51 protein-coding genes, 2 tRNA genes and 1 other RNA gene (1 of these 54 running past the window's edge) are annotated in these 56,840 nt (G+C 72.6%); 21 read left to right on the top strand and 33 right to left on the bottom strand.

Going from position 1 to position 56,840, the window contains the following annotated elements:
• Together ilvD and ABME01_RS12935 are read right to left on the bottom strand one after the other, a co-directional pair.
• Positions 1–8: the start of a dihydroxy-acid dehydratase gene (gene ilvD, locus ABME01_RS12940; RefSeq protein ID WP_353828836.1), read on the bottom strand. Its footprint begins 1,687 nt before the window's first position; the window shows 8 of its 1,695 coding nt (coding positions 1–8); the start codon lies at positions 6–8; its stop codon lies beyond the left edge, outside the window.
• Positions 9–108: 100 nt separating this feature from the next.
• Positions 109–2,280, bottom strand: coding sequence for a bifunctional alpha,alpha-trehalose-phosphate synthase (UDP-forming)/trehalose-phosphatase (locus ABME01_RS12935; protein WP_436407434.1), 2,172 nt, complete (start codon positions 2,278–2,280; stop codon positions 109–111).
• 142 nt (positions 2,281–2,422) lie between these two features.
• Between ABME01_RS12935 and ABME01_RS12930 the strand changes: the two genes are divergently transcribed.
• The gene (locus tag ABME01_RS12930) at positions 2,423–3,289 is read left to right on the top strand and encodes a sugar phosphate isomerase/epimerase family protein (protein WP_353828834.1); all 867 of its coding nucleotides are present in this window, start codon (positions 2,423–2,425) and stop codon (positions 3,287–3,289) included.
• A 98-nt stretch (positions 3,290–3,387) separates the two neighbouring features.
• On the opposite strand, the gene ABME01_RS12925 is transcribed toward ABME01_RS12930, so the two are convergent.
• The 4 genes from ABME01_RS12925 to ABME01_RS12910 all read right to left on the bottom strand — a co-directional run bounded on the left by ABME01_RS12925 (position 3,388) and on the right by ABME01_RS12910 (position 10,716).
• Positions 3,388–5,589 (bottom strand): YhgE/Pip family protein, encoded by a 2,202-nt coding sequence (locus ABME01_RS12925; protein WP_353828833.1) that lies wholly within the window; start codon positions 5,587–5,589, stop codon positions 3,388–3,390.
• Positions 5,586–8,483: an MMPL family transporter gene (locus ABME01_RS12920; protein ID WP_353828832.1), complete on the bottom strand. Its 2,898-nt coding sequence runs from the start codon at positions 8,481–8,483 to the stop codon at positions 5,586–5,588. Before ABME01_RS12920 ends, ABME01_RS12925 begins: the two co-directional genes overlap by 4 nt.
• A gap of 9 nt (positions 8,484–8,492) precedes the next feature.
• Entirely contained in the window at positions 8,493–9,086 is a 594-nt protein-coding gene (locus tag ABME01_RS12915; protein WP_353828831.1) for a TetR/AcrR family transcriptional regulator, read from the bottom strand.
• Between the two features lie 82 nt (positions 9,087–9,168).
• Complete coding sequence (locus tag ABME01_RS12910) at positions 9,169–10,716, bottom strand: S10 family peptidase (protein ID WP_353828830.1); 1,548 nt, start codon at positions 10,714–10,716, stop codon at positions 9,169–9,171.
• Positions 10,717–10,907: 191 nt separating this feature from the next.
• Here ABME01_RS12910 and ABME01_RS12905 point away from each other — a divergent pair, with 191 nt between their 5' ends.
• The 8 genes from ABME01_RS12905 (at position 10,908) to ABME01_RS12870 (ending at position 17,195) form a co-directional block, all read left to right on the top strand.
• Positions 10,908–11,096: a hypothetical protein gene (locus tag ABME01_RS12905; protein WP_353828829.1), complete on the top strand. Its 189-nt coding sequence runs from the start codon at positions 10,908–10,910 to the stop codon at positions 11,094–11,096.
• Positions 11,097–11,239: 143 nt separating this feature from the next.
• Complete coding sequence (locus tag ABME01_RS12900; RefSeq protein WP_353828828.1) at positions 11,240–11,740, top strand: hypothetical protein; 501 nt, start codon at positions 11,240–11,242, stop codon at positions 11,738–11,740.
• A 142-nt stretch (positions 11,741–11,882) separates the two neighbouring features.
• Positions 11,883–12,572 (top strand): biotin transporter BioY, encoded by a 690-nt coding sequence (locus tag ABME01_RS12895; protein ID WP_353828827.1) that lies wholly within the window; start codon positions 11,883–11,885, stop codon positions 12,570–12,572.
• Entirely contained in the window at positions 12,569–13,804 is a 1,236-nt protein-coding gene (locus tag ABME01_RS12890) for a class I adenylate-forming enzyme family protein (protein ID WP_353828826.1), read from the top strand. The genes ABME01_RS12895 and ABME01_RS12890 overlap by 4 nt, the downstream gene beginning before the upstream one ends.
• The gene (locus tag ABME01_RS12885) at positions 13,801–15,015 is read left to right on the top strand and encodes a thiolase family protein (RefSeq protein ID WP_353828825.1); all 1,215 of its coding nucleotides are present in this window, start codon (positions 13,801–13,803) and stop codon (positions 15,013–15,015) included. Before ABME01_RS12890 ends, ABME01_RS12885 begins: the two co-directional genes overlap by 4 nt.
• Positions 15,012–15,692 carry an energy-coupling factor ABC transporter ATP-binding protein gene (locus tag ABME01_RS12880; RefSeq protein WP_353828824.1) on the top strand — a complete coding sequence of 227 codons (681 nt, stop codon included), beginning with the start codon at positions 15,012–15,014 and terminating at the stop codon, positions 15,690–15,692. The genes ABME01_RS12885 and ABME01_RS12880 overlap by 4 nt, the downstream gene beginning before the upstream one ends.
• A gap of 7 nt (positions 15,693–15,699) precedes the next feature.
• Positions 15,700–16,293: an energy-coupling factor transporter transmembrane component T family protein gene (locus ABME01_RS12875; RefSeq protein WP_353828823.1), complete on the top strand. Its 594-nt coding sequence runs from the start codon at positions 15,700–15,702 to the stop codon at positions 16,291–16,293.
• 113 nt (positions 16,294–16,406) lie between these two features.
• Positions 16,407–17,195: a metal-dependent hydrolase gene (locus tag ABME01_RS12870; protein ID WP_353828822.1), complete on the top strand. Its 789-nt coding sequence runs from the start codon at positions 16,407–16,409 to the stop codon at positions 17,193–17,195.
• Positions 17,196–17,237: 42 nt separating this feature from the next.
• On the opposite strand, the gene ABME01_RS12865 is transcribed toward ABME01_RS12870, so the two are convergent.
• Together ABME01_RS12865 and ABME01_RS12860 are read right to left on the bottom strand one after the other, a co-directional pair.
• The gene (locus ABME01_RS12865; protein ID WP_353828821.1) at positions 17,238–18,578 is read right to left on the bottom strand and encodes a hypothetical protein; all 1,341 of its coding nucleotides are present in this window, start codon (positions 18,576–18,578) and stop codon (positions 17,238–17,240) included.
• Positions 18,579–18,709: 131 nt separating this feature from the next.
• A tRNA-Lys gene (locus ABME01_RS12860) sits at positions 18,710–18,785 on the bottom strand.
• A 143-nt stretch (positions 18,786–18,928) separates the two neighbouring features.
• On the opposite strand from ABME01_RS12860, the gene hisN reads away from it, so the two are divergent.
• The 3 genes from hisN to ABME01_RS12845 all read left to right on the top strand — a co-directional run bounded on the left by hisN (position 18,929) and on the right by ABME01_RS12845 (position 20,990).
• Positions 18,929–19,717, top strand: a complete 789-nt coding sequence (gene hisN / locus ABME01_RS12855) for a histidinol-phosphatase (protein ID WP_353828820.1) — start codon at positions 18,929–18,931, stop codon at positions 19,715–19,717.
• 29 nt (positions 19,718–19,746) lie between these two features.
• Positions 19,747–20,670 (top strand): LLM class F420-dependent oxidoreductase, encoded by a 924-nt coding sequence (locus ABME01_RS12850; RefSeq protein ID WP_353828819.1) that lies wholly within the window; start codon positions 19,747–19,749, stop codon positions 20,668–20,670.
• A gap of 95 nt (positions 20,671–20,765) precedes the next feature.
• Positions 20,766–20,990, top strand: coding sequence for a hypothetical protein (locus ABME01_RS12845; RefSeq protein ID WP_353828818.1), 225 nt, complete (start codon positions 20,766–20,768; stop codon positions 20,988–20,990).
• An 82-nt stretch (positions 20,991–21,072) separates the two neighbouring features.
• Here the strand turns inward: ABME01_RS12845 and ssrA are convergent.
• Positions 21,073–21,441, bottom strand: a transfer-messenger RNA (tmRNA) gene (gene ssrA / locus ABME01_RS12840).
• A gap of 334 nt (positions 21,442–21,775) precedes the next feature.
• Between ssrA and ABME01_RS12835 the strand changes: the two genes are divergently transcribed.
• The 3 genes from ABME01_RS12835 to ABME01_RS12825 all read left to right on the top strand — a co-directional run bounded on the left by ABME01_RS12835 (position 21,776) and on the right by ABME01_RS12825 (position 26,112).
• Complete coding sequence (locus tag ABME01_RS12835; protein ID WP_353828817.1) at positions 21,776–23,974, top strand: glycoside hydrolase domain-containing protein; 2,199 nt, start codon at positions 21,776–21,778, stop codon at positions 23,972–23,974.
• Positions 23,975–24,047: 73 nt separating this feature from the next.
• Positions 24,048–25,334, top strand: a complete 1,287-nt coding sequence (locus ABME01_RS12830) for a glycosyltransferase (protein ID WP_353828816.1) — start codon at positions 24,048–24,050, stop codon at positions 25,332–25,334.
• Between the two features lie 115 nt (positions 25,335–25,449).
• The gene (locus tag ABME01_RS12825; protein WP_353828815.1) at positions 25,450–26,112 is read left to right on the top strand and encodes an SIMPL domain-containing protein; all 663 of its coding nucleotides are present in this window, start codon (positions 25,450–25,452) and stop codon (positions 26,110–26,112) included.
• 46 nt (positions 26,113–26,158) lie between these two features.
• Here ABME01_RS12825 and ABME01_RS12820 read toward each other — a convergent pair whose 3' ends face one another.
• Positions 26,159–26,896 carry a tyrosine-protein phosphatase gene (locus ABME01_RS12820; RefSeq protein WP_353828814.1) on the bottom strand — a complete coding sequence of 246 codons (738 nt, stop codon included), beginning with the start codon at positions 26,894–26,896 and terminating at the stop codon, positions 26,159–26,161.
• 137 nt (positions 26,897–27,033) lie between these two features.
• Between ABME01_RS12820 and ABME01_RS12815 the strand changes: the two genes are divergently transcribed.
• Positions 27,034–27,498 carry a hypothetical protein gene (locus ABME01_RS12815; protein ID WP_353828813.1) on the top strand — a complete coding sequence of 155 codons (465 nt, stop codon included), beginning with the start codon at positions 27,034–27,036 and terminating at the stop codon, positions 27,496–27,498.
• Positions 27,499–27,535: 37 nt separating this feature from the next.
• Positions 27,536–27,796 (top strand): transcriptional regulator, encoded by a 261-nt coding sequence (locus tag ABME01_RS12810; protein ID WP_353828812.1) that lies wholly within the window; start codon positions 27,536–27,538, stop codon positions 27,794–27,796.
• 6 nt (positions 27,797–27,802) lie between these two features.
• Here ABME01_RS12810 and smpB read toward each other — a convergent pair whose 3' ends face one another.
• The 5 genes from smpB to prfB form a co-directional block, all read right to left on the bottom strand.
• Entirely contained in the window at positions 27,803–28,279 is a 477-nt protein-coding gene (smpB, locus tag ABME01_RS12805; RefSeq protein ID WP_353828811.1) for an SsrA-binding protein SmpB, read from the bottom strand.
• Between the two features lie 122 nt (positions 28,280–28,401).
• Positions 28,402–29,313, bottom strand: a complete 912-nt coding sequence (gene ftsX, locus ABME01_RS12800) for a permease-like cell division protein FtsX (protein ID WP_353828810.1) — start codon at positions 29,311–29,313, stop codon at positions 28,402–28,404.
• Positions 29,310–30,683: a cell division ATP-binding protein FtsE gene (ftsE, locus tag ABME01_RS12795; protein ID WP_353828809.1), complete on the bottom strand. Its 1,374-nt coding sequence runs from the start codon at positions 30,681–30,683 to the stop codon at positions 29,310–29,312. Before ftsE ends, ftsX begins: the two co-directional genes overlap by 4 nt.
• Before the next feature lie 109 nt (positions 30,684–30,792).
• The gene (locus tag ABME01_RS12790) at positions 30,793–31,323 is read right to left on the bottom strand and encodes a flavodoxin domain-containing protein (protein WP_353828854.1); all 531 of its coding nucleotides are present in this window, start codon (positions 31,321–31,323) and stop codon (positions 30,793–30,795) included.
• 121 nt (positions 31,324–31,444) lie between these two features.
• A complete protein-coding gene (prfB, locus tag ABME01_RS12785; protein ID WP_353828808.1) occupies positions 31,445–32,554 on the bottom strand; it encodes a peptide chain release factor 2 in 1,110 nt (369 codons plus the stop codon).
• Between the two features lie 162 nt (positions 32,555–32,716).
• Here prfB and ABME01_RS12780 point away from each other — a divergent pair, with 162 nt between their 5' ends.
• Both ABME01_RS12780 and ABME01_RS12775 read left to right on the top strand, forming a co-directional pair.
• Complete coding sequence (locus tag ABME01_RS12780; RefSeq protein WP_353828807.1) at positions 32,717–33,913, top strand: FAD-dependent oxidoreductase; 1,197 nt, start codon at positions 32,717–32,719, stop codon at positions 33,911–33,913.
• 257 nt (positions 33,914–34,170) lie between these two features.
• Entirely contained in the window at positions 34,171–37,284 is a 3,114-nt protein-coding gene (locus ABME01_RS12775; RefSeq protein ID WP_353828806.1) for a M14 family metallopeptidase, read from the top strand.
• 103 nt (positions 37,285–37,387) lie between these two features.
• Here ABME01_RS12775 and ABME01_RS12770 read toward each other — a convergent pair whose 3' ends face one another.
• The 16 genes from ABME01_RS12770 to ABME01_RS12695 form a co-directional block, all read right to left on the bottom strand.
• Complete coding sequence (locus ABME01_RS12770; protein WP_353828805.1) at positions 37,388–38,176, bottom strand: hypothetical protein; 789 nt, start codon at positions 38,174–38,176, stop codon at positions 37,388–37,390.
• Positions 38,169–39,071, bottom strand: a complete 903-nt coding sequence (locus ABME01_RS12765) for a vWA domain-containing protein (RefSeq protein WP_353828804.1) — start codon at positions 39,069–39,071, stop codon at positions 38,169–38,171. Before ABME01_RS12765 ends, ABME01_RS12770 begins: the two co-directional genes overlap by 8 nt.
• 93 nt (positions 39,072–39,164) lie before the next feature.
• Positions 39,165–39,608, bottom strand: a complete 444-nt coding sequence (locus ABME01_RS12760; RefSeq protein WP_353828803.1) for a pilus assembly protein TadG-related protein — start codon at positions 39,606–39,608, stop codon at positions 39,165–39,167.
• On the bottom strand, positions 39,605–40,030 hold the full coding sequence (locus ABME01_RS12755) for a hypothetical protein (protein WP_353828802.1): 426 nt from the start codon (positions 40,028–40,030) through the stop codon (positions 39,605–39,607). Before ABME01_RS12755 ends, ABME01_RS12760 begins: the two co-directional genes overlap by 4 nt.
• A 37-nt stretch (positions 40,031–40,067) precedes the next feature.
• Positions 40,068–40,418 (bottom strand): TadE/TadG family type IV pilus assembly protein, encoded by a 351-nt coding sequence (locus ABME01_RS12750; RefSeq protein ID WP_353828801.1) that lies wholly within the window; start codon positions 40,416–40,418, stop codon positions 40,068–40,070.
• 32 nt (positions 40,419–40,450) lie between these two features.
• Complete coding sequence (locus ABME01_RS12745) at positions 40,451–40,618, bottom strand: hypothetical protein (RefSeq protein ID WP_353828800.1); 168 nt, start codon at positions 40,616–40,618, stop codon at positions 40,451–40,453.
• A gap of 51 nt (positions 40,619–40,669) precedes the next feature.
• The gene (locus ABME01_RS12740; RefSeq protein WP_353828799.1) at positions 40,670–41,518 is read right to left on the bottom strand and encodes a type II secretion system F family protein; all 849 of its coding nucleotides are present in this window, start codon (positions 41,516–41,518) and stop codon (positions 40,670–40,672) included.
• An 87-nt stretch (positions 41,519–41,605) separates the two neighbouring features.
• Positions 41,606–42,481, bottom strand: a complete 876-nt coding sequence (locus tag ABME01_RS12735) for a type II secretion system F family protein (RefSeq protein ID WP_353828798.1) — start codon at positions 42,479–42,481, stop codon at positions 41,606–41,608.
• Positions 42,478–43,713 (bottom strand): TadA family conjugal transfer-associated ATPase, encoded by a 1,236-nt coding sequence (locus ABME01_RS12730; protein ID WP_353828797.1) that lies wholly within the window; start codon positions 43,711–43,713, stop codon positions 42,478–42,480. The genes ABME01_RS12735 and ABME01_RS12730 overlap by 4 nt, the downstream gene beginning before the upstream one ends.
• A gap of 175 nt (positions 43,714–43,888) precedes the next feature.
• The gene (locus ABME01_RS12725; protein ID WP_353828796.1) at positions 43,889–44,062 is read right to left on the bottom strand and encodes a hypothetical protein; all 174 of its coding nucleotides are present in this window, start codon (positions 44,060–44,062) and stop codon (positions 43,889–43,891) included.
• A gap of 120 nt (positions 44,063–44,182) precedes the next feature.
• Positions 44,183–44,887 (bottom strand): potassium channel family protein, encoded by a 705-nt coding sequence (locus tag ABME01_RS12720; protein WP_353828795.1) that lies wholly within the window; start codon positions 44,885–44,887, stop codon positions 44,183–44,185.
• Positions 44,888–44,976: 89 nt separating this feature from the next.
• A complete protein-coding gene (locus tag ABME01_RS12715; protein ID WP_353828794.1) occupies positions 44,977–47,799 on the bottom strand; it encodes a M14 family metallopeptidase in 2,823 nt (940 codons plus the stop codon).
• Between the two features lie 139 nt (positions 47,800–47,938).
• Positions 47,939–48,889, bottom strand: a complete 951-nt coding sequence (locus ABME01_RS12710) for a hypothetical protein (protein ID WP_353828793.1) — start codon at positions 48,887–48,889, stop codon at positions 47,939–47,941.
• Positions 48,890–48,948: 59 nt separating this feature from the next.
• On the bottom strand, positions 48,949–50,616 hold the full coding sequence (locus ABME01_RS12705; protein ID WP_353828792.1) for an FAD-dependent oxidoreductase: 1,668 nt from the start codon (positions 50,614–50,616) through the stop codon (positions 48,949–48,951).
• A complete protein-coding gene (locus tag ABME01_RS12700) occupies positions 50,613–52,853 on the bottom strand; it encodes a PAS domain S-box protein (protein ID WP_353828791.1) in 2,241 nt (746 codons plus the stop codon). Before ABME01_RS12700 ends, ABME01_RS12705 begins: the two co-directional genes overlap by 4 nt.
• Before the next feature lie 135 nt (positions 52,854–52,988).
• Positions 52,989–53,297, bottom strand: a complete 309-nt coding sequence (locus tag ABME01_RS12695) for a hypothetical protein (protein ID WP_353828790.1) — start codon at positions 53,295–53,297, stop codon at positions 52,989–52,991.
• A gap of 196 nt (positions 53,298–53,493) precedes the next feature.
• On the opposite strand from ABME01_RS12695, the gene ABME01_RS12690 reads away from it, so the two are divergent.
• Positions 53,494–54,171 (top strand): hypothetical protein, encoded by a 678-nt coding sequence (locus ABME01_RS12690; protein WP_353828789.1) that lies wholly within the window; start codon positions 53,494–53,496, stop codon positions 54,169–54,171.
• A gap of 66 nt (positions 54,172–54,237) precedes the next feature.
• Here the strand turns inward: ABME01_RS12690 and zwf are convergent, their stop codons facing one another.
• Entirely contained in the window at positions 54,238–55,641 is a 1,404-nt protein-coding gene (gene zwf / locus ABME01_RS12685) for a glucose-6-phosphate dehydrogenase (RefSeq protein WP_353828788.1), read from the bottom strand.
• 97 nt (positions 55,642–55,738) lie between these two features.
• On the opposite strand from zwf, the gene ABME01_RS12680 reads away from it, so the two are divergent.
• A tRNA-Leu gene (locus ABME01_RS12680) sits at positions 55,739–55,820 on the top strand.
• Positions 55,821–56,392: 572 nt separating this feature from the next.
• On the opposite strand, the gene ABME01_RS12675 is transcribed toward ABME01_RS12680, so the two are convergent.
• Positions 56,393–56,650, bottom strand: coding sequence for a hypothetical protein (locus ABME01_RS12675; protein WP_353828787.1), 258 nt, complete (start codon positions 56,648–56,650; stop codon positions 56,393–56,395).
• Positions 56,651–56,840: the final 190 nt, after the last annotated feature.

Here is a 56,840-nt window from a genome sequence, read left to right as displayed (position 1 = left end):
TCCGACATGGGTCGAGTCTACGGGCCCCCGGGGAACCGTTTCCGCCGCGGTCGCGGCGCCTCGGCCGCCCTCCGTTCGCCGCCGCGTCCAGTCGGCGCGGCCGGCGACTCAGCGTGAGGCGTCGCGCGCGTCGGCCAGGATCTCGAGGAGCTCGGCCACGTCGTCCGGACCGCGGAGCCGGTTGGCGGCGAGCGTCTTGCCCTGCCCGACCTTGACCCCGACGTCCTGGCTCTCGAGCGTCGCGAACGCGTCCTCGTCGGTCACGTCATCGCCGACGTACAGCACGGCGTCGGCGCCGGCGTGCTGGCGCAGCCGGCTGAGTGCCTCGCCCTTGTCGCTCGCGCGCACGGCGAACTCGAGCACGTTCTTCCCCGACCGCGACGAGAGCCCGGGCAGCGCCTCCTCGACCCGCTCCCGCGCGAGCTGCTGGAGCTCCGCCCCGCTCTCGGCGTCGAGCCGCCGCGTGTGCAGGGCGATGCCGGCGGGCTTGCGCTCGACCCATGCGCCGTCGGCGGCGGCCGCGGCCTCCTCGACGATCTCGATGAGCCGCTCGAGCCGAGTCAGCTCGCCGTCGCGCAGGTCGATGGTGACGCCGCCGGCGTCGAGCTGGAGCTCGACGCCGTGCGAGCCGCTCAGGAGCGCGGCGACCGGCGGCGAGGCGACGTCCTTGAGGCTGTCGAGCGCGCGCCCGGAGACGAGGGCGACGCGGGTGTCGTCCGACTCGGCGAGCCGCTCGATCGCCGCCCTGGCGCGGTCGGTCGCGCGCGCGTCCTCCGGCCGGTCGACGATCGGCGCGAGCGTGCCGTCGAAGTCGAGGGCGACGAGCAGGCGCGGGGCCTCGGCGAGGCGCGACATCGCCGAGCGCAGCGTGCCCCGCACGCCCGGCGCGATCGTGCCCGAGCCGGTCAGCGTCTCGAGGAAGCTCGCCGACCAGTTCGCGACGTCGTTCTCCTTCACGCGCCTGCGGAGCGCGCGCATGCGGCGGGCTCGTTCGCGCTTGGGCATGTTGGCCGCCTCGACCATCGCGTCCTTCATGCCGTCGATGTCGTGCGGGTTGACGAGGACCGCCTGGCGGAGCTCGTCCGAGGCGCCGGTGAACTCGCTGAGCAGCAGCACGCCGTCGTCGTCGTAGCGGCTCGCGACGTACTCCTTCGCGACGAGGTTCATGCCGTCGCGCAGTGCCGTGACGAGCATGACGTCGGCCGCGAGGTAGAGGGCCGCCATCTCCTGGCGCGGATATCCGTGGTGCAGGTACGTGATCGCCGGATGACCGAGCATCGAGTAGTCGCCGTTCAGCCGTCCGACGGTGAGTTCGATCTCGTCGCGCAGCTGTCGGTAGGTCTCCACGCGCTCGCGCGACGGGCTGGCCACCTGCACGAGGGTCGCCTGCTCGACCGAGAGCCGATCGTCGCGGAGCAGCTCGCCGAAGGCCTTCATGCGGTGCCGGATGCCCTTCGTGTAGTCGAGGCGGTCGACCCCGAGCATGACGACGTCCGGGTCGCCGAGGCTGCGGCGGATCTCGCGTGCTCGTTCCTGCACCTCGGGCTTGCGCGCGAGCGACTCGAACGCGGCGGCGTCGATCGAGATCGGGAAGTGGCGCGCGACGACGTGGCGGGTCTCGCCCTCCTCGCCCGGCACCTCCACCACGGTGCCACGCGTCTTGTAGCCGTACAGGCGGCGCACCGCGCGCGTGAAGTTCCCGGCGTCGGCCGCACGCTGGAACCCGATCACGTCGGCGCCCAGCAGCCCGTCGACCACCTGCCGCCGCCACGGCAGCTGCGAGTAGATCCCGTAGGCGGGGAATGGGATGTGGTTGAAGAACCCGATCACGAGGTCGGGGCGCGCCTCGCGCAGCATGCGCGGAACGAGCTGGAGCTGGTAGTCCTGCACCCAGACGACGGCGCCCTCCGCGGCGGCGCGCGCGGCGGCCTCCGCGAAGCGCTGGTTGACCCGCACGTACGCGTCCCACCACTCGCGGTGGAACGTGGGCGGCGCGATGACGTCGTGGTAGAGCGGCCAGAGCGTGTCGTTCGAGAAGCCCTCGTAGTACTCCTCGAGCTCGTCGGCCGAGAGCGGGACGGGCACGATCGAGATGCCGTCGTGATCGAAGGGCGCGAACTCGCGGTCCGCGACGCCGGCCCAGCCGACCCAGGCGCCGTCGTTCGCGCGCATGACGGGTTCGAGCGCGGTCACGAGGCCGCCCGGCGAGGCCTTCCAGCGCGTGTCGTCGCCCTCGCCGCCGACGTAGTCGACGGGCAGGCGGTTGGAGACCACCACCATGTCGTAGATGGGATCGACCTGCGGCTGGTCCTCCGAGTCGCTGGTGGGCTTCACGTCGTGGGTTCCTCCTCGGCTCGGACTCAGGCTAACAGTCCCCAGGCCCCACCCGATGTCCAGCCGTCGGGGCTAGACTTCGAGCCTCATGATCCCCATCGGTATGAGCACCACCTGCGTGTACCCGCTCGAGCCCGAGCACGCCTTCCGCATCGCGAAGGAGGCCGGGTTCGACGGCGTCGAGATCATGGTCACGAACGAGTCGACGACCCAGGATCCGGCCGCGCTCGTCGAGATGGCCGAGCGGTACGAGCTGCCGATCCTGTCGATCCACGCCCCGGTGCTGCTGCTCACGCACTTCGTCTGGGGCCGCGACCCGCGGGTCAAGCTCGCGCGCACCGCCGAGCTCGCCAAGGCCGTCGGCGCGCGCAGCGTCGTGGTGCATCCGCCCTTCCGCTGGCAGGCGAGCTACGCGCTCGAGTTCCTGTCGATCGTGCGCGAACTCACCGGGGAGCACGGCGTGGAGATCGCCGTGGAGAACATGTTCCCCTGGCGCGCAGCCGGGCGGAACGTCAAGGCGTACGCGCCCGGCTGGGACCCGCGCGACATGGACTGCGACGCCGTGACGCTCGACTTCTCGCACGCCGCCCTGTCGGGGACCGACAGCATGCGGCTCGCGACCGACCTCGGCGACCGCCTGCGCCACGTGCACCTGTGCGACGGGTCCGGCGCGATCGGCGAGGGCCAGATCTTCGACGAGCACCTCCTGCCCGGGCGCGGTCGCGAGCCCGTGGCGGAGGTGCTGCGCATGCTCGCCGACCGGGAATGGACCGGCTCGATCGTGGCCGAAGTGAACACGCGGAAGGCCAAGACGGAGGACGAGCGCCTCGCCATGCTCCGCGAGACCGTCGAATTCGCCCGCGAGCACACCGCCGTCGCGTCGCCGGACTCGTCGGAGGCCCCATCGACGTTGCGCCGCGTCATCGACGCGATCGTGCCGGGCCGCCACTCCTAGACGACACCGGCGCACCGAGCCTGCGTTCGGGCGGTCCGCGGGGCGGTGCACCGGGGAGGGCCGCGCCCGGCCGACGACCCGGCACCGCCACCCCGCGACTACGCGGTCGCGGGCACGAACCTCGTCGTCGAGCGGATTCCGCGCTGCCGTGAGACGGCGAGCGCCGTGCCGGCGATCCCGAGCAGCCCGAAGAGGACGAGCACGCCGACCGCCCCCCAGACCGGCGCGCCGCCGACGCCCGCGACGATCGCCTGCATCCCGTCGACGGCCCACGTGAGCGGCAGGAACGGGCTGATCGCGCGGTACGGCCCGCTCACGATCTCGAGCGGGTACACCCCGCCGGATGCCGCGAGCTGCAGCACCACGAGCACGAGCGAGACGACCGTGCCGATCCGGCCCAGCCACGCGCTGAGGAGCGCGTGCAGCGCGGTGAACACGACCGCCAAGAGGGCGGAGAAGGCGAGCGTCTGCGGCAGCACGTTCCACCCGACGCCGAGGACGACGTGCATGAGCGCGACGACGAGCGCCGCCTGGGCGAGCCCGATGAGCGACCCGCGGAAGAGGGTGCGTGCCACGATCCTGGTGGTCGGTGCGGTGCTGGCGAGCGCCGCGCGACCGAACGGGCGGAACACGAGGAAGAGCGTCATGGCGCCGAGCCAGAGCCCGATCGGCCCGATGAGGACGGCGACGATCTCGCCGAACGATGCGATCTCGTTGTCGCGCGTGGACTGCGCCACGACGGGGTCGGCGACCACGCCCGCCGTCTCCTCGGGGTCCAGTCCCTCGAGCGATGCGGTGCCATCCGCGCCCTCGGCCAGTCCGTCGGCGAGCTCGGTCGTGCCGTCGGCGAGTTGGGTGGCGCCGTCGGCGGAGGCGCTCGCGCCATCCTCGAGCCGGACGAGGCCGTTCGCGATGCCGTCCACGCCCGAGGCGATGCCGTCGGCGCCGTCGCGCAGGGCGGGCGACCCGGCAGCGGCCTGCGATGCGCCGCCGGAGAGCTGCCCGAGCCCGGCGGACAGCTCGTCGAGGCCGGCGACGAGCTCGCCGCCGCCGGCCCGCAGCGGAGCGGAGCCGCCGGCGAGCTTGGCGGCGCCGGCCGCGGACGCGGCGATGCCCTCCTGCAGCTCCCCGAGCCCGGCCGCGCCGGCCTTCAGCGGCTGGCCCTGCGTCGCGAGCTCCGCGGCGCCGGCGCCGGCGCCCACGACGCCCGCGCGCAGCCCGCACAGCTGGACGAGCTCGGCGGGGAGGGACTCGGTCTCGCACGTGGCGTCCGGGATCCCGTAGGCGGCCGCGATCGCCGTGAAGTTCTGGTCGATGATCGCGACCAGGCCCGGCTGCAACTGCGCGAAGTTGTCGGAGAGCGCCGTCACGCCGTCGACGTAGTCGCCGACGCCGGTGCCGAGGGCGCCGAGCTGCGAGGTCTCGTCGGCGAGCGTGCCGAGGCCCCGCGCGAGCGCGTCCACGCCGCCGGTGTACTCGGCGACGCCGGCGACGTACGTGCGGGCGCCGGCCGCGGCGTCGGCGGCGCCGGAGGCGGCAGGACCGAGCCCGCCCGCGAGCTGCTCGACCCCCGAGGTGTACCGGTCGACGCCCACGGCGTAGGCCGCGGCACCGTCGGCCGCCTGGGCCGTCCCGTCGGCGGCGGAGCCGATGCCGCCCGCGAGCCGGTCGAGCCCCGTCGCGAGCGAGCCGGCGCCGTCCGCGAGCTGCCCCGCCCCGTCGGCGGCGTCGCCGAGCGAGCCGCCGACCTCGACGAGGTTCCCGAAGAGGCCCTCGAGGTACTGGGTGGTCAGCTCGTGCCCGAACGCGGTGGCGATCGCATCGCCCACGGTGCTGCCGACGGCGCCCGCGAGGTAGCTGTGCGCGTCGTCGGTCCGGATGTCGAGCGCGGCGGTCATGGGCCGGTCGCCCGCGAGCGAGGTGACGGACGCCGAGAAGTCGGACGGGATGGTGAGCACCGCGTAGGCCTCGCCGTCGGCGAGCTTCGCGGCGGCCTCCTCGTCGTTCGAGATGGTCCAGTCGAAGCCGCTGCCGCCGTCGCCCGTGAGCTCGGTGACGAGGAGCCGGCCGGCGAGGACGGGCTGCTCCTGCCCGTCGGGGGTCGTCGTCGTGACCATCTCGTCGTTGTTCACGACGATGGCCGGGATCGTGTCGAGGCGCTCGTCGGCGCCGCCCACGGCGCCGGCGACGAGCCCGGCGACGGCGAGCGGGACGGCGATCACGGCCGCGAGCAGCGCGGCGCTGCGGCCCCGGCGTCGCGGGGTCGCCCCCGCGGGGGCGTCCAGGTCGGAGCGGGTCATCGGAGGGCCTCCTGGGGGCGGGCGACGAGGTCGAGCGAGCGGATGGCGCGACCCTCGAACGCCGCGGCGGCGGGCTCGAGGTCGGCATCGGGCGCGGTGGTCGCGATGAGCAGGACGTCGGCGGGCACGAGGCGCGCCAGCGCCGGCCACAGCCGTTCGGGGATGCGGGAGGCGCCGTCGAGCTCGACGACGACGGCACGGGGTCGCTCGGCGAGCGCGGCGGCGACCGGAACCAGCACCCGATCGAGCGTGTCGAGCTCGGCGAACGACGTGCCGGCGTCGATGGCTCCGCCGCGCCCGGTGAACGGGTCGGCGACGGCCGTGCGGGCCTCGGCGACGCGGCGCAGCGCGGTGGCGACCGCGGAGCCGGTCGAGTCGAGCCGGTACCACGCCCGGGTCGCGTCGACGCGGGCGCCGACCAGCTCGCCCGCGGTGGCGCCGGGGGCGGTGTCCGCGACGGTGTCGGCCACGGCGACGCGGCGCATGACGGCGCCCGCGTCGGTCGGCAGCGGATGGCGCAGCACCGCCAGTCGTCCGCCGGCCGGCAGCACGCGGCCGGCCAGCGTCGCGCCGAGCAGGCTCCGCTCGCCGGCGGGTCCGCGCACGACGAGGACGCCGCCGCGCGGCACCTCGAACGAGACGGGGCCGAGCGGGCGCGCGGGGTCGCCGACGAGCAGGTCCTCGGCGAGCACGTCGGCCTCGCGAGATGCCGCCCATCGGGACTCGGCGAGGTGGGCGCGGAGCCCCTCCCCCTCGATGTCGACGTCGGGCAGGAGGCGGCCGAGCCATCCGGGCAACCACCATGCCGCGCGCCCGGCGAGGGCCATGGCGGCGGGCACCAGCGTCATCCGCACCAGGAACGCGTCGAAGGCGACGCCCACGGCGAGCGCGAAGGCGATGCCCTTGATCACCCCGCTGCCCTCGGGCACGAAGGCGAAGAAGACGAAGAACATGATGAGCGCGGCCGCGGTGACCACGCGTGCCGCGTGCTGGAAGCCGTGCACGATCGCGGTGCGCGGATCGCGGGTCTTCACGTACTCCTCGCGCATGCCGGAGACGAGGAACACCTCGTAGTCCATCGCGAGGCCGAAGAGGACCGCCATCAGCAGGATCGGCAGGAAGCTCAGGATCGGCCCGGGCTCGATGTGCATCAGGTCGGCGAGCCATCCCCACTGGAAGACGGCCACCGTCAGCCCGATGGCGCCGAACGCCGAGAGCAGGAAGCCCAGGGCCGCCTTCACCGGCACGAACAGGGAGCGGAACACGATGAGCAGCAGGATCACCGAGAGGCCGACCACGATCAGCGCGAACGGCACGAGCGCGTCGGCGAGCCGCTGCGAGATGTCGATGGAGACGGCGGTGTAGCCGGTCACGGCGATCGGGGTGCCGAAGTCGGCGGCGACCCCGTCCTCGAGGGCGCGGATGTCCTGGACGACCTGCTTCGTCTCGGGGTCGGTCGGCGCGGAGTCCGGGACGAGCTGGATGATGGCGGTGTCGGCCGTCGGGTTCGGCAGGCCCTGCCCGACGTACGCGACGCCCTCGACGTCGGCCAGTCGCTCGCCGATCGCGTCGAGGTCGCCGAAGATGTCGGTCGTCTGGGTGATGTCGACCGTGACGATGAGCGGTCCGTTGTAGCCGGGGCCGAAGCCCTCGGCGATCATGTCGTACGCCTCGCGCTGGCTGGTGCCCGCCTCGCCCTGCCCGCCGGGCAGGTTGAGGTCGAGGCTCGCGGCCGGGATCGCGGCGGCGCCGAGCACGCCGACGACGAGCAGCACGAACACCACCGGGGCCTTGAGCACGGTGTCGACCCACCGGCGGCCGAACGTGCGGACCCCGCCGTCGTCGGAGGCGACGGCGCGGCGCTCCGCGCGGCTGCCGGGCTTCGGCGCGAGCCGGCCCCTCGCCAGTCCGAGGAGCGCGGGCAGCAGCGTGGTCGCGCCGAGCACCGCGACGAGCACCGCGAACGCGGCGCCGACGCCCATGACGCTGAGGAACGGGATGCCGACGACGAGGAGCCCGAGCAGCGCGATGATGACCGTGAGCCCGGCGAACACGACGGCGCCGCCCGCCGTCGCGACGGCCTCGGCCGTGCTGTCCTCCGGGTCCATGCCGCGCGCGAGCTGGGTCCGGTGGCGCGAGAGGATGAACAGCGCGTAGTCGATGCCGACCGCGAGCCCGATCATCACGGCGAGCATGGGGGCGGTGCTCGAGACGGTCGCGAACCCGGCGACCACGAGGATGCCGCCGAATGCGGTGCCCACGCCGACGAGCGCGGTCAGCAGCGGCATCCCGGCCGCGAGGAGCGAGCCGAACGTGACGAGGAGGACGACCCCCGCGAACAGCACGCCGAACGCCTCGGTGATCGTCAGTCCGAAGGTCGTCTCCTGGAAGACCTCGCCGCCGAACGCGACCTCCATGCCGGCGTCCCGGCCGAGTTCGCCGGTCGCCAGCACCTCCTCGATCTGCGCGTCGGTGACGTCGGTGACCGCCCCGTCGAACTGCACCTGGATGTAGGCGGTGCGCGCGTCGCCGGAGACCTGGTCGCCGGCGTACTCGTCGAACGGGCCGAGCACGCTCGCGACGCCGTCGACCTGCTCGAGCTCGATCTCCAAGTCGGCGATCGCGTCGCGGTACGGCGCGTTCTCGACCGAGTCGCCCTCGGGCACCTCGACGACGGCCTTGGCCGCCGCGCCGGCCGTCTCGGGGAACACGGCGGCGAGCTGGTCGATCGCGTCCTGCGACTCTGTGCCGGGGATGGAGTAGGACTCCTGGAGCTGGCCGCCGAGGCCGATCCCGGCCCCGACGAGGCCGCCGAGGGCGAGCACCCAGGCGACGATGACGACCCAGGCGCGACGGTAGGCGAAGCGTCCGATGCGGTGGAGGAGCAGTGCCACGGTTCTTCCTCAGGTGCGGGCGGGGCGGGCGGGAGCGAGGATGTCGGCGATGATGCGGCGCAGCGACGCGCGGAGCTCCTCGTCCGACGGGATGGCCTGCTCGTCGGCGAACGTGCGCCCGGCCGTGAGCAGGAAGGCGGCGCCGCCGAGGGCGATGCCGAAGCGCACCTGGTCCTCGACGTCCTCGCGCTCCTCGCACACCGCGGCGGCGAGGCGGCGCACGGCGCGGTTCGCGCGCGCGATGATCGGCAGCTCGGACAGGCTCGGCCCCTGGATCAGGAAGACGTGCACGGCCTCGCGGTGCTCGAGGAGCAGGTCGACGACGCGATCGACGAGGACGCGGCGGCGGCCCGACCCGCGGCCGGCGAGGTAGTCCTCGAGCACCGATTCGAAGTCGGCGACGGCGGGTTCGATGGCGACCTCGAGCAGCGCCTCCTTGGAGGCGTAGTGGTACAGCACGCTCGACTTGGAATAGCCGGCCGCGTCGGCGATGTGCTGCAGCGAGGTGGCGGCGAAGCCGACGGTCGCGAACTGCTCGAGCGCGGCCTGCTTCAACTCGTCTGCCGCGCGCACGCGCGACGGGGGTCTCACGTCGGTGGGCATGGCGTCGACGCTAGCTGACCGATCGGTCAGATCCTGCCCGATCGGTCAGACTCGGGGTGTTCTCCCAGTGTCGCGGACCGCCTCACCCGGTCGCGCGCCCCGGCAGGCACGCGGTGAAGAACTCGCGCACGTCGGCCGTGAAGGCGTCTCGGCTGTCGCTGAGCGTGTAGAACATGTGCCCGCCGTCGTAGGCGCGCAGGCGCACGCGATCGCCGGTGGTCGGAGCCAGTCGCATGAGATCGATGATCCGGCGGGAGCTGTCCAACGGCGTCACCAGGTCGTGGCGTCCGTGCACGATCAGGGCTCCCAGGTGCGGATTGAGGGTGAGGCCCCTGCGCAGGTCGTCGACCGACCCCGGAGGGGCTTCGAGTGCGTGGTGGTCGTCGTCGGCGACCCACTTCTCGTTCACCTCGTAGCTGAGCAGCGAGTACTGGCGCTCGGTCTCGACCCCGATCTCGGCGCGCAGCAGGTGGTTGATCGCCATGGTGAACGCCGCCGTCGAGCCCGCCAGGGTGTGATCGCCGCCCTCGAACGAGACCCGATCCGGGAACGGGTCGACGACCGTCTGGGTGACGTCGTAGAGTCCCGCGACCTCGCCGCGGTCGCGGAGGATCTCGCGGACCCATCGGTCGATGCCGATGCGGCCCTGCAGGTGCTCCACGACCGTCGGGGCGAGCCCGATCAGGTCGGCCAGTCGCGACAGCACGGCGGCCCGCTCCTCGGCCGGCACCGCGGCACCGCGCATCAGGAACGTCGCATAGTCCGTCGTCGCGAACGAGGCGGCGGCCTCCGCGACCGCGTCGACGCCGTCCGCCGCCTCGGGCGCCCGGCAGCGCCCGTGGTGGAACGCGCCCGCGGCCATCGTCGGAACCGTGTCGACGTACGGGTCGGTGGCGTAGTCGGTGAAGGTGAGCGGGGTGATCTCGAGCGCCGGGGAGATGAGGACCGCGCCGGCGAGCCCGACGCCCTCGTCCTTCGGCAGCGACCACGCCAGCCGCCCGACGCGGTACCCGCCGTAGCTCTCGCCCGCGATGAACACCGGTGCCGCCCACCGGCGGTTGCGGGACAGCCAGCGGCTGATGAACTCGCGCATCGCCGTGAGGTCGCGGTCGTAGCTCCAGTAGTTCGGCGGATGCTCGCCCGGCTTCGGCTCCGACGGGATGGGGCGCGAGAACCCCGTGCCGACCGGGTCGATGAAGACCAGGTCGGTGTCGGCGATCCAGGAGCTGTCGTTGTCGACCAGACGCACCGGCATCCGGGCCGACGAACCGTCGTCGGGCAGGACGACGCGGCGCGGGCCGATGGCCCCGACGTGCAGGTACGCGGAGGAGGCGCCCGGTCCGCCGTTGAACACGAACGTCACGGGACGATCGGGGTCGGCGTCGGTGGCGAGGTACGAGACGGCGAAGACCTCGGCGGCCGGCGATTCCTCCCGGCGCAGCACCGTCCAGTCCGCGGTCGCCGTCAGCGAGACGGGCTCGTGGCCGTCGGGCGCCCACGTCATCGGGGCGCTCGCGCCCGGGGGCGCTTCCCATTCGGGGGTGACCGGGCCGCGGGACCCGGCGCTGCCGGTCGACGGTCCGCCCGCCGTCATGTCGGCGGTCTTCTTCTCAGCGGATGGTTCGGGCATCGTCGCCTCCAGGGTGCACCTCACGCGCTTCGCGGCCTCAGCCTAGTGAGCACGGGCGCCCGGCGGTCGCTTCGACGCCCGCCCCGCGCCGGGACGCACGGAGGGCGTCCGGAGTGAGCCGGTTCCATACGCAGCGGGACGCGCACGTCAACCGGTCGCGAGCCCCGAGTGCGACGCGATAGCGTTCCGGTATGCGCAAGTACCTCTTCAGTGGAGCGGTCCTGAGTTCGCTGTTCGGTGCGGTCGGTGTGATCCGCGCCACACAGGCCGGGCCGCGAGACTGGAGACTCCTGCTCATGTGGGTGGCATGGGCCGCCACGCTCGCCATCGCGATCGGCACGGTCGCCGACGACGAGAAGCGCCGAGAGCTGGCCGAGTAGCCGCTCGCAGCCGCATCCCGTCCGCGTCCGACGGCTCCACGCCCCTGCGGCGTGTCCGAGCCCGGGGGGTCGCCGCGTGACGGACACTGGACGAGACCGCCGTCCGCCTAGTCCGCCACCTAGCTCCGACCGAGAGGACACCGATGTTCCGCCGCTGGCGTCGCGCGCGGCTCGCCGCACAGGCCGCAGCCCACACCGCACCCGCACCCTCGCCCCGCGCGACGGCGGCGGACCTGCGGGGCGAGCAGATCTTCGAGCTCGTCAACGCCCGCCTCTCCCGCTTCATCGGACCGAGCGGCGAGTGGTCGCTGGTCCGTCGCGTCGAAGGCGACTCGGACCACATCTTCCAGTCGATGCTCACCCACCAGATCGCGGCCGAGGTGACGCGCGCCATCCTCGAGGAACGCGACCAGGTCGCGGTCGTCGTGCCCGCCGACGAGGCCTCGCTCGCCCTCAGCTGGAGCCCGGCGCCGCTCGTCGTCTGGGCCGACCCGACCCAGTCGGCGGTCGCCGAGACGGAGGGCGGGACCGCCCGCGACGCCGAGGCGGCGACGGCCCTCGACGAGCGCGACGTGATCGCCGTCGCGGACGCACCCGTCGCGGCCGCACCGGTCACGGCCGGGTCGGTCATCCGCGCCGCCTGAGGGCGGTGGCCACCGCGCGCGCCGACGCGATTCCAAAATCCGCCGGGGATTCTTGTACGGCCACCTCGCGCGTGCGCTCCCCCGCCGTTCGTAGCGTGAACGCACGGGCACTCAGCCCGCCACGCCGAACCCCGGGAGCCGCATGACCTCCGCACCGACCCCCGCCGCCTCGTCCGAGCGGCCCCGCATCCGCACCTCGAGCCGCGACCTCGCGCAGATCGCCGTGTTCGCCGCGCTCATCGCCGCGCTCGGCATCCCGGGTGCGCTCTACGTCGGCAACGGCGCCGTGCCGATCACGTTCCAGACGCTCGGCGTCATGCTCGCCGGCGCCATCCTCGGCGCCCGCAAGGGCGCGCTCTCCGTGGTGCTCCTGCTCGCCCTCGTCGCCGCGGGCATGCCGCTGCTGTCGGGCGGGCGAGGCGGCCTCGGCGTCTTCGTCGGCGCCTCCGCCGGCTACCTCCTCGGCTGGGTGCTCGGCGCCCTCGTCATCGGATGGTTCACCGCGCGCCTCCTCCCCCGCTACCGCGTGCTGCCCGCGCTCGGCGCGACCGCCCTCGGCGGCATCGTCGCCATCTACCTCATCGGCGTGCCCGTCTCGGCCGCGATCACCGGCCTCCCCCTCGGCGCGGCGCTCGTGGGCGCCGCCGTGTTCCTGCCCGGCGACATCCTGAAGGTCGTGGTCGCCGTGCTCGTCGCGAAGGGCGTGCACCGGTCGTGGCCGGGGCTCATCGTGCCGCGACCCTGGCCCTGGCGTCGCGCCTCCGTCGTGACGGCCGAGGAGCTTCCGGCCGACGCCTCGACCGCCGACCGGTCGGAGCCGACCTCGGCATGAGCGGATGGCTGGGCGGCGCCGGCGACCACGTCGCGCTCGAGTTCGGCGGACGACGGGTCCGCTACGACGAGCTCGCGCGCCTGGTCGCCGGCGCCGTCCTGCCCGCGGGCGACGGTCCGATCGGGTGCCGCGACGGCGACCACCCCGTCGACACCGTCGTCACGGTGCTCGCCGCGCTCGACCGGAGTCGCCCGGTGCTCGTCGGCGGCGACGCCCACGACCTCGGTCGGCTCGCCGCGGAGGCGCCCGCCGGCACCGAGCTCGCGCTCGCGACCTCCGGCTCGACGGCCATCGACGGCCGACCCCGCATCGTGGTCCGCACCGCGGCGTCCTGGTTGGAGTCGGTCGCCCCGCTCGCGCGCCTCGCCGGCCTCGGCGCCGATGACCGGATCGGGATCACCGGTCCCCTCACGGCGACGATGCACCTCTTCGCGCTGCTCCACGCGCTCGCGATCGGCGCGACCGCGACCGATGAGGTCGCCACGGCCACCGCGCTGCACGCCACCCCGACCCGGCTGACGCGCCTGCTCGGCGGCGCGCACGTCCCGCGCACCGCGATCGTGGCGGGCGGCGTCCTGCCCGGTGCCGTCCGGGCGCAGGCCGCGGCGCGCGGCGTCCGGCTCGTCGAGTACTACGGTGCCGCGGAGCTGTCGTTCGTCCTGGCCGCGCGGCACGGCTCCGGTCCCGCCGCGCTCGAGCCGTTCCCGGGCGTCGAGGTCGACCTCCGACCCGCCGAGGCGGGCCTCGAGCTGTGGGCGCGCTCGCCATTCCTCGCCCTCGGAGTGATCGGCGGACGCTTCCGTCGCGACGACGCGGGCTTCGCCACGGTCGGCGACCTCGTCGAGCGCACGGCCGACGGCGGCATCCGCGTGCTCGGCCGGGGCGACACGGCCATCGTGACCGCGGGCGCGACGGTCCTCGCCGAGGACGTCGAGGCGCACCTGGCCGGACTGCCCGGCGTCCGCGACGCCGCCGTCGTCGGCGAACCGCACGCGCTGCTCGGCGAGCGCGTCGTCGCCGTGCTCGACCTCGAGCCCGGCACCTCGCTCGCCGAGGTGGTGGATGCCGCCCGCGGGCTGCTCGGTCCCGTCGAACTCCCCCGGCGCTGGTTCCCCGGCCCGATCCCCCGCACCGGCTCGGGCAAGCCGGCGCGCGGGGTCCTGCGCGAGGAGATCCTCGCCGGGCGTCGGGGCGCCGGCCATCCGGAACCGGTCGCGGGAGCCCCGCGATGAGCCGCGCCGACTCCGCGCCCGTGCTCGTCGCCGCGCGCCGCACCGCGATCTCGACCAGCGGGCGCCGCTTCGCGACCGTGACCGCCGACGCGCTCGCCGCGCCGGTGCTCGCCGCGGTCGCCGACGCCGTCGCCCCGCTCGGCCGCGAGGTCGACGACGTCATCCTCGGCAACTGCATGGGCCCCGGCGGCGACCTGGCGCGGGTGGCGGCGCTGCGCGCCGGCCTCGGCGTGCACGTGCCGGGCGTCACGGTCGACCGGCAGTGCGGGTCGGGCCTCGACGCGGTCGTGCAGGCCGCCTCCCGCGTCCGCGCCGGCGACGCGTCGCTCGTGCTCGCGGGCGGCGCCGAATCGGCCTCGACCGCACCCCACCGCGCGTGGCCCGACACCGGCGAGCGCTACGCACGCGCGCCGTTCGCCCCGCCGGGCGTTCCCGACCCCGACATGGGTCCGGCGGCCGAGCACCTCGCGCGCGTGCGGGGCATCTCGCGCTCACGGCAGGACGGCTGGGCCGCACGGTCGCACGCCCGGGCGGTCGCGGCGCAGGCGGCCGGGCGCTTCGACGGCGAGATCGTGGCGGTGGGCGACATCGTGCGCGACGACCGGCCGCGCGCCTCGATGGACGCCGCGATGCTGGCCCGCTTCGCACCCGCATTCCCCCTCGCCGCGGCCGGGCGCCCCGAGCGCGATGCGATGGATGCCGCCGCCGGCATGCATCGGCTCGGCACCGCTGATCCCGCCGCCGGGAGCGTGACCGCGGGCAACTCGTGCGGGTTCTCGGACGGCGCCGCGGCGATGGCGGTGACCACGGCACGACTGGCCCGCGGTGCCGGCGGTCCCGCGTTGCGGGTGCGGGCCGCCGCGGTCGCGGCCGGCGATCCGTCGCTGCCCGGGCTCGGCGCCGCCTGGGCGGCTCGGCGCGCCCTGGCGCGGGCGGGCGTCACCGCGCGCGAGCTCGGGTTCGTCGAGATCACGGAGGCGTTCGCGGCGCAGGTGCTCGCGGTCAGCGACGAGCTCGGGCTCGATGAGGAGACCATCTCGGGAGATGGCGGCGCCATCGCGCTCGGGCATCCGTGGGGCGCCTCCGGTGCGGTCCTGCTCGTCCGGCTCGCCGCCCGCATGGCGGCGACGGACGACGCCCGCCCCGGCCTCGCCGCGTGCTCGATCGGCGGCGGGCAGGGCGTGGCGATGATCGTGGAGCGTGTCGCATGAGCGCCATCCGCTTCGACGGCGTCAGCCACCGCTTCGGCGACGAGCTCGTCGTCGACGACGTGCACCTCGAGCTCACCGAGCACCGCATCGGCATCGTCGGCGCGAACGGGTCGGGCAAGTCGACGCTCGCACGCATGCTGAACGGGCTCGTGACGCCGACCGCCGGCACCGTCGCGTTCGACGGGCTCGACGTCGCCCGGCACGGCAGGGAGGTGCGGCGTCGGGTCGGCTTCGTGTTCACCAACGCCGACACCCAGATCGTGATGCCGACCGTCCGCGAGGACGTCGCGTTCACGCTGCGACGGCACCGGCTGGATGCCGCGACGGCGTCGGCACGCGTGGACGCCGCACTGGAGCGCTTCGGTCTCGTCGACCTCGCCGACCGGCCCGCGCACCGGCTGTCGGGCGGGCAGAAGCAGCTGCTGGCGCTTGCGGCCGTGCTGGTCGGGGAGCCGGACCTCGTCGTCGCCGACGAACCGACGACCCTGCTCGACGCGCGCAACGCGCGCATGATCGGCGAGCACCTCGCCACGCTCGAGCAGCAGGTCGTGGTCGTGAGCCACCAACTCGAGCTGCTCGAGCCGTTCGACCGCGTCATCGTGATGGAAGCCGGACGGGTCGTCGCCGACGACCGGCCCGGGGTCGCGCTCGACGCCTACCGGGCGCTGATCGGGTGAGCAGGCGATGATCGGCGGCCACCACCCCGGCGACACGGTCGCGCACCGGATGCCGGCGCTCGCCAAGCTCGGGCTCCTGGCCGTCGCCGTCACGGCGACGGCGCTGCTCGGGTCGCTGACGGCGCTCGGCATCGCGGCCGGAGCGACCGTCGCGCTGTACGCCCTCGCCCGCATCCCGGTCCGCGTCGCCTGGCGTCAGGTCGCGCCCATCCTGTGGGTGCTCGCCTTCGCCGTCCCGGTGCAGTGGCTCTTCGCCGGATGGGAGGCCGCCGCGAGCATGGCCGTGCGACTGCTGGTCGCCGTGGCGCTCGCGGGCCTGTACACGCTCACGACCACGGTCACCGCCACGCTCGACGCGATGCAGCTGCTGCTGCGGCCCTTCTCACGCTGGGTGGACCCCGACCGCGTCGGGCTCGCGCTCGCGCTCGCCATCCGATGCGTGCCGCTGCTCGCGGAACTGGTGCGCGAGGTGCTCGAGGCGCGCCGCGCCCGCGGGGCCGAGGGCTCCCCGATGGCGCTGGCCGTGCCGGTGATCGTCCGCACGCTGCGCACTGCCGACCACCTCGGCGAGGCGCTCATGGCGCGCGGCGTCGACGACTGAGTCGGAGTGCCCGTGCGCCGACGTGGCGTGCGAGCCGTGTCCCCGGGGCACGGCAGACTGGGGCGGCCGCACCCCTGTCGTCCGCGGCGACCCGAGGAGCACCGAACCCGAACATGATGGGCGTCACCCACGCGACCAGCGGCGCCGCCGTGTGGCTCGCGATCACCGGAACCATGCCGATGCTGACCTCGGGGGCCCATCCGCTCGACCCGGTCGGCGTGCTCGCCGGGACCGCCGTCTGCGCCGGCGCGGCGCTGCTGCCCGACGCCGACCACCACAGCGCCACCATCGCGCACTCGGTGCCCGTGCTCGGGCGCCTCGCGGCCGGCGTCGTCGGGGCGTCATCCGGCGGCCACCGCCAGGGCGCCCACTCGCCCGTCGGCCTGCTCGTGACGTTCGCGGCGGCGTGGGCCCTCACCCTCGTCGCGATCCCGAGCGCGGCGCTCGGCACGCTGGCCGTCGGCGCGGGCGCCGGCACCGCTGCGCTCACCGCGTTCGGGCTGAAGGCGCGCGACCTGGTCCGGTCGTGGCCGGTCGCCTGGGCCATCGGCCTGCTGCTCGGCGCGTTCATCGTCGTGTTCGCCCCGGAGCAGGTCGCGTGGTTCCCCATGGCGGTCCTCATCGGATTCCTCGCCCACCTCGTGGGCGACCTGCTCACGACCGGCGGGCTGCCGGGGCTGTTCTGGCCGTGGCGGTTCCGACCGCCCAGGGCGCTGCGCCCGGTGCCGGTGCTGAACCGCATCTGGCTCCCGAACGGCTATGTCGCACTGCCCGTGCTCGGCGACACCGGGTCGCTCCGCGAGACCCTGCTCGGGGCGCTGCTCGGCACGTACTGCTTCATCGGCTCGAGCTACGAGGTGCTCCGCGTCGTGGGCGTCGATCTGCTCGCGTTCTGGTCCTGAGCCGTCCGACCCCGTGGCGTCGCAGGTGCCGGTGACCGGAGCTCAGCCGGCGAGGCGCTCGCAGGGGACCTCGACGACCCATCCCTCGGGCGCGATGGCGATCGTCGCCAGCCCCGGATCCTCGGACGTCGCGCACGCCGTCCGGGCCGCCCCGACGCCGTCGGCCCACTCCGGCCCCTCCCCGCGCGGCGACGGCTGCGGCACGAGTGCGCTCGCGATGGTGACGACGAGGACCCCGGCGAGCACCACGACCGCGGTGCGCCGGAGGACTCCGGCGCGCCATGCGACGGACGCCGCCAGCACCACGATCGCGAGGAGGTAGAGCGCGGGGACCACGCCGTACCGCGGCAGGTGGATGTCGACGGCGAGCTCGACGGGGACGATCGAGTAGAAGAAGTCTGGGGTCGTGTTGAGCATGTACGCCGCCGACCACGTCACGACCGACCCGACGGCGAGCGCCGCGCCGGCCAGTCGCTCGACCGTCAGGCCGCGCCAGAGCACCCACCCGAGCGCGAGCAGGAACGGGATCGCCACGAGCGCCGCGCCCCACCAGCCGAGCTCGAGCACCCAGAGCGCCTTCCACTGCCGCGACGGGAACGTCGCGCCCATCGGGGCCTGGTACAGGTAGCCCTGCACGGTGGACAGCAGGGGCGGGACGGCGCCGGTGCCCGCAGTCCGCGGCGAGAGCAGGAACGCCGCGACCTGGAGGATCGACCCGATCACGACGCCCGCCCCGACGATCCAGCGGTTCCGATCTCGCACCCGCCAGGCCAGCAGCGGCAGGAACAGCAGCATCTGGATCTCGGTCAGGGCGGCGACGAGGCCGACGAGGCCGAGCAGCACGGCGCCGCTCCGGCCGCGCGGCGTCGCGAGCAGCAGCCAGGGGGCGAGCCACAGCGCGTACCAGTGCAGGTTCGCGGTGTTGCCGAGCACCTCGAAGCCGGCGCCGGGCGCGAGGAAGGTGAGCGCGCCGAGCGTCACACGGGCGGGCAGCCACGCGACCACCTCGCGCGCGCAGGCGAACACGGTCGCCGCGACCGCGCCCACCACGAGGCAGGATGCGACGGTCATCGCGATCGCGTAGCCGTCGACCGGCACGGCGGCGACGACGATCCCGGCGATCGCGCGTGGGAGCAGGTGCAGGTAGCCCTGGTAGGGCGCGAGGAGCAGTCCCGTCGGATCGCCGGTGAGCACATCGCCGAGGAAGAACGTGCCGTCCTCCGCCCACAGCGTCGCCCGCGCGGCCGGTTCGATGCGGAACCACGACACGAGTGCGCCGAGCACGGCGAGCACCACCGGCCAGACCCACGCCGGAGCCCGCGCGGCGCGCGATCCGGTCGGGCCGGCCACGCCGTCGGGCGCGCGATCCGCGGTCGCGTTCATCACCCTCCCCCGGTTCGGCGACGCATCGCTCCACGATACGACCGCGGAACCTCGCCACCGGCGATACGGACCGTGAGCCGAGATCACGCGCGGAAACGACGAAGGCCCCGGCGATCTCCGCCGGGGCCTCGTGGTGCACCCCCAGGGACTTGAACCCTGAACCCACTGATTAAGAGTCAGTTGCTCTGCCGATTGAGCTAGAGGTGCGTTTCCGGTGGGATTTCGTGAACCCCGAACCGAGGATCAAAGTTAGCAGGTCGGGGCGCGAACGCGAAATCGGCCGCGCCCGGGCGCGTCGCGCCATCCGCTCCCGCCGACTCGCGACGCGCACGCGTCGATAGGCTGAGGCGGTGACGGATGCGACGTACGCCGATGACCTCGCCCTTGCCCTCGACCTGGCCGACCTCGCCGACGCGGCGGCGATGGAGCGATTCCGCGCCGCCGACCTGCGCATCGACACGAAGCCCGACCGCACGTTCGTGACCGAGGCCGACCTGGCCGTCGAGCGCGCCGTGCGCGCGCTGCTGGCCGAGCGCCGCCCCGACGACGGGATCCTCGGCGAGGAGTACGGCACCCAGGGCACGGCCTCGCGCCAGTGGATCATCGACCCGATCGACGGCACGTCCAACTTCCTGCGCGGTGTCCCGGTGTGGGGCGCGCTCATCGCGCTCGCGGTCGACGGCGTCCCCGTCGTGGGCGTCGCGTCGATGCCCGCGTTCGGGCGCCGGTGGTGGGGCGCGAAGGGGCTCGGGGCGCAGACCACGGATGCCGCGGGGGCCGCACCGCGCGACATCCGGGTCTCGAACGTCGCCGACCTCGCCGACGCGTCCCTGAGCTTCCAGTCGATCGGGCAGTGGCGCGACGCCGGGTACCTCGACCGTCTGCTGCCACTGGCCGAGCGCGTGTGGCGCGACCGCGCCTACGGCGACCTGTGGTCGTACTGCCTGCTGGCCGAGGGCGTCGTCGACATCGTCGCCGAGTTCGACCTGAAGGCGTGGGACATCGCCGCGCTGGTCCCGATCGTCGAGGAGGCGGGCGGCCGGGTCACCTCGGTGACCGGCGAACCCGGGTTCGGCGACGGCAGCGCGCTGGCCACCAACGGCCTGCTGCACGACGCCGTCGCCGACGTCCTGCGCTGAGCCGACGCACCGACCCGCGAGGAGCACCGATGGAACTCTGCATCTTCACCGAGCCGCAGCAGGGCGCGAGCTACGAGGAGCAGCTCGCCCAGGCGCAGGCCGCGGAGCGGCTCGGCTTCGATGGCTGGTTCCGCAGCGACCACCTCCTGCACATGGGTCCCGGCGACGGGATGCCCGGACCGTCGGATGCGTGGACGACCCTCGCCGGCATCGCGCGGGAGACGAGCCGCGTCCGCCTCGGCACGCTGGTCTCACCCGTGACGTTCCGGCACCCGGGCCTGCTCGCGATCCAGGTCGCGCAGGTCGACGCGATGTCGGGTGGGCGGGCCGAGCTCGGCCTCGGCGCCGGATGGTTCGCCACGGAGCACGAGGCGTACGGCATCCCGTTCCCGAAGCGGCGCTTCGACCTGCTCGAGGAGCAGCTCGACGTGATCACCGGTCTCTGGGAGACCCCCGTCGGCGGCGGGTTCTCGTTCGTCGGCGACCACTACCGGCTCGTCGACGCACCCGCCCTGCCGAAGCCGGTGCAGTCGCAGGTGCCGTTGATCATGGGCGGCGGAGGGACCACTCGGCTGCCCGCGCTGGCGGCCCGCTTCGCCACCGAGTTCAACCGCGGCTTCGTGGACGAGGACGAGATCGCCGCGTCGTTCGCCCGGGTCCGCGGGGCGTGCGAGCGCGCCGACCGCGATCCGGCGACCATGCGGCTGAGCGTGGCGCTGCCGACCGTCGTCGCGCCGGACGACGCGACGTACCTCCGACGCCTCGCCGCGATCGACGGCGACGCCGACACCTTCGCCGAGGCGAACCTCGGCGGTGCGCCCGAGGTGGTCGTCGACCGGCTGCTCCGGCTGGCCGAGCTCGGCGCGGATCGCGTGTACCTGCAGCTGGTCGACGTGCGCGACCTCGAGCACGTCGAGCTGATCGCCGCCGAGGTGCTCCCGCACGTGCGCTGACGACGCCGGGCGGCGCCGCGTGCCGTGGTTGTCGCCGGGGTCGCGTACCCTCGTAGGTGAGGGCCGGGGGGCCTCGAGGGGGAACGATGCAGGCCATGGCGCGCAGGAGACGTCACGATGCCGAGCCGCCGGCGCTGTCGCCGGAGGACGACCCGTACGCGGCGTACCTGATCTGGCGCGAGGAGCGCGAGGCCGCGGCGCGCGCCGCCGCCGGGGAGGACGAGGTCTCGCCGGCTCCGGCCGAGCCCGATCCCGTCCCGCGCGGCGGCTGGCTGCGACGCCTGGCCACCTCGCACCGCAACGCCGCGCCCGGGCGCTGACGTCGGCTGTCCCGCAGACGAGGAAGGGCCGCCCGAGGGGCGGCCCTTCGTCGTGGCGGGCACGGCGTGCGATGACGACCGGTGGTGGAGATGGGGGGAATTGAACCCCCGTCCATCGCTGGGATTCCACGGTTTCTCCGGGCGCAGCCTGTGATGCGTTCTGCTCGGCCCCGACCCTTGCCACAGGCAGCCAGGTCGACGGGCCCAGCCTGAAGAAAGTCCCGTACGACGCTCAGGCGACGTCGTACAGCGAGTTCCCTAGATGACGCCAGCGACCGGGGCGGGAACAGACCCGGACTGACGGACTAACGGGCTCGCTTAGGCAGCGAGGGCGTAGTCGTTCTGCGACTTATTGGCAGTTATTGGTTCGCAGGGAGCGTTCACGAGATAACCCTGCATCCTCGGCCCGCTTCACGCGGTCTCGCAGGCGATGTCGAAACCGATCATCCCCATGAGACGCGCTCCGACCGGAGGTCGGAAGGCGGGTCGTCATCGCACGCTGTGGAGTTGCCAGGCCCGCTTCCCCGAAGGGAGCGCGGCCCTTCAGGATACAACAGGCGGGCCGCCCGGACCATTCCGCCTCGCGCGAGCACGGGCGTCCCGGGACCGGCCCGGGGCGCCCCGGACGCCCGTGTCACGGCCGACGCGAACTTGTCATGCGCCCGTAACCTGCCGGGTCGCGACAGCACGTAGCGTCCCCGCATGGCCCCCTACGAGACCAGCGCGAGCCGCGTCGACGACGACGCCGACCCCGGCACCCGCGCGCCCGCATCGAGGGGAGCCGCGTGATCGCGCGGGTCGACCCGTTCATCGGCACCGAGGCCGTCGACCTGCCCCCGCAGACCGGGCTGGCCGCGACCTGGTGGTGGCCGAAGCCGCAGGTCGGCAACACGCACCCCGGGGCGACCTACCCGCTCGGGATGGTGTCCGCGTGCGCGTACTCCGGCGCCTACCCCACCGGCTACGGCCGCTACGACCTCGCGACCGAGGGCGTCCCGCCCGTGATCCACGAGCGCGGCGTGGCCTCCGGTTTCACGCACTTCCAGCAGTCCGGCACGGGGGCCATCCGCAAGTACTACAACTACTTCCGGGTGACGCCGATGATCGAGCCGCTCGACGTGCTCGGGCGCACGTGGGACCTGCTGGAGGAGGCCGCGGAACCCGGCTACTACGCCGCGACGCTCGAGTCCGGCATCCGCGCCGAGCTCACCGTGGGGCCGAAGTCGGCCGTGCACCGCTACACGTTCCCCCGCAACCAGAACGCGCGCGTCGTCGTCGACTTCTCGCTCGGCGGGCTCGGGATCCCGCACGGCGAGACGATCCCGCTGCGCGCACGGCTCGAGCAGGTCGCGCCCGGCGTCGCGCAGGGCGAGATCGTCGTCGAGGGCGCGCCGCTCTCGGTGTACCTCGAGTGCGATGCGCACGCCTGGCGGCAGATGCTCTGGTACGACCGGCGCCTCATGCCCGGCGGCACCCGCCTCGCGTTCGACCACATCCGCCAGACCACGCTGCGGCCGTTCGGCCTCATGTGGGCGGGCCCGAGCGAACCCGGGCAGACGATCGAGCTGCGCATCGGGTTCTCGCTGCGCGGAGTGGAGCAGGCCAGGGCCAACCTGCACGCCGACGACGGCGCGGGAGCGTCCAGGTTCCCGCACCGCCGCGAGCGGACCAGGAAGGCGTGGCGACGTCACCTGAAGGCCGTCACCGTCGACACCCCGTCGACCGAGCGGCAGACGGTGTTCTCGACCGCGCTCTACCACTCGCTCATCAAGCCGTGCCTCGCGCCCGAGGAGAGCCCGTTCTGGCCCACCGAGGGCCCCTTCGTGTTCGACCTGTGCACGATGTGGGACATCTACCGCACGCAGCTGCCGCTCATCACGACGCTGTTCCCCGATCGCGCGGTCGAGCTCGCGAACGCGCTGCTGACCATCTGCGAGGAGGAGGGCAACTTCCCGATCGGGTACCGGATGGCGCGGGGCAGCGACCGGTTCTCCCGCCAGGGCAGCGCGCTCGCCCAGACCTTCCTCGCCGACCTCTGCCAGCTCGGGCTCCCCGGCATCGACTGGGAGTGGGCGCTGGTCAACATGCACGCCGACCTCCGGCGCACGTACGGCGAGGAGTTCCTGCAGCTGGGGGTCGCCCACCCGATCAGCCACACGCTCGACCTCGCTGGCGGCTACTGGTGCACCGCGAAGGTGGCGGCGCGGGTCGGCGACCGGGCGCTCGCGCAGGAGTTCACCGAGCTCGCCGGCCGCTGGATCAACGCGTTCGACGAGCAGACCGGCCTCCTGCACGACTCGACGTTCTACGAGGGCAGCCGCGTCAACTACTCGTTCAGGCTGCTGCACGACATGCGCCGGCGCATCGCGCTGTCGGGCGGCGACGAGGCCTTCACCGCCGTGCTCGACGACTTCTTCGGCTACGGCGCCGATCCGGTGCGTCAGCCGGGGGTCTCCCCCGGCCTCGAGGAGATCGCCGCCGGCTACGCGCTCGGGCGCTTCGAGGGCCTGAACAACGAGCCCGACATGGAGGCGCCCTGGGCGTACCACTACGCAGGACGGCCGGACCGGACGGCCGAGGTCGTGCACGCCGCCGTGCAGCAGCAGTTCGGCACGGGCCGCGGCGGCCTCCCGGGCAACGACGACTCCGGCGGCATCAGCTCCTGGTACGTCTGGGCGAGCCTCGGGCTGTTCCCGGTGGCCGGCCAGAACCTCTTCCTCGTCAACGCGCCGTCGTTCGCCGAGTCGGAGCTGCGCGTCGGCGGCGACGACCGCTTCCGCATCGAGACCGTCGGGTTCGTCGAGCCCCGCCCCGGCGGTCCCGTCCAGTACGTGCAGTCGGTCGAGCTCAACGGCGACCCGCTCGACCGCACCTGGCTCAGGGGCGACGAGCTCCACCGCGGCGGGACGCTGCAGGTGCGACTCGGCTCCGAGCCCGGCGAATGGGGGCGCAGGTCGCGACCCCCGTCCGCCTCCGACGGATGACGCGGCCGCGCCATCCCACCCACCGGACCTGCCACCAGGACGCGCACCCGCGCCCCACCAGGAAGGAGGAGCCATGAACGCTCCCCGGAACCGCCTCGTCATCGTCAACCGCGCAGACCCGGTGATCTGCGGCCATTCGGTCGAGGGTCGCAACCTCGCCGAGGCGGCCCTGCAGCGCGGGTTCGACGAGGTGCGCATCGTGACCTGGCCGATCGACCGGCTCGAGGCCGCGGGCCTGCCGCTGAAGCCGCTGGACCGGATGCTGCCCTACAGCGACGGCATCATCGTCGAGCGGCCCGAGCCGGTCGGCGACTACAAGGTGCCCGACGGTCGGTACCTCGCCGGCATCACCGGCCGACTCGTCGAGCTGTTCACCGACGGCGTGCCGACGGTCTGCCTCTCGCTCTACCTCAGCCCGCACACCGTGGCCGTGACCGACGCCGTCCGCGCCGCCTGGAGCACGGGCCTGCCGGTGAACGTCACGACGATCGCCGAGGCGGTCGGGTCGGACGTCACCAACGTGGTGCGCTCGTGCGTGGAGGAGGGCCGCTTCGGCGCGGCCGCGCACATCCTCTCGAGCTACCTGGCGCAGGACCACTGCGTGGCCGTGTCGGAGTACACCCGCGACCTCATCGTCGCCGCGGCGGCCGAGATCGACGCGTTCCACGGCACGCGTTTCGCCGACCAGTGCCGGGCGCGCATCCGCATCTCGTACCCCGCGATCGACACCTCGCAGTACCTCGACCTCGACGCCGGACTCGTGCGCGGCGTGCTCGCCGCGCGCGGGCTGGAGCCCGACGGCTACGTGCTGTTCCTCTCGCGGCTCACCGAGGCGAAGGGCGTCGACGACCTCATCGGCGGGTTCGAGCGGACGTCGGCGAGCGAGCGCCTGAAGCTCGTCATCGTCGGGCGTGGGCCTGCGGCCGCGACGTTCCGCGAGCGCGCGGCCGCGTCACCCGTCGCCGACCGGATCGTGTTCCTCGACGACGTCGACGACGCCGAGAAGCCGTACCTCATGGCCGGGTGCGCGACGTACGTGCTGCCGAGCAAGCCCCGCCCGGAGTTCGTCGAGACCTTCGGGATCGCGCTCGCCGAGCAGATGCTCTCCGGCGGCGGCACCGTGATCACGACGGAGACCGGCGGCATCGGCGAGGCGGTCGGCGGGCACGCGCTCATCGTCCCGGTCGAGGACCCGGGCGCGATCGCCGCGGCGATCGACCGCGCGCTCGCGCTGTCGCCCGAGGAACGCGCCCACCGTGCGGGGCTCGCGCGCGCCTACGCGATGCAGTTCGACCGGGGCGCGGTGTTCGAGCGGCTCTTCGACGCCGCCGGGGTGCTTCCGGCACGGGCGGCGGCCTGACCGGCGCGGGCCCGGCCGCCGCCCGACGGCCCGGACGTATGCTGAGGTCGGCCGCGCGACGAGCGCGGCCGACCGACGCCGCGCGACGCGCGCGGCCGCACCCGGGAGGTCCCGAATGCCGACCACCATCGCCGTCACCGGTCGCGCCGAGGAACGCGTCGACCCCGAGCTCGCCGCCGTCTCCCTGACCGTGTCGTCGAGCGGCGCCGATCGCGATCGCGTGCTCGAACGGGTGGGCTCCGCCCACGAGCACCTGCTCGCCGAGGTCCGCGACCTCGACGCGCGCGGCGCGCTGGACACCTGGTCCGCCGGGCAGCTGCGGGTGTGGTCGCGACGGCCGTTCAACGCCGAGGGCCGCCAGCTGCCGCTGGTGCACCAGGCCGCAGCCGAGGTGCGCGTCGTCTTCCGCGACCTCGACGAGCTGGGGGCCTGGGTCGGGCCCGCCTCGTCGGTCGAAGACGTCGCGCTCGACGGCGTCGAGTGGCAGCTCACGGATGGCACGCGCGCACGCGTGCAGGAAGTCGCCCAGCGGGCGGCCGTCGACGATGCGGTGCGCAAGGCCGCGGTCTACGCCGACGCCCTCGGGCTCGGTGCGCCAGTTCCGGTCGAGCTCGCCGACCACGGCATGCTCGCCGAGCAGCCGGTGCCGCGCGCCCGCCCGGCGATGGCGCTGCGCGCGAGCGCGATGGGCGACGCCGGGGGCGCGCCCGCTCCCGAGCTCGCACCCGCCCGACTCGTGGTCGAGGCATCCGTCGACGCCCGGTTCACGGCGGGCTGAGCACGCCCGAGCCGGTGCACCGCGACCACGGCGTCGGCGTGCGGACTCAGTCGCCGGCGACCAGCCGGGCCCGGAGCGCGTCCAGCTCGGCCCGCTCGAGCCCGGAGGCGACGAGGTACTCGCGCACCGAGCCGTGCCGCCGCTCGACCTCGTCGAGCGCGGACTCCAGCGCCTCGCGCGGGCTGCCGCCCATGAGCGTGCGCAGTTCCGGCGTGTCCGGCACCCCGTAGGTGCCGATCAGCGACACCATCTCCTCGAGCCACTCGCCGGCGAGGAGCGATTCGGTGACGGCGTAGTCGGTGACGACCGATTCGCGGTCCACGCCCGCGGCCAGGAGCGCGAGCGCGACGACGATGCCCGTGCGGTCCTTGCCCGCGGTGCAGTGCACGACGACGGCCCGGTCGCCGGCCGAGGTGATCTCGCGCAGCGCCTCGACCACGACCCTCGAGTGACGGGTGACGATCCGGTGGTAGAGCGCCTCGAGCGAGATGCCGCGCTGGCCCTGGGACGCGCCCGAGCCCTCGAACACCGGGAGCTGGAGCACCTCGACGTCGAGGCCGTCGAGGTCGTCGGGCATCAGCAGCGCCTCGTTCTCGTCGCGCAGGTCGACCACCATGCCGACCTCGAGCCGGCGCAGCGCCTCGCGACCGTCCTCGCCCAGCCGGTGCAGCCCGTCGGAGCGGTACAGGCGCCCGTGCCGAACGCTGCCTCCGCGCGCCGGGAGCCCGCCCACGTCGCGGAAGTTGTAGGTGCCCGGCACCGGGATGCGCGTCGAGATCTCCACGCGGCGGAGTCTAACCGCCGGAACCGACCGGCCGCCGTGAACCGGTGCGGGTGCGCAGGGGAGCCTGCGGATCACCGAGAGTGGACCATCGATAGAAAGTACTTTCCGATTTGGCAAGTAGTTGCTAGCCTGCTCCCATGAGCGCACACCAGACCACCCCCGACGACGTTCCCGACCGCACCGCCGCCGCCGGGCTCCTCCGGGAGGCCGCCGCCGCCGAACGCCGGGTCGCGGTCCAGGGCTCCGCCGCCGCGTCCGCATGGCTCACCGGGCTCGCCGCGGCCTCGGCCATGTACCTCTTCGCACTCGGCTGGTACGACCGCGACGACGAGGCGCCGATCCTCGCCCTCTCGCTCGCGTTCGCCGCGGCGCTCGGGGTGCTCTCGGTCGTGCACCTCCGGCGGATGCGCGCCTCCAGCCTCGGCTTCTCGCGCCGGTTCGGGCTCGCGGTCGGCGCGTGGGGCGCGGTCTTCGCCGTCTCGCTCACGGTCGGCCTGCTCGTCTTCCCGGGCAGCCCGGTGTACTTCGCGATCGCCGCCGCCGCCACGGCGGTCCCGCCGCTCTGGGGATCGGTGCGCGAGCTGGTGATCGTGCGTGGTTGAGCCGGAGGCGAGCCATCCGCGCCATCGCCTGGATCCAGTGCTCCAGCGCCCGGTGCCGTTCTCGATCGCCGCGCTGCTCGCGGCGGCCGACGAGGCGGAGTTCGCGTTCGTGCGCGACTCGGTGGAGCTCAGCGACTCCGCGCTGAGCAAGCAGGCGTCCGCGCTCGAAGCCGCCGGCTACGTGGCCGTTCGCAAGGGATTCGTCGGCAAGTTCCCGCGGACCTGGCTCTCGATGACCTCGCAGGGCCGCGCGGCCTTCGCCGCCCACCTCGCGGCCCTCCGCGAGATCGCGGGCTGAGCGCGGCTACTCCCCCAGGTGCCGTCGCGACGCGATGGCGCGGTCGGCCTCGCGCTTGTCCTGCCGCTCGCGCAGCGCCTGGCGCTTGTCGTACTCGCGCTTGCCCTTCGCGATCGCCAGCTCGACCTTGGCGCGGCCGTCCTTGAAGTACAGCGACAGCGGGATGAGCGTGTACCCGCCCTCCTTGGTCTTGTGACTGATCTTCACGATCTCCTGCTTGTGCAGCAGCAGCTTGCGCTTGCGACGGGGCGAGTGGTTGTTCCAGGTGCCCTGGGTGTACTCGGGGATGTGCACCGCATCGAGCCAGATCTCGCCGCCGTCGATGAAGGCGTACCCGTCGACGAGCGACGCGCGTCCCTGCCGCAGCGACTTCACCTCGGTTCCGGAGAGCACGATGCCGGCCTCGTAGGTGTCCTCGATCAGGTAGTCGTGGCGCGCCTTGCGGTTGGTCGCCACGACCTTCTCACCGCGTTCCCTGGGCACGGCCTCACTCCTCGCTTCGATGACGGATGCCGCCGGCGCTCACCGGCAAGCCCCTCAGTCTAGCCGCACCCGGCCGCGGCGAGGCTCGCGTCGACGCCCGACCGGTCCGGGGCCGTCGCCGATCAGACCCGGAGGTAGCGCCGGATGGCGACCGCGGCCGAGAACGCGGCGAGCAGCACGCCCACTCCCACGAGCAGGGGCACGACCAGCAGCGCGTCGTTCAGGCCGACGAACGTGAACGACAGCGCGTCGACGAGGTAGCCCTGCACGAAGAACACGACGATCGCCACCACCGCACCCCCCGCCAGCAGCGAGCCGATCAGTCCCGCGAAGACGCCCTCCAGCACGAACGGCGTCTGGATGAACCGGTTCGAGGCGCCGACCAGGCGCATGATGCCGAGCTCCTTGCGTCGCGAGAACGCCGACAGCCGGATCGTCGTCGCGATCAGCAGCGCCGCCGCGACGAGCATGATGCCCGCGACGGCGACGGCGCTGTAGCTGGCGGCATTCAGCACGTCGAAGATCTGGTCGAGGTAGCGCCGCTGGTCGACGACCTGCTCGACGCCGGAGGTCCCGGCCAGGCTCTCGACGATCACGTCGGACTGCGACGGGTCGACGAGGTTGACCCAGAAGGTCTCGTTGAGCACGTCGGGCGTGACGTAGTCGGCGGCCGGGGTGCCCTCGAACTGCTGCTGGAAGTTCTCGAAGGCCTGGTCGCGATCCTCGAAGTAGTACTCGTCGATGAACGGCGAGAGCGTCTCGCTGCGCAGCTGGTTCTCGATGAGCGCCTTCTGGTCGGGCGTCGCCTCGCCGTCGAGGCATCCCGGAGCCGTGGAGACCGCAGTGCACAGGTAGACCGCGACCTGGGCACGGTCGTACCAGTAGTTCTTCATCTGCGCGATCTGCAGCTGCAGCAGGGCCGCGGTGCCGACGAAGGTGAGCGAGACGAACGTGACGAGCACGACCGACACGACCATCGTCGCGTTCCGCCGGAGGCCGTTCGCCGCCTCGGCGAGCATGAGACCGAACCTCACTTGACCGGCCCCACTTCCTGGTCGTCGTCGGCGGCTCGAGGGCCGGCGGGGCTGCGCAGGCCGAGCCGCTCGGCGAGCGTCAGGTGCGCGGACGAGGACCGCACCGGCGAGGCGGGCCGGCCCGGCGGGCCGTCGGCCTCGGCGTCGCCCTCGTCCTCCTCCGGCAGCGGCTCGACGGGCATCGTCGCCGCCGCGGTGATCTCGGCGGCCTCGTCGGTGACCTCGTCGCGCTCCTCCGGCTCGACGTAGAGCGGCTGCGCATCGCGCATGACCTCGCGCGTGACCTTCGGCGCGGCGACCTTGACCGTGCCGGCGGCGGGTTCGGCGTCGGCCGCGGTCCCGGCCGCAGCTGCGGCTGCCGCGACGCGGGGCTCGGTCGCCTCGCCGTCGTCCGGCCGGGCGGCAGGAGCGCCCGTGCGCTCCCCGGACTTCTTCGCCGCGCCCGTCTTCGCCGCGCCCTTCTTCCCGGCGTTCTTCCCTGCGGTCTTCTTCCCCGCGGCGGTCGCCGCCGCAGCCGTCGTCGCGGCCTCGTCGGGCGCCTCCTCCGCATCGGCCCGCTGCGCCTCGACGGCCGCCGCGGCGGCGGGGACGCCGGCTGCGCCATCCGCCTCGACCGCGGCGAGCGCCACGGCGGCGCGGTCGATCGGCACGGCGCCGTCGACCGGCCCCACGGCCATCGAATCGCCGACCACGGCGTAGCCGGCGGCGCGCTCGTCGCGCACGACCTCGCCCGCGCTCAGCTCGATGACGCGCCGCTGCATCTGGTCGACGATGCCGGCCTCGTGGGTGGCCATGACCACGGTCGTTCCGGCCGCGTTGATGCGCTCGAGCAGCGTCATGATGCCCGCGCTCGTGACCGGGTCGAGGTTGCCGGTCGGCTCATCGGCCAGGAGCACCTGCGGCTTGTTCACGATCGCCCGTGCGATCGCGACGCGCTGCTGCTCGCCGCCGGAGAGCTCGTTCGGCATCCGCTTGCCCTTGCCGTCGAGCCCGACGAGCCTGAGGGTCTCCGGCACCGCCGACTGGATGTAGCCCCGCGACTTGCCGATGACCCGCAGCGCGAACGCGACGTTCTCGTGCACGTTCTTGTCGGAGAGGAGGCGGAAGTCCTGGAAGACCACGCCCAGGCTGCGACGGAAGAACGGCACCTTCCGCGACGGGATGGTGCGCAGGTCCTGGCCGAGCACATGGATGCGACCCGAGGTCGGCTTCTCCTCCTTCAGGATGAGCCGCAGGAAGCTGGACTTCCCCGACCCCGAGGCGCCCACGAGGAAGACGAACTCGCCGCGGAGGATCTCGAGGGTCAGGTCGTCGAGTGCGGGTCGGGCCTGCCCGGGGTAGGACATGGTGACGGAGTCGAAGCGGATCATCGCGTTCGAGCCTAGGCAGCAACGAGGCGAAATGGGGCAGCGACACCGGAATTCGGCGGGCCGTCGACGTCGGCGGCGACCGCGGGTGCGCGGTCGAGCGGCGGACCGGTCAGGCGGGCTGGGCGGCGAGGTCGGCGGCGACCATGCGGCCCCACGCGTCGATGGCGTCCCAGTCCCGGAAGTCGCCCGCCGGGAGCGCGTCGTTCTCGGGCATCCAGCTCACGATCCGGTCGCGCCCGCGCAGGTGCTCCGGATCGAGCGCGCCGAAGAACACCGTGTTCCCGCGCGGGTGGATGAGCTCGTCGAACTCGTCGAACTCCTTCGGCTGCGCGGCCGCGAGCACGTCATTGCCGTCGGCGTCGACGCGCGCGGTGCCGAGCGGTCCGCTTGAGAAGAGCCAGACCGGCCGTCCGGCGAGCAGGGCGTGGTTGCGGCGCACGAACTTCCGCGCCTCCGACCGCCACTTGCCGAGGTAGGCGGCGCTGCCGATGACGAAGGCATCGAAGCCCTCCGGGAACTCGACGTCGTCGCAGCGTTCGATGTCGACCTCGTGGTCGGCGTCGCGCAGCCGATCGGCGATGCGGTCCGCGATGCCGCGGGTCGCACCGTACTTGCTCGAATAGGCGACCAGGACGCGCATGGTGCTCACTCCCCCAGGGCGGGCCAGTCGGCGGGCCCACACCGGCGAGGCTAGGCGCGCGGAGCGCGGCGGCGGCGTGCCGAAGGTCCCCCGCGTCGCGGGCGCGGAGCGTCCAGGCGCCTCAGTCGTCGTGCTTCTGCTTGCGCCACTTGATGCCGGCGGCGATGAGGCCGTCGAGGTCGCCGTCGAACACCGTCGCCGGGTTGCCGACCTCGTAGCCGGTGCGCAGGTCCTTCACGAGCTGCTGCCCGTAGAGGAAGTAGGAGCGCATCTGGTCGCCCCAGCTCGCCGTGATGGTGCCCGCGAGCTCCTTCTTCTTGGCCGCCTCCTCCTCGCGCTTCAGCAGCAGCAGGCGGGTCTGGAGGACGCGCATCGCGGCGGCGCGGTTCTGGATCTGCGACTTCTCGTTCTGCATCGACACGACGATGCCGGTCGGGATGTGCGTGAGGCGCACGGCGGAGTCGGTGGTGTTGACCGACTGGCCGCCGGGGCCCGAGGAGCGGAACACGTCGACGCGGATGTCGTTCTCGGGGATGTCGACCTCCACGGCCTCCTCCATCACCGGGATGACCTCGACCGCGGCGAAGCTCGTCTGCCGCTTGTCGGCCGAGCCGAACGGGCTGATCCGCGCGAGGCGGTGCGTGCCGGCCTCGACCGACAGGGTGCCGTACGCATAGGGCACGTCGATCTCGAACGTCGCGGACTTGATGCCGGCGCCCTCCGCGTAGGAGGTGTCCATGACCTTGACGGGGTACTTGTGCCGCTCGGCCCAGCGCAGGTACATGCGCATGAGCATCTCGGCGAAGTCGGTGGCGTCGTCGCCGCCGGCGCCCGAGCGGATGGTGACCACGGCGCCCCGCGCGTCGTACTCGCCGTCGAGGAGGGTCTGCACCTCGAGGTCGCCGATCGTCCGCTGCAGTGCCGCGAGCTCGACCCGGGCCTCCTCGGCGGACTCCTCGTCGTCGGCCTCGCGCGCGAGCTCGATGAGCACCTCGAGGTCGTCGAGGCGCTGCTCGACGCCGGTGATGCGGGTGAGCTCCGACTGCCGGTGGCTGAGCGCGCTCGTCACCTTCTGCGCCTGCTCGGGGTCGTCCCAGAGGTCGGGGGCGCCGGCCTGCTCGCTGAGCTCGGCGATCCGGGCTCGGAGGGCGTCGACGTCGACGACGGCGCTGATGTCGCGGAAGGTGGTGCGCAGGGCCGCGATCTCCTGCGAGAGGTCAAGATCCAACATGGCCCGTCCAGCCTAGTGTGCCGGGGCGGAGGCGGCCTGCGCGGTGCGGTCTCGCGATCCCCGTCACCGGCCGCGCCGCCGCGCGACGGAGGACCCGCCGAGGGCGCGGGCGGAGCGCTAGCGTCGGCACCGAGGCGGCGACGGTCGCGGTCGGAACGGGGCATGATGCGGGCAGCGATCGTCGGAGCCGGCATCTCGGGGCTGCTGTGCGCACGGCAGCTCGCGCTCGCGGGCTGGGAGGTCGACGTGCTCGAGCGGGCGGCCGGGCCGCGTGCGGACGGATACATGATGGACTTCTTCGGCCCGGGCTACGACGCCGCCGAGCGCACCGGGGTGATGCCGCGGCTGCGCGAGCTCGCCTACCGGATCGGGGCGGTCGAGTACGTCGACGCCGAGTCGGGGCGGCGCACGGCGAGCATCGACTACGGCGCGTTCGCGACGGCGCTCGACGGGCGCCTGCTCAGCCTCATGCGTCCCGACCTCGAGCTTGCCCTGCTCGATGCGATCGGTGACGCGCCCGAGGGCGCGGTGCGCCTCCACTACGGCGTGCGGTTCGACGGGGGCGATGCGGCGCCCCTGGGCCCTGACGCCGAGGCGCTGCTCGAGGGGGCCGACGTCGTCATCGGTGCCGACGGCGTGCATTCGAGCGTGCGCGAGTCGCTGTTCGGCGACGAGGCGCCGTTCGTGCGCGATCTCGGGCTGCGTGCGGCCGCGTACGTCATCGAGGGGGCGCCCGAGCTGCACGCGCGCTTCGACGGCCGGTTCGTGCTCACCGACACGATCGACCGGCAGGCGGGGGTGTACGGGTTGCGCGACGGCCGGGTCGCGGCCTTCCTCGCCTACCGCGACGGCGCGGACCGCGAGGCACCCGCCGACGAGGATGCGCCGACTCGCCTGCGCCGGGTGTTCGGCGGCCTCTGGGAGCCGATCGACGAGCTGCTCGATCGGTGCCCCCCGCACCCGTACGACGACGTCGTCGCGCAGGTCGTGCTCCCGCGCTGGCATCGGGACCGCACGGTGCTCGCGGGCGACGCCTGCCAGGCGGTGTCGCTGCTCGCCGGACAGGGCGCCTCCATGGCGGTCGCGGGCGCGGAGCTGCTGACCGACCTGCTCGGACCGTGCACGGATGCCGCGGCGGTCGGGTCCGCGATGGGCGAGTACGAGCGGCGCTGGCGACCGGTCGTCGAGGAGAAGCAGGCCGCGGGGCGCCGCGCCGCCGGCACGTTCCTGCCGCCCGACCGTCGTCGGCTGCTGATGCGCCGATGGGCGCTGCGTGCCGCACGACTGCCGATCGTGGACACGCTCGTGATGCGCTCCATCGCGGGCGGCACCGGGCTGAGGGGACCGAGCAAGCCCTGAGCGGCCGTCGGATCGGCCGGCGTCGCCGGACACCCCCACCGCTCGCCCGGATCCGCAGGTCCGCGCACGAATCCGTCGCAGACCTTCCGCCCCGCGGCCGTTTCGATGATTCCTCGCGAAACCTCTTGACACGGCTCCGGGCCGCGCAGCACCCTGTCGCGTAGGGTCTGCGAACGCCAGAAGCGTGACGAACCGGTAGGCAACGACGAGGTCGCCACCACTCCCCTCTGGCCGGGCATCAGACCGGAGGGGTCGTCATGACAGGAAATCGCTCCACCCGAACCCGAATCGCCCTCGGTACCGCGGCCGTCGCGGTCCTCGCCGCGATGCTGAGTCCCCTCGGCGCGAACGCCGCCGAGGACGACGTGGGTGAACTCGACATGTACACCGCGAAGGTCAGCGCGGAGGAGGCGGCCGACATGGCTGCATCCGGGCTCGACATCGCCGCGAGCAAGGCGTCCGGACGCGGGGTCGAGCTGCAGCTCATCCTGTCGGAGGACGAGGCGAAGGGGCTCGCCAAGCGCGGCGTCGACGTCAAGCTCACGAAGGGAAAGAACGGCAAGTCGGCGAAGCAGACGGCCCAGGAGCAGGCCGCGTCCGGCTACGACGTCTGGCGCTCGTACGACGAGCCCGGCGGATTCCGCGACCAGATGTACCAGCTCGCCAAGGACAACCCGCAGCTGGTCAAGCTCGTCGTCCTCGGGCACACCTATGAGGGCCGCGAGATCATCGCGCTGAAGCTCACGCAGGGTGCGAAGGGCCAGAAGGACGGCTCCCGTCCTGCGGTGCTCTACAGCTCGACCCAGCACGCGCGCGAGTGGATCGCCGGTGAGACCAACCGGCGCCTGCTCAACTGGTACATCGACGAGTGGCGGGCCAACGACAAGGAGGTCAAGGACCTCCTGAAGTCCACCGAACTCTGGTTCCTCCTCATCGCCAACCCCGACGGCTACCAGTACACGTTCGACACCGAGCGGCTGTGGCGGAAGAACCTGCGCGACAACGACGGGAACGGCATCATCACCCGCGGTGACGGCGTCGACCCGAACCGCAACTACCCGGAGCACTTCGGGTACGACGAGGAGGGCTCGTCGTCGCAGATGGCGAGCGAGACCTACCGCGGCCCGTCGCCGGCCTCCGAGCCGGAGACCCAGGCGATGATGGCGCTGTTCGACCGGGCGCACCCGGAGTTCCAGGTCAACTTCCACTCGTTCGGCGAGTGGCTGCTGTACCCGGAGGGGTGGCAGATCGCCACGCCGAGCGGTGACGACCCGATCTACTACGCGCTCTCGGGCAACCTCGACAACCCGTCGATCGACAACTTCGAGCCGGGCCTGTCCTCCGACGTGCTGTACGTGACGAACGGTGAGACCACCGACTTCGCGCACGTGTCGCACGGGACGCTGGCCTGGACGCCGGAGCTCAGCGACGGCGGCAGCGGCGGCGGGTTCGTCTTCCCCGACGACGAGGCGCTGGTGCAGGAGGAGTTCGAGCGGATCCTGCCGTTCACGACGGACGTCGCGAAGTCGGCGAAGGACCCGGCGAACCCGGTGTCGCACCTCGGCATCACGACGGAGCCCTTCTACCTGCAGAGCGACGACGACTACAAGGTCGGGCTCCCGCAGTCGAACTTCACGTTCGAGTACTCCTACGGCGACCCGCAGGAGGTGCGCGTCCTCGCGAAGCGCTCCCTGGGCGACGTCACCGTGAAGTACTCGATCAACGGCGGCACCGCGCAGAGCGCGTCGACGTCGGAGTGGGACGGCGGCGACCGCTACGGCGGCGCGACCGACGTCTACTACCACGTGATGAGCGGCATGGTGACGGGCACCGATCCCGGTGACTCGGTCGAGGTCTGGTTCGAGGGCGGCGGCGAGGTGAGCGACTCGTTCACCTACGAGGCCGTCTCCGAGTCGGGTGCCGACGTGCTGGTGCTCGCGGCCGAGGACTACACGGGCGCATCGCCCGGCATCGGCGGGACCGAGCCGGCGTACCTCGAGTACTACACCGACGCGCTCGACGCGAACGGCGCGAGCTACGACGTCTACGACGTCGACGCCCGCGGCCGCGTGGCGGCGGACGCGCTCGGCGTGCTCTCGCACTTCGACGCCGTGGTCTGGTACACCGGCGACGACATCGTGACCCGTGAGCTCGGCTGGGGCGGCGGCAACGCGTCGCGCCTGGCGATGGACGAGCTCCTGAACGTCCGCGACTTCATGAACGAGGGCGGCCGGGTGCTCTACACGGGCGACTGGGCGGGCAGCCAGTACACGCCGAACGTCGGCACGCAGTACTTCGACCCGACGTCGGCGAACGAGGAGTGCCGCGCCGATCCGGCCGTGCTGGTTCGATGCAAGGCGCTGTTCGGCTCGGGTGACGCGACGAACGACGTGCTGCAGTACTGGCTCGGCGCCTACGTGGCGGTCGACTCGGCCGGTCTCGACGACAGCGGCGACGTGCTCGACGCCCTCGGCGTGGACGTGCCGCTCGACGGCCTCAGCTGGGGCTTCAACGGCGCGGACAGTGCGCAGAACCAGTTCCACACGAACTCGTTCATCACGACGAGCGGCGTGCTGCCGGTGGCGGACTACCCGCAGTTCGAGAGCTGGGTCTCGGCCCGCTGGGACCGCGCAGGCGGTCCGTTCGAGCCGCACACGGGTGACTACTACCTGTACTCGCAGCTCGGCGACGTGTCGTACAAGCAGGTCATGCGCACGATCGACGTGCCGGCCGGCGGCGCGACCCTGTCGTTCTGGACGTCGTACGACACCGAGGCGGACTGGGACTACATGTTCGTCGAGGCGCACACGCCGGGCCAGGACGACTGGACGACGCTGCCCGACGCGAACGGGCACACGTCGACGGACACCGGTGACAGCTGCCCGGCCGGCTGGAACGAACTGCACCCGCAGGTCGACCACTACCAGACGTTCATCGACGAGAACACCTGCGACTCGACCGGGTCGACGGGCTCGTGGAACGCGGCGTCCGGCAACTCCGGTGGATGGCAGCAGTGGGAGGTCGACCTCGGCGCATGGGCCGGCGGCCAGGTCGAGGTCTCGATGTCCTACGCCAGCGACTGGGCGACGCAGGGCCTGGGCGTGTTCTTCGACGACGTCGAGGTCTCCACGGGCGAGGGCACGACCTCGTTCGAGACGGAGGACCTCGGCGGGTGGGAGATCACCGGGCCGCCTGAGGGCAGCTCGCCCAACCCGAACAACTTCATCCGCACCACGGCGGGCGGGTTCCCGGAGGCCGCGGTCGTGGCCACGCCGGGCTCGCTCTACGCGGGCTTCGGGTTCGAGGGCATCACGGATGCCGCGACCCGGGCCGACTGGATGGAGGCCGCGTTGAGCCACCTGCTGGACTGACGCGCACTCCCGTTCGGGACACCGACACGGAGCGGCCGGCGACCTTCGGGTCGTCGGCCGCTCCGGCGTTCGAGGCGCATTCCGGCATCCGGAGCGACACGGCTCAGCGGGCGCCGACCGGCTCCCAGGCGGATCCGGCCTCGTTGAGGCGGTATCCGTTGACGACGTCGCCGGGTCGATACGACTCGACCGGCTCCCAGGCCGTCGCATCCTCGTTCAGCCGGTGCCCGTTGACGATGTCGCCGGGCCGATGCGACGTCGCCGCAGTCGTCACGGTGTCGTCGGGGCGAACGGGCCGCGGCGCCGAGGCCGGCGCGCGGGCCGGGGCCGGGGCGCCGCTGAACCCGAGCATGGCGGGCAGGCCGAACGATCCGGTGCGCTTCGCGAGCGTCACGCCCTCGCATGAGAGTTCGGCGCGCACCTCGACGGTGCCGGTCCGCACGTCGGCGACCTCGCCCTTCCGGAACGCGATCACCGCGCCGTCGACCTTCGTGTCGATCTCGACGGCCATGCCGATGCTCGTGATCGGCACCTCGTCGACCGTGACGTCGACGGATGGCTCGTACTTCCACTTGACCGTGTGGGTGGCCAGGGGCACGACGGTCTCGCCGTCCGGATGCTCGGTCGACCACTTCTTCGCCTCGACGATCGCGCGGTGGCGATCCCAGGCGTGGGCGATGACGTCGGTCACGTCGAGGTCGAGCAGTCCGTCCGCGACCTTGCCCACCTCGCCGGCGAGGTAGTCCTTGCCCGCCACGGCCATGCGGGTGACGACCGTCGCGACCGCTCCCCCGACGTCGCGGTCGGCGGCGATCTTCGCGACCTCGGGTTGCACCGAGGCGTGCCCCGGTTCCAGCACGAGGCTCCGGACGGTCACGCGTGCGCTATCCATGGTCCTCTCCTTCCACGATGCGGGATTCCCAGCGCCCCGGGCGCACCTCGAGGTGCACGGCGGGAGTCTCGGCGTCGTCGTCGCGCGCCGGTTGCGGCGTGAGGCCGCGGCCGAGGTTCCCGGCGATCCGGACCCGGCTGGCGACGAGGCGGCGCTGGTTCCACGGGGCTGACGGCCGCGCGATGGCCCAGATCACGATGCCGGCGCCGACGGCCAGGGCGGCGAGGAACGCGACGGTCGGGACGGGGTTGGGCTGTTGGTCGGGGACGGCGACGTCGAAGGCGGCGATGAGCGACTCCTCGTCGTCGGCGTCGAAGTACTGGCCGCCGGTCACCTCGGATACGCAGCGCAGGTCGTCGGGCGGGTCACCGCCGAACCCGTACCCGACCGTGTTCACCCTGATCTCGAGCCCCTGCGCGATCAGGTCGGTCGCGACCTCGCACGGCGTCGGCGTGCATTCGGCGAACCCGTCGGTCAGCAGCACGATGGTGCCGGATCCGTTCGGCAGGTCCGCCGCGGCGGCGCGCAACGACGCCCCGGTCGGCGTTCCGGTCGTCGCTTGGAGCTGGGTCACGATCGACTCGAGCTCCGAGCGGTCACCCGTCGCGGGTGCGACGACGGCGAACAGGGGGTCCTCGCAGGTTCCCGAGTAGGCGCGCAGCCCCACGGCCCGATCCTCCGGGACGCTTCCGAGTTGCGTGAGGAGGGCGCCCTTGGCCTGGTCGAGCGGCGGACCCAGCATCGACCCGGAGACATCGATGAGGAACACGATGCCGTCGGAGGGTTCGTTCGCACTGGCGCTCTGGCCGACTCCCACGAGCCCCAGGGCACCGAGGGCGGCCCCGATCAGGAGCCTCCGGACGACGGACATCTCGATCACCACCTCGTCGAGCATTCCTCACCTACGGTGGTGATCGTACGCGCACCCGACAACAGGGATCACCCTGAGATCGCCTCGGACGTCGCGTCGCGTCGCGTGGCCGGTCGGTCAGTGGAAGACCGAGCGCGCGTCGGCCGTGACCTCGATCGGGACGCTCACCGGGATGAACTCGGTCGAGATCGGCGCGTGCCAGATCGTGCGCAGGGTGATGGTCGCACTGCGTCCATCGGCCGATGCGGCCTGCAGCAGCTCGACGCCGCCGCGCGTCGACGCCGCCGCGAGGTAGTCGACGGCGGCTGATCTCACGGATTCGTCGTCGAGCCCGAGCACGAGGGCGTCGCCATCGAGCCGCACATCCTCCAGGCGCCATGCTTCGGCGGCCGCGAGCGCGGTGCCGTCGGCGAGCGTGTACAGGCGCTTGCGCTCGAGGTAGAGCGAGGTCGCCGAGACGACGACGAGCACGAGAACGAGGGCGAGCGTTCCGTAGGCGATCGTGAGGAGCAGGGTCGAGCCGGACTCGTCGTCCACGAGCCGGCCGTCGCGCGGCCTCACGAGGTCCTCGCGAATCGCGACACCGTCTGCGTCGCCTCCGACGCGACGTGCACGGTCCCGATGCCCGCCGAGGCGATGAGCTGCGGCACGAGCGGCAGCGCGACCTCGACCTCGACCCGGACGGTGACGCGCGTGCCCGGCACGTCGCATGCCGCGTCGCAGTCGATGGCGATGGCGATCGCGTCCTCGTCGATCCCGTAGTCCGCGAGCGTGACACGCGCTGCGCGCGCGACGGAGTCGATCGAGGCGCCGTCCGTCGTCTGCACCGACACCCGGGCGGCCTGCCGTGCCGCACCCTCGACCCCGAGCGAGGCGGATTGGATGGCGCCCACCGCGAGCACGAGGTACACCAGCGGGACGAGCATGATCATCCCGACGGTCAGGAACTCGAGCGATGCCGACCCGCGTTCGTCATCCGGCACCCGGCCGAGCCGCGGATCATCCCGAGCGCACCTCCGGTCAATCGAGGGATTCGATGACCGCACGGCCGGTCACCTCCAGTCCCCGTGGCGGGCCGATGAGTCCGACCACGGGGAGCGTGGTGCGCACGGTGACCGCGATCGCCGGCACGCCCTCCACCGTCGTCGCCTCCGCTGAGATGTCGCTCGTACTCGCAGCGGGGACCGCCGAGCGGATCAGGGCTGCGGTTCGCTCGACGCCCGATGCGGCCGACGACCCCGCGAGTGCGGCATACCGGGCACCCTCCGCCGCCGCGTCGAGGACGGTGTTGCGCACGTGCAGTGCAAGGGCGAGCTGCACGACCGCGAGGAGCAGCGCGGTGAGCAGGACGCCGACGAGCGAGAACTCCACGACGGCGGAGCCCCGCTCGTCGGGGAGTCGTCTCAGAAGCCGACGACGCGATCGATCGCCTGCTCGAACACCCCGGAGAGGGCGGGTCCAGCCAGCCCCCACAGGACGATCACGAGCCCGGCGGTCATGAGCGTGATGAGCACCCACCCCGGCACGTCCCCCCGTTCGTCGGCGAAGCGTCGGGCGATCCAGCGCGGCATGCGAAGTCCTTTCGTCGGTCGGTGCGGAACCCCCGTCCGCGCGGCACGCCATCAGAACCCGGCCTGCAGTACGAGGTAGCCCGGGAACAGCGCGAAGGCGATGGTCACGGGAAGGATGAGGAAGACCAGCGGGACGAGCATCGCGATCTCCTTTCGACCGGCGAGCTCGATGAGGTGGCGCTTCGCCTCGCCCCGTGCGTCGCCCGCCTGCGCCCGCAGTACTCCGGCGAGCGGGGTCCCGCGGTCGAGTGCGGCGATGACCTGGTCGAGGGCTCGCGTGAGGGCGGGATGCCGGAGCCCGTCGCGCACCTCCGCGAGCGCGGCGCCGAGTGGCACGCCGGTGCCGACCGACGCCACGACGCCGGCGAACTCGCCTGCGAGTTCACCCGATCCGGTTCGGGCCACCCGCTTGATGGCGTCGAGCGTGCCTTCGCCTGCCGCGAGGCAGAGGGTGAGGAACTCGAGCACGGTCGGCAGTTCGTCCGAGATCCGCGCCAGCCGGCGCCGCGCGGCGCGCTGCAGCATCCAGTCGAGCGTGACGGCGCCGATGGCGGCACCGACGAGCGGCGAGGCGGTGCGAAGCAGGGCGGGCGCGTCGATCATCGACGGCGCGAGCAGTGCGAGCGCCGTCCCGGATGCGAAGCCGACCCCGGACCAGACGAGCTGTCGGCCGCGGAACCGCTCGACCGTGCCCTCCGCTCCGGCCTGGCGCAGGCGCCGCGCGACGAGGTCGTTCCCGCCGAGGACCGCGTTCAGGAGGCCGCGGGCGAGTCGGGCGGCCGGGGCGACGAGGGACTCCGAGCACGGAACCGGGGTCGCCCGCGGCGCGGGCGCGCATCGCGCGCGCCTCGGCCGAGACGTCCGCCACGTATGGCGCGACCCGGTCCACGAGACGGGCACGACCGATCCTGGGCACGGACGCGACGACGAGCCACAGCCCGACGCCGAGGACCATCCCGATGCTGATCCCGACCAGCGGTAGGGCGTTCAGCTGAACCATCGTCGCTCCTCGGGCAGTCGTCCGAGTCCGACCATCATCCGATACGCGAGCACCGTGACGATCACGCCCGAGACGATGAGCGCGGTCCCGACCGGTGAGTCGTAGGCCTCGAGCGTCTCGGGCCTCGTGGCGAGCAGGCACAGCACGACCCACGGCGCCGCGACGCCGAGCATGGCGGCGTTCCGGATCCACGACTGCCGGGCGACCACCTCCGCGCGCAGCGCCGCGTCTTCGCGGAGCGCGGCGGCGAGTCCACCGAGCACGGCGGTGAGGTCGCTGCCACCGACGTCGCGCGACATCCGAAGCGTCTCGAGGATGCGGTCGGCGACCGGGTCGGCCAGGCGCGCCTTGAGCGCGTCGACCTCGGAACCGAAGTCGCCGCTGCGTCGGAACGCGTCGTCGAATCCGGCGAAGGCCGGTCGTGTGACCGCCGGACCGAGGTCGCCCAACGCGCCGATCGCATCGGGCAGGTTCCTGCCGGCACGCACGCTCGCGACGAGGTGGTCGACGGTCTCGGGCCAGACCGCGCGGTTGGCCGCCCGTCGCCGCGTCGCCCGGGTCCGCACGAGGATCGGGAGCACGAGGGCGCCGAGCACCGCCGCGATCATGGTGAGCGCGGCGATGCCGAAGACCACCTGAGCCAGCGCGGCGACGATCGCCGCGAGCGTGAGGGCCACGACGACGATGGCGCCGATCGGCGCGGCACCGAGTCCGGCGAGCGCGAGCTCGTCGCGGACCAGGTGGCCGACCCGCCGACGACCATGGTCGCCGTTCCCCTCCGCCGCCGGTGCCGCGGGCCACAGCCAGGGCGAGGCCGCGAGCAGGAGCCCGACGCCGAGCACGGCGCCGAGGGCGAGGCTCACGCGGCGGCCCCGAGCACGATCGCCGGATCGAGGCCTGCCGCGTCGAACTTCTCGAGCCGCACCGGCTGTTCCGACGTGCGAGCGAGCCGGTCGGCGGCCCGATCGAAGCGGAACAGCGTGCGCGACTCCACGGCGGCGCCGCGGACCTCACCGGTGGTCACCGCGATCTCGGCGACGCGACGCCGGCCGTTCCGCTCCATGCCGAGGTGCACGACGACGTCCAGGCACGAGGCGACCGTCGGCACGACGAACGCGCCGTCGATGTTGCGCCCGGCGAGCAGCGGCAGGGTGCAGAGCTTCGTGAGCGCATCGGCGGCGGAGTTCGCGTGGATCGTGCACATGCCCGGGATCCCGGAGTTCATCGCGATCAGCAGGTCGAGGCTCTCGGCCTCCCGCACCTCGCCGACGACGAGGCGGTCCGGTCGCATCCGCAGCGCCTCCTTCACGAGGCGGCGCAGCGTGATCTCGCCACTGCCCTCGAGGTTCGGTTGACGGCACTGCATCGCGACGAGGTCGCGGACGTCGACGTCGAGTTCGAACGTCTCCTCGACCGTGACGACTCGCTCGCCGGGACGCGACGCCGCGAGCAACGCGTTCAGGAGCGTCGTCTTGCCGCTGTGCGTGGGACCGGAGACCAGGACGTTCGCACCCGCGAGCACCGCCATCCGCAGGAACTCCCCCGCTTCCCGGGACAGCGACCCGAGCTCGACGAGCCGCGGGAGCGACCGGATGCGCTGCTGGAACTTGCGGATGTTCACTGCCCAATGGGCGCGCGTGACGTCGGGGATCGCGACGTGCAGGCGCGAGCCGTCGCGCAGCGACGCATCCACGAACGGGGAGGAGAGGTCGACCCGGCGACCCGAATGCTGCAGCATCCGCTCGACGAGGTCGCGCACCTCGCGGTCGGACAGCACGAGGGTCGTCAGCTCCGCGACGCCGTCCCGCGCGATGAAGACGCGGGTCGGCGAGTTGATCCAGATCTCCTCGACGCTCGGGTCGTCGAGGAACGGCTGCAGCGGACCGTACCCGGTGAGCGAGGCGACGACGTCGCGCGCCGTGCCCGTCTCGTCGGCGAGCGGGGCGTGTGCGCCCGCGAGCGCACGCTCGGCGTAGCGGCGGACTTCCTCGTCGGCGAGGCGCGCGGCGAGCACCTCGTCTCGAGCGAGGTCGACGCCCTCACGAAGCACCCGGCCCCGAACGCGGTCGGCGATCGTGCGCACGGGGTCGGCCATGCCCACCATCTTGGAGACGCGACCGCCGGAGTCGGTGGAATTATCCACACGATCCGGCGGTCGCCCCTGCGGCGACGGCGAACGTCGGCATTTCCGCAGCCGGCCCGTTCCCGCGCACAGGACGACGCCCCCGTCCGTGGGCTTGGTGCGGGGGCGTCGTGGTCAGCGCGTCTGGTCAGCCGTGGCAGGCCTCGGCGAACTTCCCGAGGTGGCCGTTGGCCGGCGTCATGTGGCCGGCGTGGGCGATGCCCGAATTGCAGACCGCGTCGGGCAGGGCCGTCGCCGGGGCGGCCCCCACCGCTCCGACCAGTCCTGCAGCGACGACGAGCGTGATCAGTGCCTTCTTCATCTTCTCGGTTCCCCTTCGATCCGATCGACAGAATGCTTCCAAGTTCGGACTATAGAGGCTGTCTAGCAAAACCGTGGGGCTTCCCAGCGAACTCACATCCGCGCCACGGGCGGCGCGCAGTCAGGCGCGCTGCCGCAACTCCTCGCGCAGTTCCCGGATCTCGGCGGTCAGCTGGTCGACGTGGGCCTTCGTGGCGACCTGGTCGGCTTCGGCGTTCTCGCTCACGCGCTCGACGATCCACGATGCGAGCGTGCCCGTCACGACACCGATGAGCGCGATGCCGCCGACCATCACGCCGACGGCGACCAGCTGCCCGGTCGGGGTCACGGGGAAGTAGTCGCCGTAGCCGACCGTCGTGATCGTCACGAACGCCCACCACAGGCCCTCGCCGAACGTCTGGATCGATCCGCCGTTCCCCCGCTCGGCGTCGAGAACCGCGAGGGCGGCGACGTACACCAGCATCGCCGAGGCCCCGGCGGCGTAGAGGATCACCTTGCCGCGCAGCATCGCACCGGCCGTGCGGCCGAGCACGACGACGATCGTCGCGACGCGCAGGATCCGCAGCGGTCGGAGCATCGGCAGCACCACGACGGCCAGGTCGAGCAGGTGCCGCACGAACCAGCGCCGGCGGTCGTCCGCGAGCGCGAGGTTCACGATGTAGTCCACGGCGAAGAGCGCCCAGGTCCCCCAGATGACCGCCTCGGCGAGCAGGGCGTCCGGGCCCTGCAGGTCGGCGATCACCTCCCACGAGAACGCCACGAGGAACAGGATCGCGGCACCGAACAGGGGCCACTCGACGAGCTTCTGCCAGGAGGTCTGGGACATCCGTCCACCCTAGGAAGCGCGGATCACGGTTCGATCACGCGCGACCTCCCCGTCGCGACGCGAGCGTCGCGGCGGGGAGGTCGCCCGGGTCACTGCGTGGCGATGCCGATGCGCTCCTGGTTCGCGCCGCCGCGACCGGGCTTGTAGTTGCGCTCGATGTTGCCCGACTCGTCGACGGCGAACCACTTGATGGTCGTCGTCGAGTCGATGAGGATCGCCTCGCCACCCTCGCGGATGCCGGCCGACTCGTACACCGGCGAGGAGTACGTCGGGTTCGATCCGTCGAGGGTGTAGTGGATGGTGACCGGCTCGCTCGCGTCGAAGCCGACCATGACCGGCCCGGCGTACGGGCTCGTCCCGGGCTGTACGAGCCACGACCGCGGCTTGGTCCGGTCGTCCGTCCAGTCCTTCGCGACCTGGTACAGCTCGACGACGCCGTTCGAGAACTCCATCATCTGCTCGTACGCCTCGCTCCACTCCGGCTGGAACGAGGTGCCGACCTCGAAGTTCCAGGCGTAGATGTCGTGCGCGTACCAGAGCTGGTCGCCCGAGTTCCCGGCGGCCGAGTAGAGCACGTCGGCGATCGGCCCGGTGCGGGCGGGCGTCACGCTGAGCCCGCGCCACTCCTTGATCGCCCCGAGGATGCGCTCGGACGACGCGTAGAAGTACTGCTCGGTCCCGAAGCTCGGGCGCGGCAGCGTGACCCGCCCGTCGGCGATGTACGCGCCCGGCGACCACATGAAGTAGTTGCCCGAGCTGTGGATGTTCATGGCGAACTTGATGTTGTCGAACTCGCTCGCGACCCAGTCGAGGTTCCGCGTCTCCGGCTCCGACTGCTCGAACGGCCCGGCGAACACCGCCGAGGTGCACGAGGTCGACGCGCCGTCGTACCCGTCGAAGATCGACCCCACCGTCTGGTTGCGGTTGTTGTCGACGCCCCACTGGTTGCGGGCGTTGAAGTCGTTCGCGTCGCCCGCCCCGCAGTAGTTGGTCATGTTCTTCCGCTGGAAGGCGGAGTCGTAGTAGCTGTACAGCGCCCCGTCGGGGTTCACCGTGGGCACGATGAAGATGTCGAGGTTGTCGACGAGGCGACGCGTCGCGGCATCCGTCTGGTAGTTCTGCAGCATCCGGTACGCCGTCTCGATGTTCACCAGCGGCGTCTGCCACTCGCGCGCGTGCTCCTGCGAATAGGTGAGCACGCCGGTCTTCGACCCGTCGCGGTGCTTGCCGATGCGAAGGGCCTTGACCTGGAACGGCTCGCGCGGGGTGGTCTCGGGCGCGCCGAGCCCATCGGCGAGCGACTCGGGCCCGGCCGCGACGACGAAGCCGCCGCCGGCGTTGCCGCGGTAGGTGCTCGCCTCCACGAGCAGGGACGCTGCGCTGCTGGCGTTGATCGCCGCGACGACCTGGACCGCGGTCGAGGTGAGGACCCCCGACGCGTTCGTCGCCAGCGACACCAGGATGGCGTCGCCCGTGACCGACACGCTCAGCGGCGAGTTCGCCTGGCCGGGATCGGCGTACTCGATCGTGAGGTCGTTGCCGCCCTCGTGCCCCCACGCCAGCGAGGTCAGCACGACGCGCTGCGAGGCTGCGCCCCCCGAGAGGTGCATCGCCGCACGGCGGTATCCGTTCGTCTCGTACGGCAGGTCGATGACGTCCGTCAGCTCGGGGAACTCGGCGTGCATCTGCTCGATGATCTCCATGAGCTCGTGCGCGTCGGGATAGTGGTCGAGGAACCCGGACTCGTAGCCGCGTCCCGGCGGGGCGGCGGGAGCGCTGCCCGGCTCGGTGTCAGCGAGCCACTCGGTCACCTCGGCCTCGGCGGAACCGCCTTCGGAGCTCGTGACCCGCACCTGCGTGGGCGGGGGCAGGGCGGGAAGCACGGCGAGCGTGCTCGATGCGGGCAGGCCGGTCCGGATGATCGCGCCGTCGTCCAGCGAGATCATGGCGGACGGGATGGTGATCGACGGGTCGCTGCCGGTCATGGTGAACGGGGCGCTCCCGTTGTTGTTCGCGACGACCACGGCGACCGCGCCGGCGGCCTGGGCGTTCGCGACCTTCACCGTGAAGGCGCAGGACCCGCGGTCGACGAGGGCGATGTTCCCGGGCGTGAATCCGACGAGCGGGCCGCACCCGAGCGTCGGCGAGCCGCTGCCGTCGTCGACGAGTTCGACCGCACCGGCGATGCCGGTCTCGTCGACCGGTGCACCGAAGGCGGATGGCACGGCTGTGTACCGGCCGGCCGCCGCGCCGCTCGTGATCGTGAGGGCCGCCGAGTTGTTCAGCTCGACCTGGAGGCGGTGGTAGAGGTAGACGCCTGCGTCGACGAAGGCGTCGAGCTGCGCGCTCCCGCCGTCGCCGATGGCGGTGCCCGGCCCCGCATCCCATTCGACCGTGAGGTCGGCGGCGTCCTCGAGGCTCGACTTGGCCTCCACGGAGAGGAACTCGGTGTCGCCGGTCGACGTGAAGTAGTCGGCCCGCGCGATGACGACCTCGTCGGTCGTCAGGAGCCCGGCATCGGCCTCAGCGGCCTCGGCGGCCTCGATGGCGGCGTCGCGCTCGGCCATCCGCGCCTCGCGCGTCGCCTCGATCTCGGCCTCGGTCGCCTCGACCGCGACGTCGACGCCCATCGCCTCGAGCTCGGCGATCTCGGCGTTCGAGACGATGCCCGTCACGGTGAACCCGTCGGCGCTGCGCGAGACGTCGTGATCGAGGTCGAACCCGCCGCTCACGACCGCTCCGAGCAGGTCGCCGTCGGCCATCGTGAGCGTGACGATCGACACGGCGTCGGGATCGACGACCTCGCCGGGCGGCGGCTCGGCATGCGCGCCCGCCGCGGTGAGCGAGGCACCGAGGGCGAGGGCCGTCGAGAGGCCGATGACGGCGAGGCGGCGGATCGAGGAACGAGACATCGCGGAGTCCATCCCGGTGCGCGACCCGGACGCCCGCCGTTGGGCGCTCCCCCGACGCACCTACCGCCCACGATGGCGACTGACGGCGCCCGGCTCCATCCCCCGAATGGGGGCCATTTTCGCAGCCACGGATCCTCGATCAGCGCTCGCGCACGTCGCTCGCGTCGACCGCCTCCGCGGCACGCAGTGCGGCGCGCGACCGGTCGGCCTCGACCCGGGCAGCCTCGAGGGCCCGCGTCGCCGAGCGCACCTCGCGTTCCGCGGGACGCAGTTCGGCGCGGATCTCCGCCATGCGCCCGTCGAGCTCGTCACGCTCCCGCTCGAGCGCCTGCACGCGCTCGAGGGCGGATCCGTGGCGCGCGGATGCCTCGGCGAGCGCCCGCTCGTCGCCCTCCACGCGGTCGCGAGCCCGATCGAGTGCGTCCGAGCGCCGTGCTCGCTCGCGCCGCGCGGCGTCTCCCGACCCGTCGGCAGCCTCCCCCGGCGCGAGACCGCCCGGCGCCGTCGCCCCGGTCGCCCCATCCGCGGCCCCCGCTCGCGTCGCGGCGCGCCGACGCCCGAGCCGGCGCGGCGGACCCGGCTCGCCGCCGGCGACCGCCCCCGCCAGGTCGACCTCGACGCCGACGGCGCGCAAGGCGCGGACCAGCCGACCACTGGCGACGGCCGCCCCGGCGTCCGACGAGACGCTGGCCGCGACGAGCGTCTGCTCGACCTCGTCGATCACGGCTCGCGACGGGGCCCGGTCGGCGGCGTCCGCGACGCCGGCGGCGAGGCGCAGCAGGTCGCCGAGCAGCTCGCGCCGCTCGGCCGCGAGCGCCGTCAGGGTGCGGCCGTCGCCGGCGGCCTGGGCCTCGGCGAGCTCCCCGCCGAGGCCGACGAGGTCGCCGACGCGTTCGGGCTCGTCGCGCGCCAGCCGGTTCACGATCCACGCCGATGGCGACGGTCGGCGCAGCGCGGCGATCGCAGTCGCGAGCACCCGGTCGCCCCGACCCCGCGCGTCGGCGACGCGGGCGTTGCGCGCCGCCGTGAACTCCTCGGGCACGAGCGCGTAGAGCGCGTCGGCCGCGGCGCCGAGCCCGTCCTCCGCCATGAGCCCATCATGGACCGCGGGCGGGACGGCGGCGAGGACCGGTGCGCGGCCGTCCCGGGTCAGACCGTCTCGAGGTACTTGTGCACGAGGCTCACCGCGACCGATCCCTGCCCCACCGCCGAGGCGACGCGTCGCATGACGTCGTGCCGCACGTCGCCGGCGGCGAAGATCCCGGGCACGCTCGCCTCCTGCGGGAACGGGTCGCGCTTGGGCATCCAGCCGCGCGGGCGGCGGCCGTCCTGCATGAGGTCCTGGCCGGTCAGCACGAACCCGTGGTCGTCGAGCTCGACGAGGTCGCGCACGAGCTCGGTGCCGGGCACCGCCCCGATGAACACGAACATCGCGTCGGCCGGCAGCTCCTCCTCGCCGCCAGTGGCCATGTCGGCCACCGTGATCGACTCGAGGTGGTCCTCACCGGAGAGCGCCACGACCCGCCGGTGGGGTTGCACCGTGATGTTCGGCGCGGCCTCGATCTGGTCGATGAGGTAGCGCGACATCGACGACTCGAGCCCGTCGCCGCGCACCAGGATCGTGACCTCCGCCGCGTACCGCGAGAGGAACATGGCGCCCTGCCCTGCGGAGTTCGCGCCGCCGACGACGGCGACCCGGCTGCCCGCGTACGCGACCGCCTCGGACGCCGCGGCGCCGTAGTAGACGGATGCCCCGAGCAGCCGCTCCTCGCCCGGCACGCCGAGCGTGCGCGCCGACACCCCGGTTGCGAGCACCAGAGCACGGCAGCGCAGCTCGCTCCCGTCGTCGAGGGTGACGATCTTGTACGAGTCCTCCAGCCGGATGCCGGTGACCGACTGCGGGCTGAGGATCTCCGCGCCGAGCCGTCGGGCCTGCGTCACCGCCCGTCGCGCGAGATCGGCGCCGCTGATGCCGTTCGGGAAGCCGAGGTAGTTCTCGATCCGCGAGCTCGTGCCCGCCTGACCGCCGGGCACCTCGCGTTCGACGACCGCGGTGCGCAGCCCCTCGGAGGCGCCGTAGACGGCCGCCGCGAGCCCGGCCGGCCCCGCGCCGACGATCACGAGGTCGTAGAACGGCTGCTGCGCGGGGGCACGCAGCCCGAGCCGCTCGGCGAGCTCGTGCAGGTCGGGGCTGAACAGGATGGTGCCGTCCGGGAGGAACACCACGGGCAGCTGCCGCACGCCGCTGTGCGACGCCTCGACGAGTTCGCGCGCGCCCTCGTTCTTCTCGATGTCGAGCCACTGGTACGGGATCTGGCTCCGGGCGAGGAAGTCCTTCACGACATGCGTCGTGGGCGACCAGAGGGTTCCCGCGATGCGCACGCCCTCGTACATCGGCGGCGTCGAGGCACGCCAGTCGTCGAGCAGGTCGTCGATGACCGGGTAGAGGCGCTCCTCCGGCGGGTCCCACGGCTTCAGGAGGTAGTAGTCGAGGTCGAGCGCGTTGATGCTCTTGATCGCGGCGCTCGTGTCGGCGTAGGCGGTGAGGAGCGCGCGCTTGGCCTCGGGCACGAGCTTCAGCGCCTGCTCGAGGAACTCGGTCCCCGTCATCCCCGGCATCCGCTGGTCGACGATGAACAGCGCCACGGTGCTTCCGCGGGTGACCAGCTGCTGCACCGCCTCGAGCCCCTCGTGTCCGGACGGCGCCTTCACGACGCGGTAGTCGTCGCGGTAGCGCGCCTGCAGGTCGCGCGCGATCGCGTTGAGCACCTGGGGCTCGTCGTCGACGGTCATGATCACGGGCTTCGCCACAGTCATCCCTCCACGTGGCCGTCGTCGGGCTGGGCGTCGATCGGCAGCCGCACCGTGAAGCGGGTGCGCCCGGGCTCCGAGTCGACGGTCATCAGGCCGTGGTGCTTCTTCACGATGATGTTGCGTGAGATCGGGAGCCCGAGCCCGGTGCCCTCGCCGACCGGCTTCGTCGTGAAGAACGGATCGAAGAGCACCTTCAGGTTCTCGGGCGGGATCCCCGCCCCGTCGTCCTCGACCTGGACCTCGACGTCGTCGCCGTCGCGATGCACGCGGATGAGCAGGGTGCCGGCTCCGCCCATCGCGTCGATCGCGTTGTCGATCAGGTTGGTCCAGACCTGGTTGAGCTCGCTCGCGTACGCCTGGATCGTTGGGAGGTCGTCGTCGTACTCGCGGAGGACGGTGACCCCGCCCTTCAGCTTGTTGTGCAGGATGATGAGCGTGTTGTCGAGTCCGCGGCGCACGTCGACGTCCTGCACCGGCATCTGGTCCATGTACGTGTAGGTCTTCAGCGCCTTCACGAGTTCGACGATCCGGGTCGTGCCGACCGTGACCTCGGCGAGCAGCGTGTAGATCAGGAACTTCAGGCCGAGCCACTCGGCGATCACCGCCGTCTGCTCGCCCTCGAAGGTGTCGGCGAGCCGCTCGAGGTCGGCGAGCGAGAGCCCGAGGCTCACCATCGCGGGCGCGAGCTCGCCGGGATCGGGCACACCGTGCTCGTGGAGCCAGTCCTCGACCTCGGACTCGCGGTCACTGCGCTCGAGCACCCCCATTTCGGCCGGTTCCTCGGCCCTCGCAGCCGCCAGCCGGTCGAGCTCGCGCAGGTGCTCGAGCTTCGAGCCGTACAGGCCGAGCCGGCCGAGCTGGAGCTGCGCCTCCTGCAGCTTGGCGAACACCGCCGACGCCTGCGCGGCACCGCGCTGCGCGGCCGAGGCGGGGTTGTTCAGCTCGTGCGCCATCCCGGCGCTCAGCTTGCCGAGCGAGGCCATCTTCTCCTGCAGCACGAGCTGGTCCTGCATCTGCCCGATCTGCGCGAGCGTGTGCTCGAGCACCTCGTTCTTGCCGCGCAGCTCGTCGGTGCGCTCGCGGAGCCGCTGCTCGCTCTCGCGCAGCGCCTCCTCGGCGGCCTTGCGCTCGCCGATGTCACGGAGGATGCCGGTGTAGTAGCGGTCCTCGTGCACGGTCCAGGTCGACAGCGACAGCTCGATCGGGATCTGCTCGCCCGACTTCGTGATCGCCGAGAGCTCGACGGTCGTGCCGATCACGTGGGCCTCGCCCGTCTCGGTGTACCGCTTGATCCCGGCGCGGTGCAGGTCCTTGAACTCGTCCGGGATCACGAGCTCGAGCTGCTGTCCGACCGCCTCCTCCTCGGTGTGACCGAGGATGCGCGTGGCCGCCGAGTTCCACGAGACGATCTTCCCGGTGTGGTCGGCCGAGATGATCGCGTCGATCGCCGATTCGGTGACGGAGCGGAACTTCTGCTCGGCCTGCTTGCGCTCGCTGATGTCGCGGATGATGCCGGTGTAGTAGCGGTCCTCGTCGAGGAACCAGGTGGCCAGCGACAGCTCGATCGGGAACTCGGACCCGTCCGCGCGGATGGCGGCGAGCTCGACCGTCGAGCCGATGACGTGGGTCTCGCCGCCCGTGCTCACCCGGTGGATGCCGGTGCGATGCAGCTCGCGGAAGCGTTCGGGGATCACGAGCTCGAGCCGCTGGCCGATCGCGTCGGCCTCGGTGTGGCCGAACAGGGCCGTGGCCGCGCTGTTCCAGCTGCGGATGATCCCCTCGGAGTCGGCGGAGATGATCGCGTCGATCGCCGACTCCATGACCGAGCGGAACTTCGCCTCGGATTCGCGCAGCGCCATCCTGACCTTCGACACGGTGACCTGCCGCTCGATCCGGGCGAGCACCTCTCGGGGGTCGAACGGCCGGCCGATCAGGTCGTCGCCGACCTCGAGGCCGCGGATCCGGGTCTCGACGTCGGCGTCTGCGGCCATGAAGATCAGCGGCAGGTCGTGCGCTTCAGCGGCGCGCTGCAGCGCGGAGGCCACCTCGAACGCGTCCGCGTGGTGGAGGGCGGCGTCCAGGACGATGAGGTCGGGCCCGCCGGCGAGCGCGGCGTGCGCGTGCTCGAGGTCGCCCTCCGCGGTCACGACCGTGTACCGGTCCTCCTCGAGGATGCCGCTGAGGTCGGCGATCGCGCCGGCGTCGTCGGAGATCACGAGGATCGAGCCGAGCTGGGCCACGGAGGCCTCCTCCCCGTCGTCCGCGTCGCCGCGCGTGTTCCCGTTAACCTATCGAGGCGGGTGCGCCGCAGACTGTCCCCCGTATGAGGGCTGGCACGAGCGTGTCGGAGACGCCGCGCGGCCGCATCACCGTCGTCAGCCCGACGCGGTGGCGAACACCGCGATCAGGATGACGACCTGCGCGACCAGCACGAACGCGCCGAGGATGATCGCGGTCATCGAGAGCCATCCGGGGCCGGTCGCCGGGTCGTCCCGGTACTGCCGGCGCCCGAGGATGCCGAGGCCGACCGCGGCGGCCGCCACGGGGAGCGCCCACCACGCCGGGAGGGCGAAGGCGAGCACTGCGAGGCCGATGCCGATGATGGCGGCGAGCGAGGGCCTGCGGGTCGGCGTGTCGTCGGGCACGCCGCGTCCGGATCCCTGGCCGCCGAATCGTCCGCTCACGTGATGCCTCCCGTCGCCGCGCCTCGTCGGACGCATCCCCAGTCAATCGCACCGGCCGCCGGTCCGCAGGCCGACCCCCGCATTCGGGTGGCACCGGCGCGGCACGCCCGCGCGTCGCGTCGCGCCCGACCGGACCGCCTCGCTACGTTCGGACTCGAGACACGGCGTGGGGGGCGACGAGAAACGGAGCGAATGCATGACCGGACCCGAACGAGCACCCTCCCCCGACGGACCGGCGGCGGACGCGATCCGTTCCGACGCCGTGGACGAACTCGTGGAGCGGATCGTCGCCGAGGAGACGGCCGAGCTGCGGCGCGGATTCGACGCCGGGGCGGAGTTCGCGGTCACCCGGGCCGCCGCCACGCGCGACGGCATGCTGCACCGGCTGGAGTGCGCGTCGATCGAGGCGCACCTCGACCGCCGCTCGAAGTGGACCGACCCGCATCGTCGGCGGCTGGCCGCCGACCCGGGGTACCGGATGCCGCTGCCCGCGCTGATCACCCGCACGGCCGCGCGGAACCTCTCGGGCGTCCGGTCGTGCAAGCTGTGCTGGCCCAATGCGAGCGGCACCGAACCGCGCCCGCTGCGTCACCTCTCGGCGCGCAGCCTCGGGCCGCAGCACGTCGGCCACGTGCTCGCCCGTGAGGACGGAGCGCCGCTCGGCACGATCGTGCGGTGGGGTGCGCGGACCGGGACCGACCTGTTCGGGGTCGTGCACGACGAGATCGAGGTCGTCACCTCGACGGGCCTCGTCACGGTCGCGCCCGACGAGCAGCTCACGATCTGGGACCTCCCGACCGACGAGGAGACGATCCGCCGGAAGGCGCAGCTCATGCAGCGCTTCGCCTCCGGCGACGTGTCGCCGATCCACTGAGCGCGGACGCATCCTCGCGCCCGCACGGCGTCGTGACCGTCGTCCGGGCCGGGCCGTGCCGACGGATCAGCCGACCCAGGGGCCGCGCCATCCGCCCCGGCCCTCGAGCAGTCCGTCGGCCGCCGCAGGCCCCCACGTCGCGGGCTCGTACTCGTGCAGCTCGGGCGGCGCGTCGAGCAGCGGCTGGACCACGCGCCACTCGGCATCGATGGTCTCCTGCGTCGCGAACCGCATCGTCCCGCCCGAGAGGGCGGCCTCGAACAGCACCTCGTAGGGCGTCGGCTCCTCGCCGGGGGGCGCCTCGAAGCCGACGTCGAGCTCCGCGAGCTCGGGATGCGTGGCCGAGACCTGCTGCGCGGCGAGCACCACGCGCACGCCGAGGTCCGGGCCGAGGCGGACGACGACCTCGTTCGGCGGCACGCCGTCGCCCCGCAGGCCGAACCCGAGCGACGGCGCGTCGCGGAAGACCACCCGCACCTCGGTCTGGGTCGCGTGCAGCCGCTTGCCCGTCCGGATGAAGAACGGCACGCCCGACCAGCGCTCGTTCTCGATCCGCAGCTCGAGGGCCGCGTACGTCTCCGTGGTCGAATCCGCCGCGACGCCGTCGACGTCGCGGTAGCCCCGGTACTGTCCGCGCACCGCCCGCGCGGGGTCGGCGGGCGCGATCGATCGCAGCAGCGCCGTGCGCATGTGCGTGATCGTCTCGAGCTCGCCGTAGGTCGGCGCCTCCATCGCGGTCGCCGCGACCACCTGGAGCAGGTGGTTCACGACCACGTCGCGCACCGCGCCCACCGGGTCGTAGAAGTGCCCGCGGTCGGAGACGCCGAAGGCCTCCGTCATCGAGATCTGCACGTGGTCGACGAAGTTCCGGTTCCACACCGGCTCGAGGATCGTGTTCGCGAACCGCAGGAACGGGATCTCCTCGAGCCCGACCTTGCCGAGGTAGTGGTCCACGCGCAGCAGCTGCGACTCGTCGACGACCGAGTGCAGTTCGTCGGCGAGCGCCTTCGCCGAGGCGAGGTCGTGCCCGAACGGCTTCTCGATGACGAAGCGGGCATCGTCCGCCATCCCCGCCCCGGCCACGCCCTTCACGACCGTGGCGAAGAGGTTCGGCGGCGTCTCGAGGTAGAACACCGGATGCCGCGCCCGACCGATCGCGTCGCGCACGCGGTCGTACGTGCCGGCGTCGCCGAAGTCGCCGTGCACGTACGTCAGCCGATCGGCGAGGCGCCGGAAGATCGGATCGTCGATCGCCTCGCCGGCGGCTTCGATGCTCTGCCGCGCACGTTGGACCAGGTGGTCCTTCGTCCAGTCCTCGAATGCGACGCCCACGATCGGGAGGTCGAGCCGTTCGCGCCGTTCGAGGCGGTACAGCGAGTGGAAGGTCTTCACCCGGGCCAGGTCGCCGGTGATGCCGAAGATCACCAGGATGTCGCCGCGCACCGGTTCCTCAGTCGTCGGATCCCCCATGCCCCGCAGTCTCGCGGACGCCCGCCGTCGCCGACAAGAGCCCGACGGCGCCCGGCCCGGACGGCCTCGCCCCGCCGCCTAGACTGAACGGGCACTCGCGGGAGTGGTGAAATCGGCAGACACGCAGGATTTAGGTTCCTGTGCCTTCGGGCGTGTGGGTTCAAGTCCCACCTTCCGCACTGGACTGGACCGGATACTTGAGGCGCGACCTGTCGCCTCCGGAAAACAGACTGATGGTCCCCGGGAAGGCACTCGGTCGACCAATCAGTCGTCAACGTCATCTGGACTCTGGCCAGGGTTCGATGCTCGCGCACCCGATCCGCCGAAACTCAATCCGCGGATCGGACTCGATTCGTCTCCCATCGGTTGCAGATGAGGAGTCTGCACGAGACGCGATACCCGGGCGAGTCAAACGACACACACTGTGATTGTTGGCGCTAAATGGCGGCGTTCTGTTATCGGTAAGTGGCGCGAAGAGCCCCGTGCACACGACCCGGGGGCGAGCTGGGTCGCGGCATGGCCACTGGTGGGTCAGAGGATCGGGTCCACCGGAAACTACAGGTCGTCAGGCCCGCGATGCGCCCATACTGCAATCACGATCAGCACAACTTCGAAGATCGAGGCAACCAAGACTGTTGCCCATGCCGCCGATTGCCCTGACAGCGCCCCGCCAACTGCGACTAGCAGTATGAAAGAGCCAATAGCGAGATTGATCTTCGAACCACGCCGAGAGAACGGGCCACCCAACCGGCTATGCATTGATCACGACGATTACGACGAGCAGCGCAACGAGACCCAGCCCCCAAGCAATGAAGATGCTCGCCCCCACGACTGCAAGCACCGAGATTGCTCGCGACTCAGGAATACGAAGTGAAGCCGTGACCCGAGCCGCAATCTGGGCGCGACGGGCAATGACGTACGACGCCACGGCGAACGCGAACGCGGCCAACCCGGCTAGAACGATGGCCTTTTCCGGCGTGAACTCCCACAGGCTGCCACTCGTCACCATCTACCAACCTCAAAGGTTCCACCGACCATCGCGCTACAACCACCTCCGACGCCAAACTGATAGCCATTACCACCTGACAAGCCCAACGTTGGGGTCTGCTGCACGAGTAGGTGACAGGTTGTAGTCAAGCCGCCAGTGCGGCGGGCGTGTTCATGATGACCTCGAACTCGATCGGGGTCAAACGGCCGAG

Source organism: Agromyces litoreus, assembly GCF_040496015.1.
Classification (GTDB): Bacteria; Actinomycetota; Actinomycetes; order Actinomycetales; family Microbacteriaceae; genus Agromyces; species Agromyces litoreus.
Note: the sequence above shows the minus strand (reverse complement) of the source record. Positions and strands in the feature narration are given on the sequence as shown.

What these genes read in the sequence shown, in the direction of transcription:
- ABME01_RS12935 (WP_436407434.1), bottom strand. Translation starts at nt 2,280, where the DNA reads ATGGTGGTGGTCTCCAACCGCCTGCCCGTCGACTACGTCGGCGGCGAG.
- ABME01_RS12930 (WP_353828834.1), top strand. Translation starts at nt 2,423, where the DNA reads ATGATCCCCATCGGTATGAGCACCACCTGCGTGTACCCGCTCGAGCCC.
- ABME01_RS12925 (WP_353828833.1), bottom strand. Translation starts at nt 5,589, where the DNA reads ATGACCCGCTCCGACCTGGACGCCCCCGCGGGGGCGACCCCGCGACGC.
- ABME01_RS12915 (WP_353828831.1), bottom strand. Translation starts at nt 9,086, where the DNA reads ATGCCCACCGACGTGAGACCCCCGTCGCGCGTGCGCGCGGCAGACGAG.
- ABME01_RS12910 (WP_353828830.1), bottom strand. Translation starts at nt 10,716, where the DNA reads ATGCCCGAACCATCCGCTGAGAAGAAGACCGCCGACATGACGGCGGGC.
- ABME01_RS12905 (WP_353828829.1), top strand. Translation starts at nt 10,908, where the DNA reads ATGCGCAAGTACCTCTTCAGTGGAGCGGTCCTGAGTTCGCTGTTCGGT.
- ABME01_RS12900 (WP_353828828.1), top strand. Translation starts at nt 11,240, where the DNA reads ATGTTCCGCCGCTGGCGTCGCGCGCGGCTCGCCGCACAGGCCGCAGCC.
- ABME01_RS12895 (WP_353828827.1), top strand. Translation starts at nt 11,883, where the DNA reads ATGACCTCCGCACCGACCCCCGCCGCCTCGTCCGAGCGGCCCCGCATC.
- ABME01_RS12890 (WP_353828826.1), top strand. Translation starts at nt 12,569, where the DNA reads ATGAGCGGATGGCTGGGCGGCGCCGGCGACCACGTCGCGCTCGAGTTC.
- ABME01_RS12885 (WP_353828825.1), top strand. Translation starts at nt 13,801, where the DNA reads ATGAGCCGCGCCGACTCCGCGCCCGTGCTCGTCGCCGCGCGCCGCACC.
- ABME01_RS12880 (WP_353828824.1), top strand. Translation starts at nt 15,012, where the DNA reads ATGAGCGCCATCCGCTTCGACGGCGTCAGCCACCGCTTCGGCGACGAG.
- ABME01_RS12875 (WP_353828823.1), top strand. Translation starts at nt 15,700, where the DNA reads ATGATCGGCGGCCACCACCCCGGCGACACGGTCGCGCACCGGATGCCG.
- ABME01_RS12870 (WP_353828822.1), top strand. Translation starts at nt 16,407, where the DNA reads ATGATGGGCGTCACCCACGCGACCAGCGGCGCCGCCGTGTGGCTCGCG.
- ABME01_RS12865 (WP_353828821.1), bottom strand. Translation starts at nt 18,578, where the DNA reads ATGAACGCGACCGCGGATCGCGCGCCCGACGGCGTGGCCGGCCCGACC.
- ABME01_RS12850 (WP_353828819.1), top strand. Translation starts at nt 19,747, where the DNA reads ATGGAACTCTGCATCTTCACCGAGCCGCAGCAGGGCGCGAGCTACGAG.
- ABME01_RS12845 (WP_353828818.1), top strand. Translation starts at nt 20,766, where the DNA reads ATGGCGCGCAGGAGACGTCACGATGCCGAGCCGCCGGCGCTGTCGCCG.
- ABME01_RS12830 (WP_353828816.1), top strand. Translation starts at nt 24,048, where the DNA reads ATGAACGCTCCCCGGAACCGCCTCGTCATCGTCAACCGCGCAGACCCG.
- ABME01_RS12825 (WP_353828815.1), top strand. Translation starts at nt 25,450, where the DNA reads ATGCCGACCACCATCGCCGTCACCGGTCGCGCCGAGGAACGCGTCGAC.
- ABME01_RS12815 (WP_353828813.1), top strand. Translation starts at nt 27,034, where the DNA reads ATGAGCGCACACCAGACCACCCCCGACGACGTTCCCGACCGCACCGCC.
- ftsE (WP_353828809.1), bottom strand. Translation starts at nt 30,683, where the DNA reads ATGATCCGCTTCGACTCCGTCACCATGTCCTACCCCGGGCAGGCCCGA.
- ABME01_RS12790 (WP_353828854.1), bottom strand. Translation starts at nt 31,323, where the DNA reads ATGCGCGTCCTGGTCGCCTATTCGAGCAAGTACGGTGCGACCCGCGGC.
- prfB (WP_353828808.1), bottom strand. Translation starts at nt 32,554, where the DNA reads ATGTTGGATCTTGACCTCTCGCAGGAGATCGCGGCCCTGCGCACCACC.
- ABME01_RS12780 (WP_353828807.1), top strand. Translation starts at nt 32,717, where the DNA reads ATGATGCGGGCAGCGATCGTCGGAGCCGGCATCTCGGGGCTGCTGTGC.
- ABME01_RS12775 (WP_353828806.1), top strand. Translation starts at nt 34,171, where the DNA reads ATGACAGGAAATCGCTCCACCCGAACCCGAATCGCCCTCGGTACCGCG.
- ABME01_RS12770 (WP_353828805.1), bottom strand. Translation starts at nt 38,176, where the DNA reads ATGGATAGCGCACGCGTGACCGTCCGGAGCCTCGTGCTGGAACCGGGG.
- ABME01_RS12765 (WP_353828804.1), bottom strand. Translation starts at nt 39,071, where the DNA reads ATGCTCGACGAGGTGGTGATCGAGATGTCCGTCGTCCGGAGGCTCCTG.
- ABME01_RS12745 (WP_353828800.1), bottom strand. Translation starts at nt 40,618, where the DNA reads ATGCCGCGCTGGATCGCCCGACGCTTCGCCGACGAACGGGGGGACGTG.
- ABME01_RS12730 (WP_353828797.1), bottom strand. Translation starts at nt 43,713, where the DNA reads ATGGCCGACCCCGTGCGCACGATCGCCGACCGCGTTCGGGGCCGGGTG.
- ABME01_RS12725 (WP_353828796.1), bottom strand. Translation starts at nt 44,062, where the DNA reads ATGAAGAAGGCACTGATCACGCTCGTCGTCGCTGCAGGACTGGTCGGA.
- ABME01_RS12720 (WP_353828795.1), bottom strand. Translation starts at nt 44,887, where the DNA reads ATGTCCCAGACCTCCTGGCAGAAGCTCGTCGAGTGGCCCCTGTTCGGT.
- ABME01_RS12715 (WP_353828794.1), bottom strand. Translation starts at nt 47,799, where the DNA reads ATGTCTCGTTCCTCGATCCGCCGCCTCGCCGTCATCGGCCTCTCGACG.
- ABME01_RS12710 (WP_353828793.1), bottom strand. Translation starts at nt 48,889, where the DNA reads ATGGCGGAGGACGGGCTCGGCGCCGCGGCCGACGCGCTCTACGCGCTC.
- ABME01_RS12705 (WP_353828792.1), bottom strand. Translation starts at nt 50,616, where the DNA reads ATGACTGTGGCGAAGCCCGTGATCATGACCGTCGACGACGAGCCCCAG.
- ABME01_RS12690 (WP_353828789.1), top strand. Translation starts at nt 53,494, where the DNA reads ATGACCGGACCCGAACGAGCACCCTCCCCCGACGGACCGGCGGCGGAC.
- zwf (WP_353828788.1), bottom strand. Translation starts at nt 55,641, where the DNA reads ATGGGGGATCCGACGACTGAGGAACCGGTGCGCGGCGACATCCTGGTG.
- ABME01_RS12675 (WP_353828787.1), bottom strand. Translation starts at nt 56,650, where the DNA reads ATGGTGACGAGTGGCAGCCTGTGGGAGTTCACGCCGGAAAAGGCCATC.